The sequence below is a fragment of the Streptomyces sp. NBC_00872 genome, from assembly GCF_045161915.1.
GTDB lineage: Bacteria > Actinomycetota > Actinomycetes > Streptomycetales > Streptomycetaceae > Streptomyces.
Genome location: NZ_CP108806.1, coordinates 1 through 55,432, shown reverse-complemented (window position 1 = coordinate 55,432; position 55,432 = coordinate 1). Strand labels below are relative to the sequence as shown.

Genomic DNA, 55,432 nt, shown 5'->3' with positions numbered 1-55,432 from the left:
GGACACGGAGGGCCTGTGGGCGACAAGGCGCAGTGCGGATACGGCCTGCCTGCAGAGCGTCCCTTTTCTTCAGAACGGGGTGGCCGAGGGGGATGTTGTGCGGTTCCGGACCGACTCCGATGGGCTCCACTGGGCCGTCGGGCGGGTCAGCACCGCCGGCAACTGCACACTCCGTGTTGTCCCCGTACCCTCCGGCCCGCTGGGACGCAGCCCTCAAGCGGTGCATCAGCGCTTCGCGGCGTTCGGACTGGGAGGCGAGGTCTTCAGCGAGGACTTCCCGATGGTGGCCTTCACCGCACCGGCCGGCGCCGACTTCACCGGGATCAAGGCGCTACTGGCCCGGGGGCAGGAAGAAGGATGGTGGCATTACGAAGTCGGCTGTGCCACCGATGCGTGGCGGAATGCCTGACCTCCAGATGCCTGACCTCCAACTCGTCTGCATGCAGGAGGACATGCACAGGGACGGTCACATTTCGACGGCACGCGTCAGGGTTCGCTGTCATAGGACGTCTCGTGGCGGAACGGAAGAATGCCCTCGTGATCGATGACAGCGCGAGGCTCATGAAGACGTGCCCACCGACGGTACGGGTACAGGCGTGTGCCAAAGCTCGTGGCGCGGACAAGGACAGCGCCGCGCGGGTGCCGGGCCGTGCGAGTGGTCGGGCCGGAACGGCCGTTTCCGTTCGTCCGGGCGGTCCCTTTGATCGGGCGATGTCCTGTTCACTGCCGCCGACTCGGCCCACTCTCCCTCGCCGAGCACCAGCAAAGGATCGAACATCACCACGACGCCCGCTAGCACGAGGAAGACCGTCGGCCCGAGCAGCATGGGGAAGATGAGCGAGGTCGGTGTATTGCCTTCGTCGAAGGCGCCGGACGCGCTGTGCGGTTGGACGCTGATCGCGGCCATTCCCGTGTAGTGCATCCCGGTCACGGCGATACCCATCACCGTGCTGGCGCCGAGACTCGCGAGAAAGCCATGGACCGGCACGGCGGCCCAGAGCGCGGCGGTGGCGGCGACGACCGCGATCACTACGGAGAGAACGACCGTCGGAGCGCTGTACTCCAGAGTTCCGTGCAGTCGAATTCCGGGCATGCCGAGATAATGCATGGCGGCGACCCCGAGGCCGGTGATCCTGCCGTCGGTGGCGGAACGCGTCAGGCGGCGGTGCGTTCGTTGACGGGTCGGCGGCGGAGGCTCGTCTGCTGGAGAGCCGGCGGCACGTATGCCTGGTCGAGCGTGCCGACGTCGGTGCCCGGCGGGACGATCTCGTCGATCCGGTCGAGGATGTCGTCGGTGAGGGCCACATCAGCGCCGATGAGAAGGTCGTCGAGGTGGCTCAGTGTGCGTGGCCCGACGATCGCGCTGGTCACACCGGGATGGGCGATCGCGAACGCCATTGCGAGGTGGGTCAGCGGCAAGCCCGCCTCCTTGGCGAGCGAGATGAACCGCTCGACGGCGTCGAGACGGCGCTCGTCGGTGAGGTGCTTGAAGAAGCCGGCGCGGCGGAGTTCGTTCTGCCGGCCCTTGCGCACGCGTCCCGTGAGCAGCCCCTGCCCGAGCGGGCCCCATACCAGCGTGCCCATCCCGTAGCGCTGAGCGACCGGCAGCACCTCGCGTTCGATGCTGCGGTTGAGCAGCGAGTAGGGCGGCTGCTCCGTGTGGAACCGTTCCAGACCGCGCCGCTCGGCGACCCACTGGGCTTCGATGATGTCGGACGCCGGCATCGTGGACGTTCCTATCGCACGGACTTTCCCACTGCGGATCAGGTCGGAGAGTGCTGAAAGCGTCTCCTCGATGTGCGTGGTGGGGTCCGGCCGCTGGATCTGGTAGAGGTCGATGTGGTCGGTCTGCAGGCGGCGCAGCGAGTTCTCCACCGCGGTCACGATCCAGCGTCGCGAGGCGCCTTGTTGATTGGGGTCGTCACCCATCGGGCGGCTGACCTTGGTCGCGAGGACGACATTGTCCCGTCGCCCCTTGAGTGCCTTGCCGACGACCTCTTCGGAGTCGCCGTAGGCGTCGGCGGTGTCGATGAGGTTGATTCCCGCGTCCAGCGCTCTGTGGATGATGCGGGCCGAGTCGTCGGGGTCGGGATTGCCGACGGACGTGGCGAACATCAATGCGCCGAGCGCGTAGGGGCTGACCTTGATACCGGTCCGGCCGAGCGTACGGTACTGCATGCGAAATCTCTCCTTCTCCGCAAAAAGCTGCAAATAGTCTTCAATGCCAACCAATACACACAAGACGGATGTGTCTGTCGTGCAGATGTCGTATGTGGCACGCGACATCTCTCCGGTGCTCATCTCGTCGCACCAGCGGGGCGGTGTCGGTCCGCCGGTCCGCCGGTCCGCCGTCCGCCGAGCCGGCTTCCAGCGTGCGGCGGTGCGGGCGAAGGCGGGAGAGACGTCCTTATCCGGGGACAGGCAGTCCCTGGCTGCGTCCGGCGTCCCAGGGCATGGTGGAGGTGTGGACAGAACCGAACTGGGCGACTTCCTGCGCCACTGCCGTACCCGGCTTGTCCCCGCCGACGTGGGGCTGTCGCAGGGCGCGCGGCGCCGCACCCCCGGACTGCGCCGCGAGGAGGTGGCGCAGCTGGCAGGCATGTCCACCGACCACTACACGCGGCTGGAGCAGGCCAGAGGCTCCCGCCCGTCCCGCCAGATGCTCGCCGCCGTCGCCCGCGCGCTGCGGCTGACCGGTGACGAACGGGACCACCTCTTCCATCTGTCCGGCGAGGAGCCCCCACGCAACCGGCCGATCACAGAGCACGTCCGCCCCGGGCTGCTTCTCGTCCTCGACCGGCTGACGGACACTCCCGCCTGGTGAGCGACTGCGGCGACATCCTCGCGCAGAACGCGATGGCCAAGGCGCTCCGCGGTGACGCGTCCACCCGCCCCGAGGCGGAGCGCAACGTCGTCTGGCGCTACTTCATGGACCCCTCCGCGCGGGAACTTTTCCCGGCCGAGGACCGTGACCATGCCGCCCGCACGGCAGTGGCGGATCTGCGCGCCACATTGGCCCGCCGCCCGGACGACGCGCGGCTGGCAGGGCTCGTACGCCGGCTCCGCGCCCGCAGCGAGGAGTTCTCGGCGCTGTGGGACACCCACCACGTCGCCGTACGCCGCGCCGACAGCAAACGGTTCCAGCACCCGGTCGTCGGCCTGCTGGAGCTGGACTGCGAGGTACTGCTGAACCCGGAGCACGACCAGCGGCTGATCGTCTACACTGCCCGTCCGGGCAGCAGCTCCTACGAGCGGCTGGAACTGCTGCGCGTGGTCGGCCTCCAGGATCTGACCCATGGCTGAACCGCTCCGCCGGGTCCGTCAGTGCCCGCGGCAGCGATACGGCGCCGCCGCGGTGCGTGTTTTCGAAGGCGCGGATCGGACGTTCGGGGATCGGACGTTCGGGGATCGTTCAGGAAGTTGGACAAGGGCGAGGTGTTTGACCCTCACGTGGCGTCAGGCCGCATAGTCGGTGGCGTGGAGGAGCACCTGACCGTGGGGCGTGTGGCCGAACTGGCCGGCGTGAGCGTCCGCACACTGCATCACTATGACGAGATCGGCCTCGTGCGGCCGTCCGCGCGGACCGCCGCCGGGTACCGGGCCTACTCGGCGGGCGACGTGGAGCGACTGCGGGAGGTGCTCGCCTACCGGCGGCTGGGCTTCGGATTGCGCGAGATCGCGGATCTGGTGGACGACCCGGCCACCGACGCGGTCGCGCACCTGCGCCGGCTGCGCGGCCTGCTGCTGGAACAACGCGACCGCGCCGCTGCCATGGTGACGGCCATAGACAGGGAACTGGAGGCACGGGCCATGGGGATCAGGACGACGCCGGTGGAGCAACTGAAGGTGTTCGGCGCGCAGTTGTACGACGCCATCGGGTCCGCCTACCCGGCGACGCGGCGCACCGAGCCGCGGATCGCCGCGAGGGTCTGGGACGCGCTCGGGGACGCACGGACGGTACTGAACGTCGGGGCCGGCACCGGCTCCTACGAGCCCCCCGACCGTGATGTCACCGCGGTGGAACCGTCGGCGGTCATGCGGGCGCAGCGTCCCGCGGGCGCGGCGCCATGCGTGGCCGCCGCTGCGGAAAGCCTTCCGTTCGAGGACCAGTCCTTCGACGCCGCGATGGCCTTCAGCACCGTTCATCACTGGCAGGATCCGGTCGCCGGGCTGCGTGAGATGCGGCGCGTGGCCCGCCGCGTGGTGGTGTTCACGTACGACGCCAGCGATACCGGCCGGCGTGAGAGGTTCTGGCTCACCCGCGACTACCTGCCTGAATTCGCCGACCTTCTCGTCGACTGGCCTTCACTGGCCGATCTGACCAGCGCGATCGGGGGCCGCGCGGAGCCGGTGCTCGTCCCGTGGGACTGCGCTGACGGCTTCTTCGAGGCCTACTGGCGTCGGCCCGAGGCGTACCTGGACGAACAGGTGCGCCGCGCGGTATCGGTGTGGACCAGAGTCGGGCGGGAGGCCGAGCAGCGGGCGGTGAACAGTCTGCGCGACGACCTTTCCTCAGGCCGGTGGGCCGAACGCAACCGCGACCTCGTCGCCCTCGACGCGGCAGAGCTCGGCCTCCGCCTGCTCGTAGCCTGAGAACCGTCGTGCGCGAGAACGACCCCACGCGCACCCCACTCGCACCCAACCCGCACCCGACTCGCACTCGACGGTCCTGGCGTGCTGGAGGGCGCCGCCGGAGTCGGCTTGGCCTCCCTCGCCGCGGCGAGCGAGCCCGCGACGGGCAGGGACATCTGTCTGCGGATCCCTGACCCGCCCCGGAAGGCGACCCCGTGCCGATACCGCCGGACAGCCGTTGGCACCACCACCTGGTCGAGCTCGCCGCGGTGAAAACGGCTCCGCCGCTCTCTCGGGTGTTCAGGACAAGGAGAGACCAGCGGGAACGCCGGCAGCTCGGGGCTCGATTCGAGGGACCTGCCCGGAGGAACGTGGCCGCAGCAACGTGGTGATGATGTCCCTGCGGGCCTGCGGCTGGTCGGCCAGCCACATTCCGAGCTGGTGGCCGGCCCCCGCGAGCTGGAGGGCGGAAAAGTCCGCGCGGGTGGCCAGCGCGGTGCGGAGAAGCTCGGTCACACCATCAGGAATGACCGTGTCCTGTTCCGGGAGGACGAGGAGCGCGCGGCCGTCGAATCGCGCGTAGGTGTCCAGGGCCTGGCTGGCACGCCAGCTCTCCGGGCGCCGGATCAACTCGGTGAATCCGGCGCCGAAGGGAACATCCCAGGCGTCCTTTCCATAGATCCCCGGCGCGCAGAGAACGATGGCCTCCACGCGTCTGCCGTACAGGTCCACGAGATCGGCGACGGTCTGGCCGCTCATGCTGAACCCGACCAGTATCAGCGGGCGTTCGGCGTCGAAGACCTCGTCTATGACGGCCGCGGCTTGGTCGCGCCGCCGTCTGAGGCTGAGGTCGAGCAGCTCTCCGGTGCTCTCCCCGTGACCCGAGAAGTCCAGTGCGACGGCAGGATGGCCGTGCGCGGCGAAGTCCTCGGCGAACGGCAGGCTCCGCTCTTTGTCGCCGGTACCGGCGCCATGCATGATGACAACGCCGCCGGCCCTGACGCGCTCGTTCTGCGGTATCACGGTATAGAGGCTGAGTTGTTCACCGTCGGCGGAGTGAACGGCCTTATGGATGACGGCGCCCATCGCATCTCCTGACGTTGTGGTGCGGCAGAAGTCCCATCGACCTCGCCGATCACGATGACACACGGCGAGGACAACGGCGCTGTAGAAGGACCATTCTGGCGGGCGCGAGATGCCGTGGTCCCTCGGGAGTGGCCGTTGGCACACGGAAGTGGCCGTTGGCGCATGCGTGAAGTGATGCCGCCCGCGCCCGCGCACGCGTCCGCGGGGATGTTCCCGGGCGACGCGCGGGATGTGGCGGGCCGGAACCCGGACCTCGTTGAGGAGCGCGGACAGGTGGTCGGTGCGGACGGGCCGACCCGCTCGGCGGCCTGGGACGAGCCGACGGGACGCCGGGTCAAGGGTGGTGTGGACCGGCGCACCGGACCTCAGTGATCAACACGACTGCCGAAAGCCGTGCCTCAGCCGAACCCGGTTTTGCCGCGCGGTTTCCTCTCCGGCCGGGACAGCGGATCCTGGTAGGCGGGGGAGGTGGTCGTCTCATGCTCGACGACGAGCAGCGGCTCTTGGTGATCAACGTACCGAAGGTGACGTTCTACCCCGAGCCGCTGGGGCGGACGGGGTGCTCGTACCACTCTGTCGGGCGCTCGCAGGAGGGCATGCTCGGCTGGACCGCAGTCCGGTCGGGATCGCCCAACGACATATCGGGCCTATGCCTCCCGGTCCCGCGCCGGTGCCCACAGGCCCCGGCCGAAGCCCCGGAAGATCGGACTGTGGGCGTGACTGATTCCGACCGTGCTCTGTCAACCCGCCATGGTGAAAACTGTATTGATGCCTGGAGTTTTCCTGTGCATTGAGGCGTAGGAGTCAGCGCGTCTACAGACCATCCACGGGGAGGTAAGAAGTGCTTGAGGTGCGTTTCACCCCACAGAGCAGGGTTTTCGCCTCGGACGACGACCGATGGCTGCGTCAGATACGACTGCTTCACCAGGGGCTCGAAGAGGCTGGATCTCTCGTTCAGATGGAGCGTTCTGAGACCGTCCCGGGAATGAAAGGCGCCTTCTCGGACACGGTGTTGATCCTGACCGGCCCCAGTGTGGTGGCCGGAGTCGTAGCGGCTTTCACCGGTTGGCTGGGCCGGGACCGCGGGCGGACCGTTCATCTGACCTGGACTGTTGAAGGCCGCGAAGGCGACGTGACCATCACCATGGGCCCTGCGGACAGCGCCGCTCTGCAGGCCGCGCTGGAAAGTGGTCTCCGCGTGATCGCGGACTCGCGGGCGGCGGAGGAACCGTCGCCCTCAGCAACGCCCGGCTCCGATGTCTGACCCCGAACGCATTCACCGGGCGCTCCTCATCGGCAACTCGGAGTTTCCGGACGACCCCGAGAATTTGCAGCCGCTTCTGGGCCCGGTGACCGATGTACGTATGCTGCACGAAGCTCTGACACACCCTGTTACGGGGCTGCATCGGGTGGGATCCGTGAAGCCCATCGTCAACGGGACGTCAGGCCACATCAATGATGAACTGGCCAGGTTCTTCGAGCGTGCCTCGGCGCATGAGCAGCTCCTCCTCTACTACAGCGGGCACGGGCGACTGGATCTCCAGAACAGGCTCCGGCTCTGTGCCCGCGACACGACTGCCGATCAGTTACGTACGCGTTCGGTACGGCATGAACTGATCAACGAGCTGATCGACGACTGTGCGGCGCGGTCGATCGTCGTGATCCTGGACTGCTGTTTCAGCGGTGTGGCGACGGTCAAGGGAACCGATCCCGCCGGCCAGCTGTCCGGCTGGGGACGGTTCGTGATGACCAGTTCCAGTCATGCGGGTCTGTCCTCCGACGCTGAGACCGGACGGACAGCCAGTCCCTTCACCCGGTATTTGATCGAGGGCCTGAGGTCCGGTGCGTCAGGGGAGGGTGGTTACGCCACGGTCTACGACGTCTACGCGTATGTGTATGAACAGCTCCGTGCCTCCGGGCAGATTCCCCATATGAAGGCCGAGGGCGGCGCCGGGCGCGTTCCTCTGGCTGGACGGCCGGGCCGGTCGACGCGGGCTGCCGGCGATCCGCGACCGAAGGCGTCAGCACCGTCGCAGGGCGGAGACGGCGTCACCGGTGGAATCGAAATACGCCCCACCTTCACCGACCCCCGGGGAAACCAGACCCTTCTGCTGACGGAGAGTGATTTCACAGGTGTTCTGCATGTCGTGCTCCCACAACGCAGGACGATACTGACGACGCACCGGGATCAGATCGCCGAAGCGGTGGGTGGTCCGCCCGCCATGGCGCAGGTGAACTCCAGTGCGAGAACCTACCGGGCCGGTCTTCACGTCGAGGTCCGGGGTAGGAAGCCGATACGGATTCGGAGCAGTGTGCTGGACGCCGCGGCCGTGCAGTTCACACTTCCCGAAGGCGCCGGAACGGTGGGGTGGACGGAAGAACAGGTACGGGATTTCATTCGGGCGAAGGCCGTGGGACGGTGGCCCAGTACCCCGTCCCCGGGTCGGCGAAGAGCCGACACCGACACCGAGGCCGAAACCGATGACCCTGGTTACGCCTACCTGGCCTCTGCCGGGAGATCGGTGTTTTTCTATCTGTTCACGAGTGTTGTCTCAGGGGCGCTGGCCGTCGCGCAATGGGATCTGGTCTCACATGTAGAAGGTTCGTTGCTCCCGTTGACGCAGGGCGCGGGACACGGGCTCTCTGCCATATTCACGATGGCGTTTCTCGCCACCGCCTTTATGGCGTTCTACCGTGTCAAAGACGCCTGGAGATTCCGCAAGGTCCGTCGACTCCTGCGGGATTCCGCACTCTCCGTCACTCCCATGCTGATGCTGAGTGAGCTACGGACAAGAACCGTCTCGCTCGGCGAAGGAATCATTCAGCAGGTGGAGGAGCCCTGGGCTCTGCTGTGGAACGAGGACACGCGCCTGGCCCCGCCGGTTCAGGAGCGACCGCCCGCGTACGACTCGTACTGGCTGACCATGCCGGTACACCCCACGGTCTCGGTGCCCATTCTCGATCTTTACAGCAAGGACATCCGCGCCCGCAATACCGCGCGCGGCGCCGACGGCGCCCAGCAAGTGGAGGTGATCGGATCGCCGGCCCGGGGTCAGTGGCTGGCGATCCGCACGGAGGAAGGAGTCATCTGGCCGCGAGGCAAAGCCCAATGACCGACGATCCCGAGCGGATCGTCTCCGATAGCGGATCGCCTTCGATGAGCTGGAGGCCTACATCGCTCCGCAACCCTGATCCTGGCCGACCGAGGGTGGCGGGGCCTGGACCGGTGGCACCGCCTGCGCGACCGGTGTGCTCACCTGCTGGGGAGGATCGAGCGGCGCAAGGCCCCGCAGGGCCGACGTCTGTGTCCATGGTGCGCCCTGCTCGAGACTCGACCGTGACCGACGCTCGACCCTGGCCGACACTCCTGGCCGTCGCGACCCAGGGGGCGAGCCAGGCTCCTGCCCCGTCGCCAATTTGCCTGGAGCGCTGACCTGGCATTCCGCACCGCGCCCTCACCGACCGACCGGGCGGCCGGCCGTCCCGTCCCCGGACTTCGGGGTATCTGGAGGCGCTTGCCGCGCAGCAGGTCGGCAGGAGAAGGCAGACCGATCCGAGGATCGAGGCAGCCGGCCGCTACAGCTTCACCGCCACCCGGCCAGTGGGCGGCACTCTGCGCCCGCCGCAGGACCCGGACGGGGCCGGGCTCGATGACGAGGACGGCGCGGATGACTGACGAGCGTCGAGGAATCCGTTGGCCGAGTGGTACGTGGTGTGGTGCCGGGTGTGGTGCCGGGCCCGGCAGCAACGCTCAATCCGGGCTCACCGCATGTCACTTGACGCCACACCAGACAAACGGCCTTCTTGACCGAAGGGCGCAGTCCGGGCGTCATTCGCCTCAGCCTCCTCAGCCGCCTCAGCCCCCTTGGCCGCCTCATGAAAGGCGAGGATCGCCTCACCGTTGGATCTCGCCCATTCGGTGAGCCTTGTGATGGGCTCCTCAAGGGTGCGCCCGAGCTCGGTCAAGCTGTACTCCACGCGTGGTGGCGCTTCGGCGTACGCGCGCCGCTCGACGAGTCCGTTGTCCTGGAGGCGGCGCAGCGTCTGCGTCAGTACCTTGCGCGAGACGCCTCCGATCAGCTCGACCAGCTCGCCGTGCCGCAGTGGACCGTCGCTCAGCGCAAAGAGCGTGACCACGGCCCATTTGCTGGCAATGATCTCGATGGCCAGGCGAGCGGGGCAGTCGGCGAGGAAGACGGTCCCGGGGCGGAGGCTCATGAGCCGAAGGGTACCTTCAGGTACCTGTCGGCTGCCTAACGTCGAAGGCATGCAGCGCACCACTCCGAAGGCCGCCGAGGTAGAGCTCGGCGTCTTCTCCCGCACCGACATGCTCCCCGGTGATGCCGGCTCGCAACGAGTCCGCGACACCGTGGACGTCGGCCGGTCCCGACGGCGCCCTCATGGTCGGCAGCGCCCAGGAGACCACCGAGAAGCTCATGATCCAGAGGGAACTGTTCGGTGCCAACCGGTTCATCGGGCAGGTCGATCTCGGGGACCTGCCGCACACGAGCGTTCTGGGGTCCCGTTCTGGGGTCCATAGAGAAATTCGCGTCCGACGTCGCACCCGCCGCGCGGAGCGAATCCGGCTGAGCCGTCAGTTCAGCCGCGACCGTGCCGGGGGTTTGTCCACCACCCCCCCGGCACTCGTATGCCCGCCCGGACGCGCGCATGCGGGCGTACAACCTCACCTGACAGCAGATCAACTCCCACGCTAAGGAAACAGCCATGTCCAACCCGACCACCTACGTCCTCGTGCACGGCGCCTGGCACGACGGGCAGTCCTGGAACCGCGTTGCCCCGCTGCTCACCGCCCAGGGCCACCGCGTCTTCACGCCGTCCCTCACCGGCCACGGGGACAAGGCACATTTGCTCGGCCCCGAGGTCGGGCTCACCACCCACGTCGACGACATCGTCGGCCTCATCCTCGGCCACGACCTGAACGGCATGGTCCTCGTCGGACACAGCTATGCGGGAATGGTCATCTCCAGCGTGGCGAACCGGGTCCCCGAGCGCATCTCGCGCCTGGTGTACATCGACGCCATGGTGCCGACGCACGGCGAGAACGCCATCGATGTCATGCCGCGCACGCAGGTCATGATCGACGGTGCCGCCCACAGTGCCCAGCCCTGGCGCATTCCGCCGCTGCGGGAGTTTCCCGCGCCGCTCGGCCTGTTCGGCATCACCGACCCCGATGACATCGCCTGGCTCAAGACCACGCTCACAGATGAGTCGGTCCTCTGCTTCCAGCAGCCGGCCGAGATGGACAACCCCGCGCAGGCGTGGATCCCCCGGGTTCATATCCTCTGTGTCGGCAGCGCGCCCGAGGGCGTCACTCGTCGGCCCATCCCGGAGACCCAGCCGAACGGCGAGCCGTCACGCGTCTATGAACTGGAGACCGGTCACGACTCCATGATCACCAAGCCCGTGGAGCTCAGCGACCTGCTGCTCGAAAACGCCTGACCCGCGAAGCGGAGCACGACCAGGTCTGAAGGTGGCGGACGGTCACGGGGGCGGGCTCGCAGTCGACGTCTGCTGCGGGCACGTGCTCACGATCCGTGTCAGCGCCTCCCGTTCCGGCCTGGTCGATGGCGAGCCGCCGGCGCAGCTGGCGGGGAGCGACTTTCGAAACGTGCGGTAATCCTCAAGGTTCGTGACCGAGAACCGACACATCCGGCGCGTTGTCACAGTGAGGTGGTATCTGTGCCGCATGAACATCGATCAAGCTGACCCTGCCGAGCTGGCGGCGCTTCGCGCGGCGTTCGACGTCGATGACGAAGGCGAGTCGGCTCTTGGCTGGGAGGCAGTCCATGCCTTCGAGGCAGAGCACGGAATCGTGCTGCCCGAGCCGTATCGGACCTTCGTCGCTGAGATAACGGACGGTTCGTACTCCGGGCCACCCGAGTACGGACTGCTGCCGGTGGCGGAGTTGCCCGGCGACTGGGGTGATGACCAGCGGGAACGTGACCTGAGTAGGCCGTTCCCGCTGGCGGCGGCATGGATGTGGGAGGAAGACCCGGACCAGGCCGAGGACGCCGACGAGATCCTTGAGCAGGTCTACAACCAAGGCACGATCGTGCTCGGCACCGACGGGTGCGCGATGAACTGGCATCTCGTCGTCGCCGGACCTCACCGAGGGCACGTCTGGCTGATCACCGACGTCGGTGCTGTCCCCTTCGGCGAGCAGTTCGGGTTCACCACCGCTGAACCTGGCTTTGCCGGCTGGGTCCGGCATTGGGCAGCGAACAAGCCCTGGTATGACGCCGCGTGACCTGCGTGACCTGCGTGACTCTCTACGGGTGCGGCGCAGAGGCGACTTGTCCAGGTCTGCTACATGGGGCGCCCCAGGGCCCGGACCGCCGCCCGTTAGGCGGCCTGGATGGATATTGCACGGCTGCACCACCGGCTGACCACCCGGTTCGCCAAGGTGATGACCCAGCCGCCACAGCAGGCAACGTGTTCGCCCTGTTTCGCTGGGGGCGAGCCAGGCATTTGCCCGGTTCCGGCATCGCATTAGGCTGCGCGCGTGAGCTACATGGTCAACGATGTGCCCGACGGGCTGAGCCGGATAGCCGCCTCGTTCCTTCACATCAACGGCATCCGCGTAGAGCGGCTGCCCGTGGAACGCTACCGGGCGGAGTGGCTGGACCTGGGCATTCCTGTGGAGGTCATCGACCGGGCGGCGAAGTACGAGGCGTGTTGGGGCGGGCTTGTGCTGCCTCCGGCGCCCCGGTACGAAGGCGGGCCTCGCGTGCTCAGTGTCGACACTCCTGAAGGCTCGGCGGAGGAGGGCTGGTGGTTCATGGCCGGGGACCAGCGCTGTTCAGTCCCGTTCAGCTTCCTGATCGGCCCTGATGGCGAGTTCGGGATCCACGGCGATCGGTGGACCCCGCTGCATGCCAGTGTCGAGGGGTGGGTCGAGTCTGTGGCTCTTGCTCATCATGCCGGGCTGTGGGCAAGGCAGATCACCAAGGTGTCGGGAGAGGCTGTGGAAAGCCTTGATCTCGACGACTTGGAGCCGGTGACATTGGTGGCCGGTATGGCTGACACCTGGTGGCGGGGGCCGAACTCGCTGGTGGCGGTCTATCGTGGCGAGGCCGACAGCTTCGACAGACCCGCATTTCTGCGGGCGCATGTCTACGACGGCCTGCCTGAACACGCGTTCTGGTTCGATCGCTGAGGGGTCGCACCAGGACGAGCGGTTACGGAACGTCCCCCCGGCGACCGTTCCTCGAACGCTTCCGCAAACGCTCATTTCGGTCCGGCTTCGGCAATGGCTGGCGCCGCGGACGGCGGTCGGCGGACGGCGGTCGGTGTCGGGAAGGGGCTCGCACCAGGTGGCGGGGGAGTGTGGGCGGGTGGGAGGCCGGTGCTGGCATCCGCTGTACTCGGAGCAGCCCCGGTCGGTGGTGGCGGGGCTGGTGCGTTCCTGGCTTGGGCCTGGTGCGGTCCTCTCCCGCCGTCGCGTCGCCCTCGTCGGTCAGACGCGTGGACCGAGGAACAGGCCTCCACTCGCGTCGATGATCTGGCCGGTGATCCAGCGGGCGGCGTCGGAGGCGAGGAAGGCGACCACGTCGGCGACGTCGCCGGGCCCGCCCAGCCGGTCGAGCGCCGTCATGCCGGCGATCTGTTCGGTGAGGCCCGGGACGTCGAAAACGGCTCCGTTGGTCGCCGTCCTGGTGGCTCCGGGAGCGACCGCGTTCACCGTGATCCCTCTGGGCCCGAGCTGGTTGGCCAGGGTCCTGCTCATCGTCTCGACCGCGGCCTTCGTCATGGCGAAGGCCGTCTGGGCCGGGTTGGCCATCCGGGTCGCTACCGACGAGATCGTGATGATCCGGCCGCCGTCGCGCAGCAGCGGCAGCGCGTGCTCGATGATGAAGTACGGCGCTCGCACGTTCACCGCGAACAGGTGGTCGAAGTCCGCCCGGGTCGTTGCGCCGAGCGGGCCGGTCGGCGCGGCTGCGGCGTTGTTGACGAGGATGTCGAGCGGCCGACCGGCCAAGCCGGCCTCGACACCGGCGAAGAGTGTCTCGACGTCACCGTCCACGCCCAGTTCGGCCCGGACGGCGAGGGCGGTTCCACCGGCGCGTTCTATCCCCTCGGCCGTCGCCGCCGCCCCGCTCTCGTCCGTGCCGAAGTGCACGATGACCATGGCCCCTTCGGCCGCGAGCCGGGCCGCGATCGCCTGCCCGATGCCACGCGACGCACCTGTCACGAGAGCCGTCTTGACGATCGGACCGCTCATGCCGTCCACCTCATCCATGTATTAGTCACTAACATGATGGTAGTGTCTACCATATGAGTGAGCGGCGACCAACCCTGCGGGAGCGACAGCGATCCGAGACGCGGCGCGTGATCCAGGCGCACGCGGTGCGGCTGTTCACCGACCGCGGCTACGACGCGGTGACGGTGGCCGACGTCGCCAAGGCCGCCGACGTCTCGGCGATGACCGTGTTCCGGCACTTCCCCACCAAGGAGGACCTGGTCCTCATCGACCAGCCCGCCCGGCTCATCGCCGAGCGGGTCGCCGCCTCGCCCGCGACGCACCCCCTGGTGCGCCGCGTCGGCGGCGCACTCGTCGACGCGGCCACGGCATTGACCGGCCGCGACGGAGACGAACCGGCGGCGAATGAACGGTTCCTGCTGGACTGCCTGCGGCTCATGGTCTCGACGCCCGCGCTGCGGGCCCGGCATCTGGACAGCCAGTACGCGCTGCAACAGGCCATCGTCGACGCCCTCGGGGACGATACGGCCGATCCCGACACCGCGTTCCGCGCCCAGGCGGCAACCGGCGCTTGCCTGGCCGCGATGCACACGGCGCTGACGCGCTGGGCCGAGGACAACGGGCAGACGGAACTGCCCGAACTGATCGCGCGGGCGCTCGCCGCGTCCTTCGGCGACGACGTCGTCGCCACCGGCCGGAGGGACTGAGGCGGCCGACGCCCGCCGTCGTGGCCTTGTCCAAGGGACAGGGGGCGGTTCGACGGCCCGACGTCGAAGCTGGCGGGGACCTGTGGCTTACGGGAACGATTGAGCAGAGCATGATCCGTTACAAGTACGGGCCGTGGCCCCGCCTACTACGCGTTGCTCGGCGTCCTCACGGGCAGAGGCCTCATCGAGCCCAGACACGAGGACGCCATCGCGGCCCACTGCGCTACCTCCGCCTGGCACGAAGTGGCGCGTACTCTCGCTGAAAACGAGAGCCGGCGCCCGGTTCGCGACCGTGCAGTGCTGTTGCGGCGGTACTTCAACCTGACCGGCACCACCTTGAAGAACCTGATCTGCGAGACCGCAACCGTCGGCTGCCTCCGGGCCCTGCTGGGTGCCGACGTGGTGGTCAACGTAGCCCACGTCCTTGCACACCAACACGTGGCACTCAACGACCGCGACATCTCTTTGCCCGACTACACCGGGGCGTACATGAACACGAGCGATTGTCAAGACCTGTGGAGGGGAGGCGCACCGACCCAGCGGTGATAGGCGTCTACGTCGACGTTGCTGCCGCACACGATGGTGACCACGTGTCGGCCGGCGAAGCGGTCACGGTCTTCGAGGATCGCGGCGATGCCGAGTGCGGCCGAGGGTTCGACGACGAGGCCGGCGTGGTCGAGGAGCATCCGCATACCGGCGGTGATCGACGCCTCCTGGACCAGGACGGCGTCGTCGGCGACCAGGAGGAGGTCGTCCAGGACGGCCGGGATGGGAAACCGGCCGGCGACGCCGTCAGCGATGGTGTCGGTCGAGTCGGTGGTGACGACGCGCCGCTTGCGCCACGAGTGTGTCATCGCGGGTGCGCCGATCGGCTGGACGCAGATCACCTCGACGTCGGGCGCGCAGGCTTTCACCACATGACCCACGCCGGTGGCCAGTGCCCCGCCGCCGAGAGCGATCAGGACGGTGTCGAACGACGGTGCGGTGTCGACCAGTTCCAGGCCGATGGTCGCCGCGCCCTCGCAGGTCTCGATGTCCAGGCTGTCTTCGAGCAGCCGGATGCCGTCGTACCGCGCGATGGCCGCGGCCCGCTCGCGAGCCGTCTCGTGGTCGCCGTCCACCAGTTCCAGCCTGGCACCCAGCGCGCGGATGCGGTCAAGCTTGGCCACCGTCGCGAAGCGGGATGCCACGACGGTCACGTCGAGTCCCCTGCCGCGACCGGACCAGGCGAGGGCCTGGCCGAGGTTGCCCGCGCTGGCGCACACCACGGCTTGCGGACCGTTGTCGGCGAGCAGGCTCGCGACGACCTCGGTGCCGCGAGCCTTGAAGCTGCGGACCGGGTTCGCCGTTTCGAGCTTGATGCTCACCGTGCACCCGAGGCCGGGCTCCAGCGCCTCGCAGCGGTACAGCGGAGTGTCGAGGAAAATCGGGTCGATCACCCGGCGAGCCGCCCGGATCCGAGCAGTGTCGAGGCGTGTCTCCTGCACGACACAGCAGCGTAGCGTCGGCGGCGCTGTTCCATCGAGCGGTTGTCAAGAACTGTGGTTCGGGTGACGCGTGATCAGGCAGCGACGGCTTCTCGTGCTCGACCAGGACGCCGTTGTCGAACGTGGCGCCCACGCGTACCAGGGCGACGAGGTGGGCTCCGGTGACCGCGCGCCAGCGGTCCTGGGCCGACTCGACGAGCTTGGACATCATCGCGGGGGCTGCGGGCCGGGCTGCCGACGCCACAGGTGTCGATCGGATTCATGGTCCGTAGGTGGATCCAGCGCTTGGCCGGGAAGCCGTAGAACGCCGGCCGTTCCTCCCGGCCGTCGGTGATCGTCGCGACGGCCTTGGGGAACCTGGCGCTCTAGGTCTTCGCGAACATCGCACATGCCGCACCTGCGGCACTCACCCGCCATCAGCGCCAGAGGTGGAGAACAAGCTCACCGTTACGAGGCGACCGTGCAGGTCGCGGCCCTCAACGATGACCGGCAGATGTCCTTCCGGCCATCGCTCACCAGTCCCGGCCGACGATCAGCTCCTCTACATCCGCGTCTGCGAACCCGTATGCCGACGCGACAAACCAGAAGTCCTCAGCGATCCACTCACGCGCAACTGTCTTGATCCCACTCCCGGCTGCCTTGAACTCCGCTTCCAGAAGGTTGAACTCTTCGGTCGTGGGCCTGAGTGAGCGCATAAAGGGTCTCCAGATCCGACGGCCGCTCAGCTTCAATCCGCTTGCACAGCCGTAGCAGGATCGCCCGGCTCGCCCGCGCCCAAACCCCCCGGCCCGACTGCCTGTTCTGCGCCATCATCCACGACGGCGCGCCAGCGACGATCGTCCGCGAGTGGGCCGACGCCCTCGCGCTCGTGCCCCGCAGCAGCGGCCGCACCATCGGTCACTTCCTGGTCCTCCCGCGCGATCACGTCGCCGACTTCACGACCGACCCGGTCGTCTCCGCCACCGTCCAGATGCGCGCCGCCGAACTCGCCCAGGAACTGTGCGGCCAGTGGAACTACCCCACCTCCCGCTGCGAGGTGAACACTCAGACCGTGTGCCACCTCCACGGCCACCTCGTCGCCCGCACCGCCGACGACGGCCTCGCCCCCCCTGGAACCATCTCACCTCCAACAGGCTCACCGAGCTGGAAGACGAATCGCTGATCTGGCGATCGCGTATGCGTACGGGTACGTACGCATCACCACAGGAGTCAACTGAGTGGTGATCACCGAAGGGGTCAAGCACGGCTTGCAGGGCAAGGTCCACAAGGACATGGAGGACCGGCTCCGAGGCGCACGAGGACAGTCGTCCTGGAGGCAGTGCGAGCCGACGTGGGGGTTCCCGAGGTGTTCCCGAGGTGTTCCCGAGGCGTACGTCGCCGCTCAGCCCTTGACGCTCTTCAGCCCGGTGGCTGTGGCAGCTCAGGCGTATTCGAAGATCGGCCGGCAGATGAAGCTTTTCCGTCTCGGCCGCTTCTGCTGCACACACGGGCCCACCCCCTGCCCCGTCCGGTGATCAGAGGTTCCAGATCTGAACGGTCTTGTCCATGCTGGAGGTTGCGAGCATGCTGCCGTCGGGGCTGAAGGCCACGTTGTAGACGGTTTTGGGGCGGGTGACCCGCAGCAGGAGCTTGCCGGCGACGGCGTCCCACACCAGTGCCTCGCTATTGGGCGTGGCCGCGACCATGTCGCCGCGAGGACCGAACGCCACGGACGTGTAGAGCAAGGTCTGGGGTATGTCGAAGGGAATCTCGACGAGTTTGCTCCCGCTGAAGGAGTCCACAATGTGCAGGCCCAGCTTCGGCGGATTGCCCATGAGGACCGGGATCACCAGTCTGCGCCCGTCTGGGCTGAAGGACACGTTGCCCTCTGCAGCCTTGGCGTTGTTGAGCGAGATGTTGAGAAGCCCTTCGCCGTCGGCCGCGTCGGTGATCGACACCGTTCCGCGTCCCGAGATCGCCAACCGCCTGCCGTCCGGGCTGAACGCGATCCCCGTCGGGTTTCTTGACCTGCCGCGGGTCCTGGCGAGGAGTTGTCCCGTGTACGCGTCCCAAAGCCGCACCCAGCCGCCCCCCGCGGTGGCGATCCGATGTCCGTCGGGGCTGAAGACCGTGGCATACGTGCTCGCTTCGATCGGGAACCGCTGAAGCTCGTTTCCGGTGGCGACGTCCCAGATCCGCAGCGACTTGTCCCGTTTCCTGGCCGTGGCGAGTCGGGTTCCGTCCGGATGCACCCCCACGTTGGCCATGGCCACCTCCGTCCAGCCACTGCGGTGGTCGAGCCGGTACTGCTCCCGTCCCCCCAGGTCGGCGACGACGACGGCCCCGCCGTGCAGACCGAGCACGATCCAGTCGCGGCCTGGGCAGAAGGCGACCGAGACGACCGGTTGGTCCACCGTCATGGTCATCCGGTGGCTCGGAGTGAACTCTCCTGACGGCTCACGGTGAGGGCCTGTCAGGCCTCGCGTGGTCATCGGTGGCGGGAGTGGAGACTCGGGCGCGGTACGTGTCCGGGCGTCGCCCCGGCCCGGCTCCCCGGTGGGGTTCATCACCGTCGGTGTGGGACCGGACCCGTGAGCGAGCAGCCGCAGCGCCCGGGAGAGGTCGGCGGCCGACGCGTACCGCCGGCCGGGATCCTTCTCCAGCAGGGTCAGCACGACTTCATCCCATATGGGCGGGATTCCTTCCGCGACCGAACTGGGGGCGGGCGGTTCCTGCGTGAGATGGGCCGCGAGGTGGCTCATCGTGTCAGGCGCCCGGAACGGCAACCGGCCGGTGATCATCTCGAAGAGCACACAGCCGAGCGCGTAGAGGTCGCTGCTCTGTTCCGCGTGGCCGCGGGCCTGTTCGGGCGCCATGTACTGGGGCGTGCCCACGATGAAGCCGGTCTGGGTGAGACGGCGGTCTCCCACGGAGGGATCGGCCGCCCGCGCGATTCCGAAGTCGAGGATTTTCACGGTGCCCGAGGCGGTGACGACGACGTTGGCGGGCTTGATGTCCCGGTGCAGAATCCCGGCCGCGTGCGCCTCGGCGAGCCCGTCGCACATCTCCGCGCCCCACCGGGCGGCGTCCCGCAGGGAGATACGGCGACGGCGCATCACCGCGTCGAGCCCTTCACCACGGAGCAGTTCCATCACCAGGAACGGCGCCACACCGTCGTCGCTCTCCGTCTCACCGAGATCATGGATCGTCACGATGTTGAGGTGCTGGAGCGCGGCGGTGATCCGTGCTTCGCGCAGGAACCTGGCTCGCGCCTCGCCGCCCCTGCTCCCGCCCCCGGCCAGCATCGAGATCACCTTGACCGCGACGAGCCGTCCCAGCACCTCGTCACGCGCCTCCCACACCTGCCCCATGCCACCTTCGCCCAGTTGCCGGACCAACCGGTACCGGCCGGCGAGTATCTGATCCGGCACAGCGATGTCACCTCCCCCAGGCTGTTGTGATTCAGCAGCGATCATAGGCTCGCGAGGGGGCCGGGGGGAGGAGTACGGGACGTCTCGCCCCGGCGCGTGGACGAACCCATACGTCAAGCCAAAAGCCTTCGTCGACAGCAAAGTTGACTGAGGGAGGGGGCTTTGTCTGACGTATGCTCCGAGCGCCACGTCGTACGGCGCGGCCGGGAACTCCAGAGCGTTCTGGCCCGGCTCGGCGCCCTGGACGAGTGGTTCGAGTAACTGGTTCACCATGGCCTCCAGCTCGGTGACCCACTACCCGGGAGCCGGGCAGAATGCGGGGCCGGTCAGGTCGCCGGGTACGCGCAGTCGCCACCGGGCCGGCTTTCCGAAGGACGGCACACCCGCGCAGGACATCGCCCGGACAGGCGCCTGACCGTCTGTTCTACGCGGCGACTCGCAACTTCTCGTACTCGGTTTGAACTTCACGTGAAGGACGTGTTGGCGGGTTGGGCCTGGTCATCGCCGTCACCGTCCTCGCTGCGAACTCGGACGACAACGCGGCAGGCATCGTCCTGCTCGACCAAGTCGCCGAGAACACCGGTGGCACCGTCGAGAAGGCTCTGGTCGGTCAGGGCTTCAAGAACCAGGTCGTCATGCGCAGCGCCCTCCTCGGCATCGATCAGATCGCCGAACTGCGGAATCGAGTGAGGGAGGCCGAGACCCACCTTGAGTACCTGGCCATCACCCGGAAGACCCGTCACCGCCCTCCTCGGCCGGATCCCCGCCCAGGGCAGCGCGTCCGACCTGCCCGAGCACCCGGACCACCCCTGCAGAACAGCAGCCCCTGCCCGCCTCACCCGGAAATGGACATCAACTCGCGAACCGGACTCCTAGTCGTCCAAGAATGCGTCGATCAAGGCGTTGACCAGCGTCGGCCGGGTAGCGAACGCGAAGTGATCGACGCCGGGAAGTTCTGCCAGCCTGGCCCTGGGAAGGGTGGTGCGCAGGTACAGCGAGACCCCGGAGGGCACCTCCTGACCGATGGTGCTGGTCATCAGGAGGGTCGGCGCGTTGATGTCGGCCATGAGGGACCGGTCGTCGTCCAGGGAGATGTCGTCGAAGAACCCGAGGAGCGTCTCCACGCCCGCGTTGTAGCTCATCTCGCGGAACCAGGTGTCCAGTTCGGCGGCACGGGCGGCGTCGACGTCGGCGAAGACGAGGTCGGGCCGCAGTACGGCGTCGGTGATGCCCTTGATGCCGTTGTCACGTGCGGCGTCGGTGAAGTGGGCGATACCGGGGTCGGTGAAGCCGTACGGCCAGCCGTCACCGCGGCGGAATCGGGGGGAGCCGTTGATGACAACGAGCTTGCCGAGCAGCTGCGGGTGCTGGGCGGCGAAGCGAAGGGTCACGTGCCCGGCCGAGGCGAAGCCCACGACGGTCGGCTTCTCGAGGCGCAGATATGTGATCAGGGCGGCGAGGTCGGAGGTGTAGAGGGCGGTGACACCGCCGCGCGGTTCAGGGGGGAGCTTGTCGGACGCGCCGTAGCCACGCAGGTCCAGGAAGACGTTGCGGTATCGCGGATCGAAGTGTGCCCGCTGAGCCTCCCAGGAGCGGGAGTCGAGGGGGAGGCCATGGACCCAGACGATGGTCCGGCCCCCAGTGCCTGTCTCGTAGTAGGCGATCCGGCCGCCGTCCACGTCGAGGCGGCGGGCCTGATCGAGGGAGAGAGGGGACATGGGTGTCGTGTGCTCCAGACGGGGTGAGGGAAGGCGGCACGGCGGGGATCGGGCTGCCCGCCGCGCTGGGCGGTTCAGGGCAGGCGGGGGTACAGCACACCGTCCAGGCCGGGCACAGTGATCCTGGTCGGGTCGTTGCAGGCGGCGACCAGCTGGCTGACGGTGTAGTCGGTGACGCAGCCGGACAGCAGCTGGCGGGGATCTTCGAGCACCATACGCAGACGCGTGGTCATCGACCGCCAGTCGTCCGGACCGTGGATGACGGGCATCTCGCTGATCTCGGTGACCGAGTGGTCGTCCAGATCGGGGACCTCGACCACGCCGTGCGCGTAGCGGGGCAGCCCGGGGAACATCAGCTCGCCGAGTTCGACGGTGGCACGAGTGTTGGACCAGATGCGCCGCAGGGGCTCTTCCAGGGCGATGACCTCCGACAGGTCGCCGTCCAGAGGAGTCGTGAAGGTGGGGGCGTGCGGACGATCTTTGAGCAAGGCGGCGACATCCCCGGCATGTGGGCCGTCGTCGTTGTTGTCGGACTGCTCGGCATCCTGCTGAACCAGGGGCTGCTCGCACTGGAGAGGAGGGCACTGCGATGGCACTCGGCCTACCGCCCCGCGGCGCGGTGAAGACCCCCACGCCCAAGGGCCGGCGCCTGCGCCTGCTCTCCGACGTGGGCCTGGAACTGATACTGCCGGTGAGTGCCGTCACGCTCTGGTGGACGCTCAGCTCCGGCAGCACCTCGACGTACTTCCCGCCCCTTTCCGAGAGCGTCTCGGCCCTGAAGCGCGTCTGGCTGTTCTCGCACTTCCTCTCGGACGCGGTCCCGAGCCTGCTCCACCTCGCCACCGGCCTCGGTATCGCCCTCGTCATCGGCGTCGCGGCCGGCTTCGTGCTCGGACTCGTGCCCTTCCTCGCTGACGCGTTCTCGCCGGTCCTGGAATTCGCCCGCGCCACACCCGGCGTCGCACTCGTTCCCGCCGCGCTTCTGCTGTTCGGCATCGGAGCTGAAATGCAGGTCAGCCTCATCACCTACGGCACGGTGTGGCCCATCCTGCTGAACACCGTGGACGGGGTGCGGTCGGTCGACACGGTGGTGCGGGACGTGGCGACCAGTTACCGGCTCCGGCGCCGGGACCGGCTGTTGCGCGTGGTCCTCCCCGCAGCGAGCCCCCAGATCATCGCCGGTGTCCGCACAGCCCTGTCCATCGGCATCACCGTGATCGTGTTCAGCGAGATGGCCGGCTCGACCAACGGCATCGGCTACCGCATCCTCCACGCCTCGCGCGAATTCGCGATCGCCGAGATGTGGGCCGGAATGCTGTTCCTCGGCATTGTCGGTTACCTCGTCAACATCGCCTTCCGTGGCCTGGAGAACTACCTGCTGCGGTGGCACCGCGGCATGCAGAGGCTGGAGCGGCGATGAGCCCCGCGTACACGGCACGGCCACGACCGCCCCGCAGGGGACGGCCGGACACCCCCGATGAACTGGAGATGACTGGTATGACAGGTCCGACGGGGTACAACGCCCACGACGCGACCCTGGAGACGAGTGCCGTGGAACAGTCCGTGGTGCTGCGAGTACAGGGGCTGACGAAGTCGTACTCCGGCAAACCCGTCCTCGGCGGGATCGACGCCGAAGTCCGCAGCGGTGAGTTCGTCTGCGTCGTCGGCCCGTCCGGCGCGGGCAAGACCACTCTGCTGCGCTGTCTCAGCGGCCTCCTGGCGCCTACGGAGGGTGTCGTTCTCATGGACGAGGTCCTTGTGGAACGGCCCCCGGAGAAGCTGGCGGTGGTCTTTCAGGACTACAGCCGCTCGCTGATGCCGTGGATGAGCGTGCTGGGCAACGTCGCGCTGCCCCTGCGGTCACGCGGCATGCCCCGCGCCGACCGGCAGCAGGCCGCCCTGGCGGCGCTGGCGGGTGTGGGCCTGGAAGGCTGCGAGAACCAGTACCCCTGGCAGCTGTCCGGCGGTATGCAGCAACGGGTCGCCATCGCACGGGCATTGGCCTACCAGCCCGAGGCACTGCTCATGGACGAGCCGTTCGCATCCGTCGACGCCCAGACACGGGCCGACCTCGAGGACTTGATCCTTCGTGTGCGCCGGGACTTCGGCGTCACCGTCGTGCTGGTCACGCACGACATCGACGAGGCCGTCTATCTCGCCGACCGCGTCCTGGTGCTCTCCGGCCGGCCCACCACCGTACGCGCCGTCGTTGACGTCCCGCTGCCGCCGGACCGCGACCAACTCCACACCAAGTCGCTGCCGGAGTTCGCGGAGCTGCGCTCCCAGGTGCTGAAGCTCATTCAGCAGGCCTGACACCACCCGTCGAGGGCGTGGTTCCGCCGGCGTCCGGCCGGCCGTGCCGCCGGCCAAGTCCTGAGCGCGGCGGTGTTTTTCACAACCCGACAGTGGTACCGGCTGAGTTGCCGCGGACGTCCGCCGACGGCACCGGCGTACGGTGACGTGCGTCATGCACCCAGTCGCCTTGTCGACCGACCGAACATTCGGTTAGCCTGCGGAAAGGGTCGAACTGCCGAGCTGCGCAACCCACCGGTCGAGGAGTGGACACACTCCGCAGGGATCGCCCGGCGCCACCCGTCGGCACGCCTCCCTCTCTACTGGACGGACCTCGACGCCCACTGCAGCCTCCTCCCGGGACACCCTGCCCGGCCGCCGACATCCAGTGCCCGACTCGCCTTCGTCACCAGCCGGTTCGCCCTCCCTGAGGCGCGCCGCCCGGTCACCGCCAAGGAGCAAGTCCATGTCTGACGAGGTCTACCTGATCGACGGAGCCCGCACCGCCCAGGGCCGCTACGGCGGCGCACTCGCCTCTGTACGCCCCGACGATCTCGCCGCCCTCGTCGTCGGCGACGCCGTGCGCCGCGCCGCGGTGACGGCGGGCTCCTCCTCGCCGCTCTCCGACGGAGCCGCCGCCCTGGTCGTGGCAAGCGCTGAAGCCGTCGAGCGATACGGCCTGACCCCCAGGGCCAGGATCGTCGCCTGCGCCTCGGCCGGAGTCCAGCCCAACCTCATGGGCCTGGGTCCGGTACCTGTCACCGAGAAGGCGCTGGCCCACGCCGGATGGCAGACCGGCGACCTCGACTCCATCGAACTGAACGAGGCCTTCGCCGCGCAGGCACTGGCCGTCATCCGCCGCCTCGAGCTCGATGAGGAGAAGGTCAACGCCGATGGCGGCGCCATTGCCCTGGGCCACCCCCTCGGCTGCTCCGGCGCCCGTATCCTGCTCACCCTGCTGGGCCGGCTGGAGCGAGAGGACGCCCGCCGGGGTCTTGCCACGCTGTGCGTGGGCGTCGGCCAGGGCGTGGCCATGCTGGTGGAGCGCGTGTGAACGGCGCGACGTTCGAGACTTTGCTGGTCGAAGAGCGCGACGACCGGGTCGTCGTCACACTGCACCGCCCCGAGGCACGCAACGCCATCAGCGGACAGATGGTCGACGAACTGCACAAGGTCTGCACCGAACTGGAGCGGCGCCCCAAGCTACTGCTGCTCATCGGACACAACCGTGTCTTCGCCGGCGGCGCCGACATAGCCGAACTGCTCCGGCGCGGCCGTGACGAAGCCCTTCAGGGCGTCAACAGCCGACTGTTCGAGCGGGTGCGGCGGCTGCCTCTGCCCACGCTTGCCGCGGTCGACGGCTGGACGCTGGGCGGCGGCGCGGAACTGGCCTACGCCTGCGATCTGCGCATCGCCGGTCCGGATGCCGTCTTCGGCAACCCCGAGCCGGGGCTCGGCATCCTCGCCGCAGCCGGAGCCTGCTGGCGGCTGCCCGAACTCGTGGGCGAGTCCGTCGCCAAGCAGATCCTGCTCGCCGGCCGGCAACTGGACGCGGCGGCGGCCCTGGCGGCCGGCCTGGTCATCGACGTCGTCCCCGCCGAGAAGCTGCTGGACGAGGCGCACCTGCTGCTCGACCGCGTGATGAAGTCGTCGACCATGGCGCTACGCCTGACCAAGCTGGTCGTGGACGCGCCCGGCGCCCACCCTGTCGCCGACGATCTGGCCTAGGCGGTGCTGTTCGAAGGCCAGGACAAGAAGGAGCGCATGACACGCTTCCTGGAGAAGAGGACCCGGACATGACCACAGCACCCGCGATCGTCGGGGTGATCGGCGGCGGCCGCATGGGCGCGGGAATCGCGCAGTCCTTCGCGACCGCCGGTTCACAGGTCACCGTCGTGGAGAGCGACGCCGCCGCGGCCGCCGCGGCACTCGACCGCATCGCCGTCGGCCTGAAGCGGGCCGAGGAAAGAGACCGGCTGCCGGAATCGGCGGCCCGGCTGCTCGCGCGCGTGACCACCGTGCGCGCCGTCGGCGACCTGCCCGAGCACGCCGACCTGGTCGTGGAGGCGGTACCCGAGGACGCCGCCCTCAAAGCCCGCGTCCTGGCCGCCGCCGAGCAGACGGTGTCCGGCACGACCGTCCTCGCCGGCAACACCAGCTCCCTGTCGGTCACCGAGCTGGCAGCCGCTCTCAACCGCCCCGGCCGCTTCCTCGGCATGCACTTCTTCAACCCCGTACCCGCCTCGGCGCTGATCGAGATCGTCCTCACACCACACACCGGCGAGGACACCGTCCAGGCCGCCCTCGACTGGACCCGCGGCCTCGGCAAGCGGGACGTCGTCGTGAACGACTCGCCCGGATTCGCCAGCAGCCGCCTCGGCGTAGCCCTCGGCCTGGAAGCGATCCGCATGGTCGAACAGGGCGTCGCGGAACCCGAGGCGATCGATGACGCCATGCGACTGGGCTACAAGCACCCGATGGGACCGCCGCGCCTGACCGACCTGGTCGGACTCGACGTCCGCCTCGCCATCGCCGAGCACCTGGAAGCCACCCTCGGTGAACGCTTCGCCCCACCACGGCTGCTGCGCGAGAAGGTCGCCTGCGGCGAGCTGGGCCGCAAGACCGGACAGGGGTTCTACACATGGCGGTGAGAGCAACGAACGAGCCGGCTACGCCCCGTACGCAGACGCCCCCGGCCGGGTCCGCCCTTGCCGCCGACAGCCAGGAACACCGGGTGATCTACCGCCTGGAAGGCACCGTCGCCGTCGTCGAACTGCTCAGACCGGCCGCCGGCAACGCGTTGGACATCCCCCTTCGCCACGGCCTGTCCGCCGCCGTCCGACGGGTACGCGCAGACGGCGACCTCGTACGGGCCGTCCCGCTGACCGCCCGGGGCCGGCACTTCTACGTCGGCCAGGACCTCAAGGAGCACGCCCGTGCCCTGGAGAAGAGTCCCGCGTCGGCGTTCGCGATCGTGCTGCCGACAGTGGCTTGAGCGGCGCACTCGCGCAGGCAGTCGGACCCTCGCGCGCGGCGGCCCTGATGCTGATCGGCGACCGCTTCGACGCCGAAGAGGCCCGACGACGGGGCCTGGTCGACCAGGTCGTGCCGGACGGCTCCGCGGCCGACGAGGGTCTCGCCCTCGCCCAGCGGCTCGCCACAGGACCAACCGTCGCCTACGCCGAGGTCAAGGCGCTGCTCCGCGGCGCGGACGGTGACACGGACGCCGTCCTGGAACGTGAGGCCGCAGCGCAGGAGGCATCCCCGCGCCCGCGGGGATCGTCCCACGAACTGAAGACCGAAGGTGAGCGGAAGCAACTGCTCCCCGTGCCCGCGTCGCGGCCCGTAACACCGACTCACCCAGCGCCGGTCCGTACACGGGAGACCACGTCCGTCGGCTGTGGCCCTGATCCTGTGGGTTATCGCCAGCCGCTGACCGACTGCCGCGCCGGTCCCAGGTCGTCCTGGTGGAGCTCGCGTTGAGCCAACTGACGAAGGTGACGGCGGCCGAGACGCACCACTTGGACCGCGTGATCGTTGCATTCAGCGTCAACCCCGAATTCGGCACCCCGGCGCCCAGTACCCTGCTGCGCGACTACGTGGACGACATTTCCGACAGCGCCAGGCACTTACGCAGCGCAGTGGCTCGCCCGCACATTCGTGCAGCGCGGGCAACCCGGTCATCGCAGTCTCGGTGCCGGCGAGGATCGTTTCGATCGTGGACTCACGCTCCGGTCCGGCGCGGCGACCTCGAGGACGGGAAGGTTGTCGATGTTCACACTGCCGGGTTGAACAGCTTCCAGTGCCCTTCGGAGACGACCTCGACGCCGCCTCGGTCACCTTGATGGCGGTCTGAGCGTCGATGGCGTACGCGGGACCCTTTATATCGGCGGCCCACCGTTCCGCCTCGGCCATGGTGTTCTCAGGACAGTCCGGGCTGTCGAGGTGCGGGAAGATGGAGAAATCGACGACTCCCAGTGTGCTGTCGTCACCGGTGGGCGGCTTCCAGCCCACGAAGTCCTCCCCGATGCGGGGAGTCAGGACCATGCTCCCGGCGCTGAGCCCTACGTAGACCGTGTCGCGCAGCGACGGGAAGAGGTCGGCCAGTCCGGACTCCCGCATCCAGTGGCACAGGTACAGCGCGTCGCCGCCGTTCACCAGCAGGGTGTCTGCCTCTCGGACCCAGGAGACCCAGCGTTCCTTGTCGATGCTGGGCAGTGCGGTGAGCTCCAGCACGCCCACCGACTTCCATCCCAACTCGGTCATGGGATTGGGTGACCGTCCGCTGATGAAACGCCACGGCCCGCCCGGATCCCCATGCCGGCCTCCGTACCCCGCGGTGGGGATGCAGAGGGCGCTGGCCTCGGCGATCGGTTTGTCCAGGAGATCGACCAGCGCCGCCAGGATGCTCGCGTTCTTGACACCGGAGTCGGTAAGGAGAAGCTTCATCACGCCACCTTAGGCCGACGACCATGTCAGCGACTGCTTCAACGAGGCCGCGGCCGTTTCGGCCCGAGGGTTGGTGAGCGTCCACTTCGATGAGGCGTCCGTGGTCGAGGACGATGATGCGGGCCGCGCTGCGGGTGGAGCCGAGACGGTGGGTGATGAGGATGACCGTGCGACCGGCGCTCAGGGTGCGGATGCGTTCGTAGACGGCTCCTTCAGCAAGGGGGTCGAGTGCTGACGTGGGTTGGTCGCGGATGAGTACGGAGCGCGGTAAAACGCGCGGGCTGCGGCGATGCGCTGCCATTGACCGCCGGAAAGGTCGCGCCCTCCCCACCAAGAGGGCGCGAGGTTGGTGTCAAGTCCGTAGGGGAGCCCGTTCAGTACGGTGTCGGCGCCGACCGCGTGGGCGGCGGCATCGACGGAGGCATCGTCCTCCGGGCCCTTGCCGACGGTGATGTTCTCACGTGAGGGAACGGCCACCGGCCGAAGTCCAGCGGAAGCATGGCGAGCCGCGCCCACACCTGCTCGGAGCGGCCACCTGTGCCGCACTCACCCTTGGTGGTGGCGCCTGGCTCGCGGGTCTGCTGTAGCGGTGCTGAGGCGCGATCCAGATTTTTCGGAGTTCGGCGGTCTGCGGATGTCGAGAACGCGCCAGCGGCTCCGTCCCAAGGACATCAGCGGCCACCACCGGCCGCACGAGGAAGAAGGAGAAACCAGCATGGCGATTCAGCGGATGGACAACGTCGGGATCGTCGTCGAGGACATGGACGCCGCCATCGCGTTCTTCGTGGAACTCGGTATGGAGCTGGAGGGCAGGGCGGAGGTCGAGGGCCTCTTCGCCGACCAGTGCACCGGACTCGACGGCGTCCGCTGTGACATCGCGATGGTCCGGACCCCGGACGGTCACAGCCGGCTCGAGCTGGCGAAGTACCGCAGCCCCGCGGTGATCAGCGCCGGGCCGCGCAACCGGCCACACAACATTCTGGGCACGCACCGCGTCATGTTCGCCGTCGACGACATCGAAGACACCGTTGCCCGCCTGCGCCCTCACGGCGCCGAACTCGTCGGCGAGATCGCCCGGTTCGAGGACAGCTATCTGCTCTGCTACGTCCGCGGCCCGGAGGGCATCATCGTCGGACTGGCCGAGCAACTGCGCTGAGAAGGAGGAATCGGCCCTCGGGATTGGTAACCGCCGGTAATCCTGAGTGCTGCGTTAAGAGGGCTGGCCGAGACCACTCTTCACGCTCTGTGACAAGGAAAAATGTCGGGGACGTGCATGGACCGTGCTCTTAGTGGGCGCGAAGGCTGCATCCACCACCCGCGGGGGACAAGTTGAGAGAGCTGGCCCGCGTCGCGCCAGAGGTCCGGGACCGGCTCGTCGTTCGGTTCGGAGCTGAGGTGCTGGCCTGGTGCAATGACTTGCCGGCTCTCGTGAACGAACTCGCTGCCCGCTGGGACTTGGGCGTGGCTGAAACTCACGCCGGAGCCCGGGATCGCCCGGGAGGAAGCCGAAGCTCTGGTGGCTTGGGAAAGGACGCCCGTCGGTTGTCACACTGCTGGCACAAGATCTGACCGCCGGGGCCCTGCTGCTGGAGGACGTGGCGCCGGGAGTGCAGGTGAGGCAGCGTGCATGGAGTTTGGTCGAGGTCGCGACGCTGCTGCGGGATCTGCGGGTCTCTGCTCCCGCACGCGGTGAGCACTCGGTACTGCGGTCTGGCGGTGCTGGTTCCGGACCAGTCTCCTCATCGTGTGCTGGGTTGGTGCCGAGCCCTGGCCGCCCTCATCGCGGTCCCCAGAGGGTGCGCGGGGCGGGACGACGCACAGACGCAGTTCCTCATGGCTCTGGCCGATGGCTGATTGTTCCGTCAGCCTCAGTCGTTCCCGTGCCACCGTGCCTGTCAGCTGCTGTGATCGCCCGGCGCGAAGCTCTTCCAGGGCTCCGGCGTCGGTGGCGATGCGGGTGGTGCTCTTGTTGTGGTAGCCGAGTGTCTGGGCGACGACGGGCGCCGGGGCCTGGCAGGGTCCGCCTGGCGGGGCGGGGCGACCTCGGGTTTGGCGGCCTTGAGGACGCGGACCTTTGTCGTCAAGGCCGGCTTCACAGATACGCGCGGATGGTGTGATGGACGGTTGTCCGCCTGGTGTCCGTGTACGCCTCGGTATTCGTTGCCGCGCTGCCGAAGCGCGCGCCGTAGACGTCGCAGGCTTGTCCCCGAAGGTCCGCCGGGGCCGGGCCGAAGCGAGGGGCTACAGCACGAGGGGCTATGGCAAAGGCGGGCGGTCGTTCCATGTCCTCGCTGTGGAATCCCAGTACTTTTCGCCCACGATCACCCCGTCATCCTGGCGAAGGTTCGCGCGCCAGACGTTGCCGTGCCAGCGGAGCGTCGGATTCTTCCCCAGCGGCCACAGCCCTTCGGCCCCCATCTCCACCAGGTGACGCACAGCCTCAGGAGGGAGCTCGATGCTGAAGAAGACCCGAGCTCCGTTCGGTCCCTCAAGGAGGAGTTCAGCGGGGACCTCGGGAGCTGTCGCCTGCGCTCGGTCACGTCGCATGCGGCCCATGAGGTCTCCCCACACCTTCCCCATTCCCTCAGCGGCCTGGGTACCGAACTTGGTAGCGATGGCCTGGAAGAAGGGCGTCAGGGCTGCTGCGGTCAGCAGCCCTTCAACATAGTTACCGGAATGCGCGGATCCGACCGCATTGCGAGTTGTTCCGATTTCCACCGGCCCGGGATCGCGGGCAGCCCCGGACCTGCTGCTGGGCTCATCGCGCATATCGCTTCCTCTACGATTGCCTCGGAAACAGCCACGCCAAGTCTGCGCTCACCCGTACCGTGCTGTCCCCGCTTCGTGCACATCTCGCCTCGGCTGGCCGATGCTGGTCCGCCCGCGCCGGTGGGGCATCGCGTCGGCTACAAGCGCTGGCCCTGCGAGAGCCGAATCCCCGCATTTCTGCTGCGGGGGCTCCTCGTTCTCCAGCCGGGCGCTCAGCCCGCCGCTGATGCGCGGGCCGGTCAATGGGCGAGCCGCCATCTGGTGCGCGGTGTGGTGACGGTGTGGTCGGCGGACATCGGGCATGTACAAGCACATGCCACATCGATCCCATGCTGAGACCTGGGAAAGCGCTCCGAACAGGCCACCGAAATCGCTACCCAACGTCGTGCAGTTGTCGACCGGCAAGGCTGGCCCTCACCGTTCGGGTGGCGGCCGGCCTCTGCGCCGGAGAAGCTCAGGGGGTCCGGACGACCGCTCCGGAGACGAACCAGTGGACGAGAGCGGCGGCGAGGCGGACTCCGGCCCTGGCGGCCTCCAGGGATTGGGGAACGGTGGCGCTCAGGGCGCCGTGGCTGGAGGTCTGCCCATCCCACAGGGCGCGCGTCGTCGCCTCCACCGGGGCAGATCGGGTCACCGGTCGGCGGTGTGGAGATCGCGGTGGTGGGCTTGTGGCGGGCGTTCTTGATCTCGCCGCGCATCGTACCGAGCCTGGCCTCGGGGTTGTTCGGCTGGATGACAGCGTGCGCTGCCGCCTCCACCGCCTTGATGGCCTCGCTGTACGCGCGCACCGGGTCTGAGTTCCGGCCTGTACGCGGCCTGCCACGCGGGCCGCAAGGCGGCCGGCGGCAGAACCCGTGGTCGGCTGCCCAGCCTCCCCGAACCCAAGGCCGTTGAACTCGCCACCTGGTTCAAGCTGAAGCTGTCCGGCAGCATCGCCACACCGCGCGTCAGGGTGTGGCCCAGGCTTCAGCACGCCAAGTCGGCAGTTCCTTGTCCAACCACTCCTCGACGGTCCTGCGCCAAGGATCCGAGGGGTCGCTGTCGGCGACATCGCCCCAGGCGTCCTCCGCCATGCTCGGGGTCATGAACAGGCTGTCGAGATAGGCGTCGAAGTCGTCGGCGGCCTTCGTGAAGACATGGCTGCTCAGATACCCCGGCCAGGCGATGGCATGGACGCAGGCATGGAGCTGGCCTTGAGCGGCCGGGTTCAGGTCGAGGAAGAGTCTATCGCTGCTGCCGTTGCGGGCGATGGGCAGCAGGCCGGTCAGGGGCACGTTCTCAGCGAGCCACCCATCGCGACTGCGTCGGTACTCGCCCAGCAGAGTCCCCCAGCCGTACCCACCGGCGTTGTCACGGCCCAGTTGGTAGAGGTCGTCGAAGCCCTGGACCGGTTCCGGTTCACAAGCCGGGAGGCGGACCGAGTAGTCCAGCTTCTCCCCGCCGACGGCTTCCAGGAACGAGCGGTACGCGGGCGGCAGGGGCAGCCCGATCTCCCGTTCGAGCGCGTCGCACTCACCCGGGTCGAACGACCTGAACGGACCGCCCACCAGGCGGCCCCGATACCAACGCGAGAGCTCCTCGGACACGGACGGATTGTCGCACCCCGCCACAACCCCCGAGGGCTACTCGCCATCGACATCCGCTGGCTCCTCGAACGCCAGGCGGAGGTCCTTCCGAAGCACCCCGCGGTCCACGACTTCTCCAACCTCGTGGCCGCTGTCGGCTGGCACCGCGTCAACACCCCCAGGACCGGCGTCACGGTCGGCAACGCCTGGCATGCCGCCTCCCCGATGCGCGCCATCATGGCGGCGCCCGCTTCTGGCGTCTTCGTCCATGGGATGCGGTGCGGGTCGGACCGTTGCCGCATCCCATGGACGTTTGGTCAGTCGAAGAGTCCTTCGACGACCTCTTCGGCGATTTCGCCGCCGATCTCCTCGGCCGTTTCTTCCGCGATCTCCTCGATGAGTTCCCCGAAGATGTCGTCCATATGTCGAATCCCTTCTTGTCGGTGTGGCTGACCCGTGGCACGCGTGAGGCGGCTGCGCAGTCGTGGGCATCCTTTCAACTGCCGCTCCTGGACGCGAGTTCCCGGAAGATCTTTCTTGTGCGGCGGCAACCAGGTCCGCCGAATCGGCACGCCGGCTGACCTCCGTGATCTGGCCGGGGTGGTGCAGCGTCCCGTCCGGGTTCGCGCTCAGGTGGTTCGGCTGGTGTTGACCCCAGAGGTCGTCTCAACTGGCTTGATCACTAGGCACTGGCTTGATCACTGGGCTGGTGAGCGACCGTGATGGCGATGGTGGAACGTCTGCTTCCGGACGGGTTGCGGGGCGTTCCTCTGCGACTCCGCTCATTCACGCGATGAGTGGACGGTCCGGGCCGGACGCGATGTGACCGGGTGATCAGCGACCCGGATGAGACCCGGGGCGGGCTCCGGCGATTCCTGGATCTCTCGGGGATCCTGCGTAATGCCGGTCCGTTTCGGGTCGGGAACCTGGTGCAGGGGGATACCCGTCGTGCCGGGGCGGGGCCTACTGGAAGGCCGGCAGGTTGCGCGCGACCCACTCGTCGAAGGTCCTTGCGGGCCGGCGGAGGACGGTCTCTACATCAGGGCTGATCGCCTGCTCGGTCGGCAGTGGGACGCCGAGGATGTCCAGGGTGCCGTCGATGACCTCTTCGGGCATGAACTGCGTCATGTGGGTGTGGGCCTGTTCGCGGGTCAGCTCCGCGAAGTCGACGTCCTCGCCGAGGGCCCGCGAGATTGCTGCGGCCTGCTGGCGCGGGCTGACGGCCTTGGGTCCGGTCAGTTCGTAGGTGCGGCCTGAGTGCCCTTCTTCGCGCAGAGCGGATGCGGCGACTGCGGCGATGTCGGCCGGGTCGATCACGGGCAGGGCCACATCGCCGAACGGGGCGAGGACCGTACGTTTCGTGCGCACCGGATCGGCCCAGGCGAGGGCGTTGGAGGCGAAGCCGCCCGGGCGCAGAATCGTGTAGTCCGCTCCGGAGGCGCGCACGGCGGCCTCGAACTCGCGCAGGCGGGTGTGGGAAAGGGCCTCGGGGCGTGTGGAGTTGATCTGGGAGGAGAGCAGGACGATCCGCCTGACCCCGGCGTCCAGAGCGGTGTCGAGCAGGGTGCTCGGGCTTTCGCCGTGGCTGTTGAGCTCGCCGCCCAGCAGGAGGAAGAGGGCGTCGGCGCCGTCGAGGACGGGCCGCATGCTCGTACTGGTCCCGAGGTCGGCCTGGGCGTACCGGACTCCGGCCGGGAGCCTTTCGGGCTGCGGGTGTCGCGAGACGGCCACGGAATTCTCCCCCGCCTCTGCCAGCAGGGGCACCAGGATTCGTCCGATGTTGCCGGTCGCGCCTGTCACCACGATCATTGCCGTATCTCCGTATGAGTTAGTTGACTGACTTATTTGGACCGTAGCATGACCGCGCCGGGGGTTGTCTATAGTTAGTCGGGTGACTGACTCAGTGAAGCCCCGGGCGCGGACAGCCGACAAGCGCCGACGACTCACGACCGAGGCGGCCCGGGTCCTGCACGAGCAGGGGGTCGAGCGCACCACCCTCGCCGACATCGCGCGGGCGGCGGACGTTCCCGTCGGGAACGTCTACTACTACTTCAAGACCAAAGACGAGCTGGTCCTGGCCGCGCTCTCCGAGCACAGTGCACACCTGGACGAACTCACCAGTCGCCTCGACCGGTTGCCCGAGCCACGCGACCGCCTCAAGGCCCTGATCGAGGCATGGGTCGACCAGCGCCAGGTCACCGCCCGTTATGGCTGCCCCACCGGCACCCTTGCCGTCGAACTCGACAAACGCGCCGACGGGATCCTCGACGCGGAGGCCGGCACGGTCATCCGACGCCTGCTGGAATGGACCGGACGCCAGTTCCGTGCCCTGGGCCTGCGCGACCCGGACGGCCTCGCCATCACCCTCATCTCCGCCTATCAGGGCATGTCGCTCCTGGCCAACGCCCTGCGCGACCCGGACATCATGGCCCGCGAGGGCGCCCGTCTCCTTCGCTGGCTCGACTCCCTGCAGCCCCCCGACCGGACCACCTGACCAGGCGGACGACGATCGGCCGGACTCGCCCACTGCAAATCCCTGGCCGCGTTCCGGTCGTCCGGCTGGGGTTCCGAGCGCCGGGAACGGTGGCCGTTTGCGGCTTGCCGGCAAGAGTGCCGTCGCCCTCGTTGGCCAAGTGGGGCGTCCGATGTCGGCCACGGCGCAAGTCTCACGGCACCCCTGGGCAGCGCGGGTACGATCAGGAGACAGCCACACAACGGGTGAGCCGGCGCCGCCCCCCTGTACGGATACGGCGTGGACGGTGCGGATGTTGTGTTCGATGAAGAGGATCGCGCGGGCGTGATCGGTCCGCATGGACCGTAGACGCTTGCCATCGATGCCCCGCCCGCCCCGCAGGAAGACGGCCAACGGCCGCCGGCGGACAGAGCTCGCCAGCGGGTACATGCCGACAGTGAGCATCCGGCAAGGGGTGCTCATTGCCCGCGCTCCCGCGTGAGAGCCGGGGACATTACGCCGTTCCCCGTGCCCGTGCCCGCGACGACCGTGGTACAGAGCGCCTGGCCGGCGCCCTGCCTCCGCGCTCGCTCATCGCGACGCACGGGCGTAGTTCGTGTCGGCCGACCGCGCCTTCACCGCCTTGGCCCGCAGGTCCTCGGTCGCCGCCTGCCCGGCCCCGAACTCGCCTTCCGGTTCGTGGGTCTGGTCTCCGATCCGCCGGTCGGCGTCGGTGTGTCGGCTGGTCTGTTTCACCCGGGGCCCGGGGGCCGTCCGGGACGGGTGGGCAGGGGCCCCGGGGCGCGGATGCGGAGGGGTGGCGGGGCCGGGGCGTGCTACGGGGACTTCGCCGACGGTGCGGAGCCGCCGCTCATCCGGGGACCTCGTCCTGGGCCCGGGATCGGTCCCGTGCGAGCGGCGGAGGCGGGTGGACGGGTCCTGTCGACCGGTGGTGGACAGACTGAGTTGGCCGGCGCGTTCGAGACCGGTCAGACCGCTGAGCAGGCCGGGAACGGCACGGGGCGTCTGTCCAGGATGAGGTCGGGGTCGGTTGCGGGGCCGAGCCGGTTGTGGACCTGGCCGTTGCGCAGCTCGACGACGGCCGACTCGCCGGAGGCGATGAGCTGGATGACTGGCGCACTGTGCGGGGGAGCTGGCGGGAACCGCCGTGCCGGGGTTCGCTGGCGCCCCGGCACGGCGGGCTCTGACTGGATGCCGAACGGTGCGGCGTAGTGGACGGTGCTGCTGGGCAGCGGGTGTTCGGCGTCGAGGGTGAGGGCCGTCATGGCCTCGTCCGGGACGTCGATGCTGAGTCCGATGCCGTGCTTGGAAGCGCGAGTGAAGCCGAACCGCGGGTAGTGCGTCGGGTGTCCGAGGACAGTGACGAAGCGCTCGCCCAACTCCTTGGCGGCCTGCAACGAGACGCGGATTGCCGCGGATCCAGCGCCGGTCTTCTGGTACTCGGGCCAGACGGAGACGGGCCTAGGCACAGGGCCGGGGTGTCGGCGCTGTGGCAGCGGGTCAGCAGCGCGTGGCCGATGAGTTTGCCGTCGTGGTCGCCGGCGACGATGGACAGCCCGTTGATCCACGAAGGGTCGGCGCGCAGGGCATCGACGAGGTCGGCCTCCAACGGAGTGTCAAACGCGGCGAGGCTGATGTCGCGAATGGTGGGGATGTCTGCGCTGATTTCAGCGCGCGTGATCCAGTTGATGCTCACGATGGATGAAGATCCGTTTCATGGTTGGTTCGTATTGGTGTTGCCTCGCGAGCTCACGCTCCCAGCGAGGCGAGTCCAGATGAGGTCAGATCACAGCCCGGGACGTGAGGTGGTCCGGGCAGAGCAACATGCCCAGCCGTCTGGCCCCGCGGGACTGACCTTGACCGAGGGACTAAGAATGCGTAGTCGGATGTTCGCGGTAGCCGCCGCCGTCGCGGGGATGGGCATCGCGGTCACAGCACAGCTGGCCCGGGCAGCGGAAAAGGATCGCCACTGCGTTGTGAACGTGTTGACGGGCGCGAAGAGTTGCTGTGCGAGCTTCACCGACGCGATTGTCAAGGCCACTGACGGACGTATCACCGATGCCCGGACGGCTCCCGGGTCGTGATGAGCGACACCCGCCTCCTGAACCGGTTGAACGCGGGAACGGTCACGAAGGCCAGCGCGGGCGCTGCGGCCTTGGCGCCGGTCAGCGTCATGTACACGAACGCCGACTTCCGGGGTGAGATGGTGGCGGTGTCGGGTACGGCGCCGGCGACGACGGGGTTCGGCGTTTGGCCGTACCTGTCTTTGCAGAAGATCCCGATCTCGTGCGTCGTGTGGTCGATCCGGTTGTTGCGGTTGCTGTTGGCCATGTCCGTCACGGCCGCCCGTAAGTGCCGTCGAAGATGTCGTTGGCCGCGGCTTGGCGCAGGATCTTCTCGTTGTCGTTGGCAGGAATTTCGACCACGGCCGCTGGGGCGGCCGGGCTGCCACTCGCGGACCACGCTCGGCAGGCGCAGGAGGTCCGGCCACCAGGGCAGCATCTGGCCGGCGAGTGCCGCGAGGTTGCCCCAACTGGCCTTGTACTCGATGTCCGGCCGGGACTGTCGTACTGGATCTCGCCCAGGACCACGGCCGAACGGGCTGCCTACGGTTCGGGGACGAGCCCGACGACGGTGACGGTGGGGATTCCGGCTGAGATGATGTACCGGACGATCGCCCCGGAGACGACGGCCTCGCGTCGTTCCCTGTCGCTGCCTACCGGTGTGGATCCGTGTCCGTACGGTTCGGTACCCAGGGTGCGCACCACGGCGGTCTTGAAGCGGTTGGGGAAGGGAGCTTGCCGAGGGCTTCTTCGGCGATGGGGGCGAAGGCGATGCGGTAGGTCAGGCGGCGGCCGTCCCGAGCCCGGCCGCCAGCTGCTCGGCGCGCAGCAGGACATCGACGCGGTCGATCGCGTCGCCGGGGATGGTCTCCAGGGCCCACTTCCGGATCAGCCGGCCGGTGACCGCCGGGGGAGCGCCGTCGATCTCGTCGTCGAACGCCGTACGGAGTTCTGCCGGCAGGGCGGCCCGTACGTCCCTGACGGTGAGCGGCACCTTGTACCGCTCACCGTGCACCTCGACGCGGATGGGTCCGCGCACCGCGTACGTACGGTGCTGCCGGTCCAGTTCCGCGAAGGCGGCATCCTGGGCCTTGATCCGCGCGACGACCGCCTCTTCTTCGGTGTCCGGCTCGTCCATGCGCTCACTCCTTCTCAGGTGTGCGGCCACGCTACCGGCGATGTGGTGGGCCTCGGACGGCGTCCTGGCATGGCCGCGATGGGTATGACGTGTCATGCCCGTTCAACTCTCCGACGGGCCCGCGGGTTGTGCGGTGCGGGCGCCGTCGTCGGAAGGGCGCCGTGTGCTGTACGGGCGCAGTCGTCGGTTGTCCGCCCTGGTCGGCCGCGCTGGGCGGGAACTCCGGCGGCTCGGAGCCGGTCGAGCAGGCTGGCCGGGTCCATCGGATGCAGGGGCTGCCCGGCCACGGCTGCTGCGGCCGAAGTACCCCGCAGTACCCCGCCACCCCGGCGGGGAGGGAGGCAAGGAGTGGTTCGACGCCGAGTTCGCCAAGGCGGTCAGGGGCACCGGTATCGAACCGCGCGCTCCCCGGGAACTGACGGTAACCACCGCGAAGCCGCAGAACAAAGGGGGGCAGCCAAGCTGATCAGCGCCCTGGTCGCGGCCTGACGCTCCGTCCTGCCCGCCGTCGTCGTCCTCGTCATTGGCGTGCGGGCCACGCGGCGGTCCCGGCGTGGCCCTGCGCCTCGCCCTGGCCCACTTACGCCGCCCGCGGGGTCTTGGAGCACGTCCTGGCCCGGCGCGGCATCACGTTCCGGCAGCAGATCTTCCTGCGCGCCGCCCTCACCGTCGGCGTCGCGCGGACGCCCGGCGATCTCGTCACCCAGGTCCAGGGCTACCTCAAGGCCGATCCGGCCGACATCCGTGCCACTCTCGACGAACTGCTGGCCAAGCAGTTGCTCGTCGCGCACGGCGCGTATCGAGTACTCCGTCCCGCAGTCGGCCGGCATCCTCTTCCTTGGGTGAGGGAGACACGACGGGACTGAAGAAGGCGATGGGATCGGCGGCGGAGCCGGAGCCCGGTACGGTGATGACCGGGCTTCCGACATCCTGTCCCACCAGAGTGAACCCTCAGCCGTGGAACGCCCGCAGCCCGTGGTCCCAGCGGTCGGTGTCACCGGTGTCCGCCAGGTCCATCGGCAATTCCGGCTCCTGCAGCGCCGCTTCCAGCGTCTCCCCCGAAGGCCGTGCAGAGGGTCAGGCCCGTGGATGAGGTCGGCCGCGTGGTCAGGGCACGTACCGACGCCCTTGCCTCGCCCATCAGGATGCGGTTGTGCTCAAGCCACAACCGTCAACGTGACAGCCGTTCAAGCCGAAGAAAAGGGGTAGCGCCTGCGAACGGTCGCAGAGGTGGCGGTGTGCGGCAAAGCATGATCTCCACTGCTGTTCCCCGGGACGTGCCGACCGAGACAGCCACCGCCTCCGTACCCGTACCCGTACCCGTGCAGACTGTGCTGAGCGCCCACAGCCGATCAACTCGCCTGCCGCGGTCCCGAGCGGACCGGCGGAGCACCGCGAACACCGGAAAGGACCAGGGACAGTGACTGCTCTGACGCTGCAGGAGGCGATGGACCGCACGGCGGCGGGCATCGCCAAGGCTGCCGAGATGGGCGTGCGTATGAACATCGCGATGGTGGATGCCGGCGGTCATCTGCTGCACTTCTCCCGGATGGAGGACGCCTGGCTGGGCTCCATCGACATTGCGATCCGCAAGGCGAGGACGGCCGCCTTCTTTAAGATGCCGTCAGCGGCGATCGGCAAGCTGTCACAGCCCGGCGGCGATCTGTACAACATCGAGGTCACCAACGGCGGCCTGGTGACCTTCGGCGGCGGCCTGCCCATTGTCAGCGGCGGCCGCGTCATCGGCGCCGTCGGCGCTTCCGGTGGTCAGGTTGCCGAGGACACTGCGGTTGCCGAGGCATGCCTCGGCTGACAGGACCGGCGAGACCGCCCTGCTGGCCGGCCTCTCCGGCGCCAACAGCCACTACAGCCATGGACTGAAGCCCGGTGGGGCGCCCGAGGACCGTGGCCAGTCGCGTCTCTTTCCGGCCTCGACGCCGTCACCGCCGGCCTCACACAGCCCTGGAACTCGGGGGTCGTCGAGGGACACGTCAACCGCGTCAAGACACTCAGGCGTCAGATGTTCGGCCGCGCCGGCTTAGCAGAGGGTGGCGGCGGGGCCGAGGAATGCGAGGTAGTTGCGGGGGTGGCGTTCGTGGCGGTGGTTGAGTCTGCGGTAGCCGGTCAGCCACGACATGGTCCGCTCAATGGGCCACCGGTGGTGCCCTCATCGTTTTCCGGATTCGATGCCTTTGTGCGCGATGCGGACGCCGATACGTTGACGGAGAAGTCATTTCCGCAGGTCAGGAACGTCGTATGCTTTGTCGGCGTGGAGTTTGCCGGGCTTGTAGTTCCAGCCGTTCTCGGGGTCGTGTCTCGTTTGGGGACTGGCCGCCATGGGTTTCAGTCCGTGGCTGTCGTGGGTGTTGCCGGCGGAGACGCCGACGACCGGGGGCAGTCCGGCCGCGTCCGACAGGATGTGTATCTTGGAACCCGGTTTGCCCCGGTCCACGGGGCTCGGGCCTGTGAGTTCGCCCCCTTTTTGGTCCGCACGTGTGCGGAGTCGAGGACCACGCGGGAGAGGTCGAGCAGGCCGCACTCGTCGATTCTGTCGATGACGGCCTCGTGCAGCCGCCCCCAGACGCCGGCCCTGGACCAGATCGTGAACCGCCGGTGAGCGGTCGACTTCGAGATTCCGAAGCACGGCGGCAGCGCCCGCCAGGCACACCCGCTCACCAGCACATAGATGATCGCTGCGAACAGCGTCTCATCAGGCGTGTCCTGTGTTCCGCCTCCCTGCGGCCGCACCTTCGACGGCGGATTGTGGGTATTTATCTGATTCGTCTTTGGGTTGGGATCAGGTGTGCTGGTCAGCGGCGTGCCAGGGGATCGCTGGTGGTGCGGGGTGAGCAAACCGGGCTGGGGCTCGGTGGTCGGTCTGTGACCGGCCGGGCGCTTGAGTGCCGCTTGTTCAACCTGATCGGCGAAGAGGATGAGGTCGTTGGTCTTGGATTCTTGTGGTCCGGCCTCCGTTGCGGCCGTCGGGCCGCCGCACGCGGGCACCACTTCAAGCGGTGCCTGCGCCTCCGGATCGTTCAGGCCTGGCTGTGTAGTACTGGCCTGGCTGTGTGGTACTGGCGGGAACGCCCCGTGTGTGTCTGCCGCGCGCCCGCTACGGCAGCCAGCGGTCCAGTGTCATGTCGGCGATGTCCTGGAGTTCGTCGCGGCCGAGGCCGCCGGCGGCCTGGACGGCGATGCCGAAGGCCACCGTCATGACATGTCGGGCGAGTTGTCGGGGGTTGGCGTCGCGCGGAAGGTCGCCCTCGTCGACGGCCCGCCGGAAGCGCTCCTCAAGGCGTAGACCCGAATCGTTCCGCCATTCGGCCAGCATGTCGTGCGCGGGCCGGCCCGCATCGCCCGACGCCAGCGCGCCCTGCACGACCAGGCATCCCGCAGGGCCTCCGGGACGCGTCGTGGTCCGAACCGCTCCGTAGAGAATCGCCTCGGCCACGTCTCGCGCGGTCGGCTCCTCCAGGGCGCGCGTCCCGTAGTCGGCCGGACCCTCGGTGTAGCGCTCCAGGGCTTTGCGGAACAGTTCCTCTTTGTTGCCGAAGGCCGCGTACAGGCTTGGCTTCGTGATGCCCATGGCCTTGGTCAGATCGGTGAGGCTGGCCCCCTCGTATCCCCGTTCCCAGAACACCTGCATGGCGCGCTCGAGCGCCTCGTCGACATCGAATTCCCGAGGCCGACCCGTAGCGGCGCTCCGCGAACCAGCCATGTGTGCAGCGTACTCCCGGGTGACGATCCGCACGACTTCTGTACCGATCGGAATAGAAGGCTTGTGCTCTCGGTTCCCGCCCACGGCGGCAGTCATCACGGCGAGTTCGTGGAAGGGCGTCGTCGCAGGCCGATCATCGTCCGAATCCACGCCCCGCGGTTCGGGGCGGCAGAGAGGTCAGCATGTCCGAGAAGGAAGTACGCGAAGTCTTCGAGCGTTACATCGGGGCGCTCAACGCGCATGAGTTCGACCGGATGACCGAGTTCATTCATGACGAGCTCACCGAGAACGGCCGGCCGGTCACGCGGGACGATGTCATCGCGGAGCTGAAGGGGCACGGCGACGCGGTGCCGGATTTCACCTGGCGGGTACGGGACGTAGCCATCGACGGTGACCGCGTCGCAGCCCGTCTGTTCAACAAGGGCACCCCCGCGAAGGAGTGGTTCGGCGTCGCTCCGACCGGCGAGACGATCGAGTACGCCGAGTACTCCTTCCACAAGGTGCGTGACGGACGCTTCTACGAGATGAACTACCTGATCGACGCCCAGGCCGTACAGCGACAACTCGGCATCTGACCTCCGGGAGCGGCCCTCGCCCGCAGCTGAAGCCACCGCACCTCCGGGAGCCCGGCCACCGGCAGGGCTCCCGCTGTGTGTCGACCATGCCGCGACTCGGATGTGCCCTGTGTCGCCGGAGGGATACCGTCTGCAGGCGGAAGCCGCCGGTGGCGTCGATGAGTTGGCCCGTGATCCACCGGGCGTCGTGGGAGGCGAGAAGGGCGACTGCGTCGGCGACGTCGGCGGGTTCGCCGATGCGGCCGAGGGCGTTCTGCGCGGCGATGGCGGCGATGAGTTCGGAGTTGCCACGCAACCGGGACATGTTCATGTCGGTGCCGGTGCCGGTGCCGGTGCCGGCACCGGTGGTGGTGGCGGCGGGGACGACGGTGTTGACAGTGATGCCGCGGGGTCGAGGTGCTGGGCGAGGGGCGGTGTGAGGGTGTCGATGGCTCCCTTTGTCGTGGTGTGGCCGATGAGATCGGGGAGGGTGACGCGGGAAGTGCCTGAGCTTGTTGTTTATCTTCCGGCCTCGGATGGCGGAGCGAAGCCACTCGTGATTCCCGACCTCGGAGCCCGAGTTCGATTCTCGTCATCCGCTCCACGACGAACCCCCCGAGGCCAGCGGCCCCGGGGGTTGTTTGTTTTCCAGAATTTCAGGTATCTCGTGTCCGATGGCCGGTCATCGGGCTCGGCCGCGGTCTGACCCGGCGGCCTGTCTTTCTCCGCGTAGTGCCGTGACCGGCGGCGTCGAAGGTGACCAGTCATAGTCATCTCGTTCGCGAGTTGAGGACGCAGTCGACGGCCATGTACAGGGTTTCCGTCTCGGATCGCAGGATCGATTTCTCGGCGGGCAACGCCCGCTCGGTCGCGAGTCCGTTGAGGACGGTCATCAGGAATCTCGCGCGTCGGGTGTTCTCTCCCGCGGCCAGCGCGCCTTCCTGGGTGAGGATCGCCAACCAGGACTCGACGCGGCGTTGCCCTTCCCGGTCCATGGCGAGATACGCCGCGCGCACCTCGTCGGTCGGCTCGGGGGCGATGAATGTCTCGAAGAGTCTGCCCCATGCCTCGCGTGCCTGTTCCCCCGCTCCGGCAGGCGCGAGCACCTGCCGGAGGCAGTTCACAAGCCGGTCTCGTGCCGGAACCGAACGGTCGTGGATCCCGTCCTCGGAGACCACGTGGTCATAGATGACGGCGAGCACCGCATCCCGCAGTTCGCGCTGTGTCGGGAAAAAGTGTCTGAGTGATCCGGTGCTCACCCCGGCCCGCGCCGCGACCGTTCGCACGCTCAGGTTCACCGAGGGGTCCTCCCCGATCATCGCCGCGGCCGCCGCGAGGATCCTGCCCCGTGTGCCGGCGCTCTTCTTCTTCTCTGTCACTGCCGCTGCCTCTCACCACGCCGTACTAGTACGCCGTGATAGTTTAGCCCTCACATCACTAGTACGGCGTGATAGTGCGGGATGCGGTCGAGTGCCAGGGAGGCTGAGGGATGTTCGAGGAGCGGCGGCGGCGTCGAGCCGCGAAGCGCGTGCAACCGGGGGACGGGCGGCCCCTGCAACGCTTTCGCTGGTGGCAGTTGCCGGGCCGCGCGCTGTTCCACCTCCCTCTGACGCAGCACGACGGTCGTCGGACGATGTACGCGATCGATGTCCGGCACTGGCAGAACCAGAGCTCCGGCAGCGTCAAGGCGCACCTGTACCTCGACGGCAAGCTCCACGCCGAATCCAGGATCCCTGCCACCTTCCCCGTGCCGGGCGGCACGATCGAGGTGGCGATGAGCGGTTTCGGGATCAAACGCTGCCACTACGTCACCACCGCGGGTGCGGAGCACCAGCTCGTCCCGCACCCTGCCTCTGCCGAGGGGCGCCGCGCCCGCCTCGACCGCGACCACCCGGCGCTGAGCCGGTGGATCGGCTTCTGCTCCCTCATCGTGCTCCTCATGGGTGCCGGTCTTCTCGCCGTGCAGATCGTTGAACCGCTCTCTCGGATACCTCCCATCGCCTCACGCATCGGGAGCTTCGAGTCGCCCATCCACCTACCGCTATGGCTCAACATCACACTCGGGGTCGCGGCAGCGATGGGCAGCATGGAGCGAGCGCTTCGACTGCGCTACAACTGGCTGCTCGACGGCGCGGCGAACTAGGATATTTTTCCGAGTTCGGATCACGGTGCGGCGGGGCGGGGCGGGGGCTGCGAATCCAGATGATGGCGCCGCTCAGCCTGTTCTTCATCTACCAGGATCTGCCAGGCTCGGCCCACCCATGTGCCAGTGGGCCACGCTCCAACTCCCGCTCCGACTTGGCCATCTGCGCACCTGGCAATCGGGGCCGGCCAGGTGATCCCTTGGAGGCCACCCCGGCGCGGCCGTTCTCGCGCCACTGGCGCCGCCGGCGTTCCACCGACCGCTCCGAGACGCGCAGTGCGGCAGCGATTTCCCGGTCCTTCTCCCCGCCCTCGAAGCGAGCCACGGCTTCGTGGCGGACACGCTCCCGTGCTGCCCTCTGGGCGTCGGTCGGGCCGCCACCCTGCGAATGTCTCACCGCCCCAGGACTACCGAAGCCACCTGCTCGCTGCCCGGGGAACAGCCCGACATCACCCAAGCCCGAGGAACAGCCCGACATCACCCAATCAAGTTCAGTAGTTCAGAGAAGGTGATCATCCCGGTAAGGGTGGTGAGCGCCACCGAGAACCGCTCGGTCGCTGTTCGACATCACCGGCTGGATGCGGGCCTCGCACGTGGGCACAGCGGACTCCTCCGGGCAGGACGAAGCCCCCGGCGCGGGCGCCGGGGGCGGTAGTGGTCGTTCGTGTTGAAGGGGGTAGGTGACGTGGTGCGGTCAGTGGTGGTGTTGGCTCGTCAGGCGAGTGCCGGGTTGGCGCGCGCTGGTTGAGGTGGAGTCGGTCGCGGTGCGATTCCGGGGCTGGTGGCGCTCGTGTGGTCGTGGCGCAGCATTCGCACGGCCCGGGTCAGCTCTCGTAGAGGGCGCGCATCACGTCCCAGAACGGGTGGGGCCGGACGCTCTGGCAGTTGTCGCAGTGGTACCGGTAGAACCAGACGCGGGCCGGGTGGTCCTGCTGGGCGGAGGGGCGGGTGCTGCGGAACTCGGGTCGGAGCGGTCGGGAGCACAGCGGGCAGAGGTCTGCGCAGATCAGTTCGTCCGTCATACGGCGGACTGTGCACACACCCGCGGCTTACTGATCGTTTCAGAATGAGGTTCGGAGTCGTCTCAAGCAGATGATGCTGCGGGCGAGTTGGAGTAGGCCGAGGTGGAGGTCGGCGCGTATCTCGTAGCGGATACGGAGTCGTTTGAAGTGGTGGAGCCAGGCGAATGTGCGCTCGACGACCCAGCGGGTCTTGCCGAGTCCGGAGCCGTGCGGGGTGCCGCGACGGGCGATCTTCGGGGTGATTCCACGAGCCCGGACCAGACGGCGGTACTTGTCGAAGTCGTAGCCGCGGTCGGCGAACAGCCGTCGGGGGCGACTGCGTGGCCGGCCGCGCGGACCGCGGATGGGTGGGATGGCGTCCAGCAGAGACATGAGCTGAGTGACATCGTGGCGGTTTCCGCTGGTCAGTGAGACGGCCAGCGGAGTTCCATGCCGGTCGACGATCAGATGGTGCTTGCTGCCGGGCCGGGCCCGGTCGACCGGCGAAGGTCCGGTGTGAGCCCCCCCTTGAGCGCCCGGACGTGTGAGGCGTCGACCGCGGCGTCGTCCATCTCCAGGAGACCCTCTTTGCGCAGTTCCGCCAGGAGGACCTCGTGCAGACGGGGCCACACCCCCGCTTCAGTCCAGTCACGCAGGCGCCGCCAGGCCGTCACCCCGCTGCAGCCGACCTGCTCCGCGGGGACGTCCCGCCAGCTCACGCTTTTGCGCAGCACGTAAACGATGCCACGCAAAGCCGCACGGTCATCCGCAGGCAACCGCTCGGGATACCGATGCCGCCGAGGCCGACGAGCAGGCAGCAACGGAGCCACGCGCTCCCACAGGTCATCAGGCACAAGATCAGCAGACACCCAACAGATCCTGCCTACACAGAACCCAACTGCCAACCCTCCCAACGACGTTCATTCTGAAACGTTCAGTTAGTGTCCCGGGCTGCGGTGGCGGCCCGCCTGGCGGGCGCCACGGTAAAGATCTGGTGATGGCCTCCTGCCTGGCGGGAGGTACCCCGGATCGCTCTTTTCCGCAGGTCACAGGCGGGGTTTCATGGCCCGATGCTCAGCAAAGGAGAGGTCCACCCGGGTGGCGGGTGGCGGTACTTTCCCTGTCAAGTTCTTCTGTTCAACTCCGCAGTCGCCGCCGGAGCCTGGGAACGAGGAGGGGCCGCGTAGTCGCGAACGACGGGCACGGCCCCATATCGAGGTACGCCTCCCGATGCTCAGCCAGGTACACGGGAAGGTGCCTGCGTGGCGCGGGCGGGCGGCATAGTGGCCGGCCGCGCGCGGGGCTCGGCGCCGCAGTTGGGATCATGAACGCATGACCGAAGAATCGGACCTGCTGTCAGGCATGTGGCCGCTTGCGCCGTCCGGTGCCACAGACTGGCTGCTGGAGCTCTGCGGCGATGGTCTGACCGGGTTCATGCCGCCGGCGATGCCCGATGCTGTCTGGGTGCTCAACGCCATGTACGAGCACGAACAGGGGCCAGGCGAGGCGTCGTACCACGAGTACCGCCAGGCGCGTCTAGCAGACGGAAACGTCCAGCCCTATACCTTCGCGGGCATCGACCTCGAAGTGGGTATTACCACGGGAGGCGGCCTGGGCCGCGCCGGGCACCCCGGCCGCGGCTGGCGGCGTCTGCCCTGGACGGAACTCGCCCAGCGCACCGGCGACCCCGTCGTGCCCGAAGGACTGCTCCCCTCCTACCGGTGTTTTCCCTCCGTCAAGAAGGAGGGGAGCTGGCCGCTCGGCATCGTTCCCCCCACCGAGGGGAGCCTGGATCGCGGAACCTGGAAACGGCTGGTCGGCATCCTTGCCGAGCAGAGCCCCACGGGTCCGGACACTGCCTGCCTCGCCTACTACAACCCGCTGATGCTCGGGGCCCTCGACTTCGACAACCTCCATGTGCGGTCGGGCCGCCTGGGCGACGCCGAGGCCCTCTACGACAACCCCGAGGCCGACTTCAGCCCGAGCAACTTCTGGGCCGAAGACCGATCCTGGGTCCTGTGCAGCGACTACGACCTGTGGGCCACCAAGGTCGCCGGGACCCCGGCCCTCATCCAAGCACTGCTGAACGACCCCGAGATCGAGGCAGTACGCCTGCCCTGGGCCCCCTGAAGACGACCCACCCCACGCCAGTGGACCCCCAACCCGAAGCGCGAGCATCTTCACATGTACCCGGCTGAGCACATTCGCTCGTACGCCGACACCCCTCGTGGCTGAGAGGCCAAAGGCTGGGCGGACGGAGCTGAACGACGTTGCCGGGGACCGGGGCTGGAGGCTCTTGCGCGCCGCCCTGGCAGGTCCAAGACACGGACCGGTGTACGGGATTCGGCGAATCCGGCGGCTTACGCGGCCCGGTTGCGGCATCGTCGTCCGAGGCGCCCCGGACCAGAGCGCGGGAGAAGCCGGAGGGGCACCATGGGTAAGCGGGATGAGCGGGATGAGCGGGAAACATGGACAACAGAAGAGTTCGGCACCTCGCACGAGCGCGCCGCCGGTGTCCCCCTGGCCGACGGCGCCGCGCCTGAAGGGGTCATCTTCGACATGGGATCCGACGGAGGAGGACAGCGAGTCGCCCGGTGGAGCGTCTACGACGGCCGCGCGGCGAAGGGTCCCAGGGCGGCTGCTCTACGCGGGGTCTGCTCGGGTCTGTTCCTGCGGCTGGAGCGGCCCGGCACATCAGCTCGACTGGGACGAGATCGGCGACCAGGACCTGATCAAGGCGGGCGCACACGCGCGGCAGACGAGTCCACCCAGAATTGGGACGAGCACACCGAACAGGTCGCGGCCTCGGCCATTCCCCTGCCCGAGCCGGTCAGCGCACTCCTGCCGCAACTAAGCGAAGAGACCGAGAAGTTGGCGAAGAGCTCTCCGCTCGCCGCCATTCGGGCGGCACGCCGCCTGGAGGTGACCGCCGCTGAGGCCGCCTACTGGCCGGCCCACGGCACGCGGGCTGACGTGACCACCGAGCAGGCGGCAGCGGCTCTCGGATTGAACGAGAATGCGACGCGCAAGCTCATGGCCCGCTTCGGCCGCTGGAATCCCTGACCGCGACAGAGCGGCCCGGCGCCGCACTATCGAGGACGCGGGCAAGCCCACGGTGCTCCCGGGCGAGCCCGTGTTCCGCGTTGTCGGTGGTGGCTGGAACGCTGCAGGGATGAACAACGGTGACGAGCAGCTGCTCCCGCATCAGACCTACGCCACGCTCATCGGCGGACCGCTGGGCGGCCTGCTGCTGGACATCATGGGCTAGCGGCCAGATGAGGTCGACGACGGCGCTGCCCTGTCCACCGAACTGTCGAAGTGACCCGGCGGCCGCGCTCTGTACGATCTGCGCCTCGGTGAGCCCTGCACATCGGGGCCGGGTGTGATGTGCCGCTTTTACTACTCCAGCGACACGCCCTGACCACGGACCCGACCACGACGCCGGTCACCCGACCACGGACCCGACCATGGCAGATCAGGGACGGGTGATGTGGCCGAAGCCGTCCAGAGCACTCTTGAACGGCCCGGCCAGGGGCCGAGCACGCCACCACCGCACGACATACCCAGGGGCCAAACCGTGGCCGCCGACCCGGTCTCGTATTCGTGGTGGCAGCAGCAGCATCTGCGTCAGAAACGGAGCAGCTCGACGCACCCCCGAGTCGGCACGCCATCGCTGCAAGTGCTCCAAGGACGCCGTTCCCCAGCGCTGAACTGGTCCAGGAACGAGGAACAGAGCCATTGCGACCAAGACCAACCACGGAGTGACCGCGAAGAGGAGACCGTTAAGCACCTTGGCGTGCTTCGGCTTGTCGCAGCGCGCCCACCACCAGGGCGGCATGGGCTTTGAACTGCCGTTCGTTGTGTCGTCCGGCTCTGGCGCGGCGGGTGCGGTGGGCCCTCCAGATGGCGCGCTCGACCGGCTGCACGGAGACGCGCGGGATCTGGCAGTCCGGCTGGGTTTCCTCCCAGCGTCGGAGGACCGTGGCGCATTGGGCTGCGACCGTCAGCAAGGCAACGACCGGCCAGCAGCGCCGGTCCTCCAACCGCGCACTCTTCTTCTCCCCGTCGAGGAACTCCAGGTCATAGGCCGCAAGTGCCGCGCCGTTGGAGGCCTGGACCGTACGCCGCACACATCCAGGCCGTGTGATCCTACGGGGGCCGGGACCGCCAGGCGAAGAGGGAGAGGGACGTCAGACCGGGCGAGGCCACACCACTTCTGCCAGCGGTGCGACGCTTGCATGTCCGCTGCGATGCGCCGGCGTCGGTTCCTCACATTCCAAGGGTTGTTGGCGGTGAGATGCGTGAGACTCAGGACTCCAAGCCGGGCCCCGCTCTGGAAGACCTCACCGTGTGATGCTCCTGACCATCGCCGAACGCTACGCCGAGGGGCGTATCGACGATCTTCTCGACGCAGACCACCTCGCAGGCGTGACTCCGGCCGCACCGAGAGAGCGTCTGCGGGCCCTCGTGGTGGGGCTCACGGGAGTCCTGGTGATGGCTGGCGCAGCGTTCCTCGGATCGCCCGACGCGGCCCTCATCCCTCTGCTGCCGGTCGTGGTCATCTTCGTCGCAGTCGTCGTCAACCGCGGACGGATGCCAACTGCGGGGCAGCTCACCGATCTGATCATCCCCGATGAGGCGGAGAACTCCGCGGCCGTTGACCATGCCCGACCTGCCCTCGCCCGAAGAGGTCGAAGCCGCTCGCACGCCCACCGGCGGCTGGAAGCGTGACCAGCTCGCCGCCCGGGGCGCCCCATGGCCCCCGCCCAAGGGAAGGAAGGACGAGCTGGCCGAACGCTGGAAAGCCGCCCGCCCGGACGGCGCACCGGCGCCCCCGCCCAGCCCGCCCCCGGCCGACTTCGCACAGGAGACGCTCGACTTCGGCTGACCCGACGACAGCGGGGTCGGACAGGATCACCCTGCCCGGTCCCGCTGCTCGTTTCCGGCTGCTCACCGGCTGAGACGGATGCGCGGCCCCCACGCGAACTCGAGGTCGTCCAGGAAGACGTCTTCCAGCTCCTTCTCCCACTGGCCGCGCAGGAGCATCGGAACGGCCTCCATCCGCTCCAGGATGACCAGGGTCTCGGGCTGCCCGATCAACGCGTACCGGCCGTGCGAGGCGGGCTTGCTGCCCGGCCCGTACGCGCGCAGCAGTTCCTCCAGGCGGGCACGGTGCTGCTGCACGAACGCCTCCAGGCGCTCGACGTACCCCTCGTGTTCCCCAGCGCGCACCGCGCTCAGCGCGACGTCCAGGAACTCCCCGTCCGGCCAGTGGCACCCGCCCGGCACGGCAAGGGCCCACGGGAACCGCTCTGCTGCCGGCCAAAACGTCCCTCGCGTCCTACACCGGAGCCGAGGCCGGTTCCTCCACCGGGGAGGGGAGCCCGGCTGTTGAAGGTGGGCCAGCGGCAGGGTGCTGGAGGCGGCGGTGGTTGCCAGCGGCGTGCCCAGCGCCTCCGGGTGGGCCATGAGCAGGCGTGCCAGGGCGCGGCCGTGGTCGCTGCCGTGCGGTTGCTTGGGGGTGCTGCCGTCGCCCCGATCGCCGGGGTAGGCGAGGTGCCAGAGGTATACGACGGTGCGGTGGAAGAAGTCGGTGAGCACCTCGAACATGTCGCTCGCTTCGGGGCCCGGTTCGTACGCGCCGACCACAGCGGCCGCGGCGCGCCCGATCTCGGAGGCGGTCTGCGAGAGCGCGTCCAGCATGTGCCGTGCGGAGTTCGAGGGGCTGTCCTCGAAGACCTCCACGATTCGGTACAGGCCCGGGGGGCCCGTAGAGGTTGCCTTCCTTCGCGCGGCGCACCATCACCGCGGCCTCCTCGACCGAGTCGGCGCTGGCGAGGTCGGTCACCTCCGAGGCGCCGGGGTGCTCCGGCTCGGTGCACCTGGCGAGGACCTGGTAGAGCCCTCGTTGCTCGGGCGGCCGTACTCCGCCCGACGCGGGGTGCCCCTGCCCGCGCTCCTCCGGATCGCCGGCAGGCGTGTATCCGTCGAAGACCTGGTGTGACACCAGATTCCGGATCCACATCCGCTTCAGCTCCGTCATCCGCACTGTCGCCCTGTGCCTTTCTGCAGAGCCAGCAGTATCCGTTCCGTCCTCGCTGCTGGCTGTTGTCACGTCGTTCCTCTGGTCGGTGCCGTCGGTGTTCACGCGGTTCCTTCCTGGTCGGCGCGGTTGGCGATCCAGTCCGGATCGCGTACGGGCGCCGGGACCCGCGTCTCGGTGGCCGGGGCGCGCATGATGCGTCAGCTGGTGCGTGGCGCGGTGACGACGTGGACCAGGACGACGACGGCCTGGCGGCCGGAGCCGCCCCGGACCCACGCCCCGGTGAAGCGGACCTGATCGGCCGCCCCGGCGCCCGCGCGCCGCCAGGGGCGAAGCCGTCCGAGCAGATAGCCGGCCGCGAGCGCGGCGGCCGCGGCGACGACGACGGCCGTCATCAGGACCACCGCATCCCGACCTCGGACAGCTGCTCCATCCGCTCCGGGGTCAGCGCGGCGGCCCTGCTCCGCTGGTTGTCGACCCATGCCCCCAGACGGAACTGGTCCTCCCGGCCGTCCTCGGAGAGCACGGTCTCCACGTGCTTGCGCGGGACCTTGAGGTGGCCCTCGCGCTCGAAGAACTGCCGGGCAGCGGCGAGGTTGGCGGTCCACTTGTCGGCCTGCGTACGGGGCCTCTGCGGCTTCTCGTCCTCGGGCACGGGTGTGATCCCGAGGACCTGCTCGCACATCCACTGCTGCACGCCGGTGAGCTGGTCCCACCCGCACCGCACCGACGTCACCCACCGCCCGAGGTCCTCGCCCTGGCGCAGGACCCCGCCCGCCTCGGTGGGCAGCGCCTCGCCCGCGTCCCGGTGCATTCGCACCAGGTGGAAGCACCGCTGCCACGTCACCGGCCACGACGGACACCACGACGCGTCGATCTCCTCCAACTGCTCGCGCCGCTCGTCCGACAGCGCCCCGGCCGACGACTCCACCGGCAGCCCCTCCGCACGCCGCCGCTTGATCTCCCGAGCCTTCCGGGCGGCGGCCCGCGCGTTCTTCAGCCAGATGCCCACCGCCGCTCCCTGGAAGGTGGCGTCCAGCGGCGCCAGGAGGTGCCCGTGTTCGGCGGCCCACCCGCGCGCGGCGGACAGGCCCTCCTCCCACGCGACGTCGAAGTGCGACCAGATCATGCCGAGCTTCTCCAGCTGCTCGATGCGGTCCTCGTCCATCTTGCCGCGGGCGTAGAACCGGCGGGCATCAGCGGTCCACTGCCCCAGCGGGAACCCGGCGAGCGAGGCCGGCCACCCCGTGGCTTCCTTCTCCTGGTCGTCGATGGCGGGCACGCGGAACGTGAACGGGACGCGGAGGTCGCCGTGTTCACAGGCGTAGATGACGGCTGCTTCCACGCCGCGCCGCCAGTGCTCGTGCTCGGGGTTGACGACGCGCAGGCTGATGAACGCGGCGAGGGCGGCCGGGTCGCGGGGCGTACTGAACTTCAGCAGCGCCTTGGCGGGAGCACTGACGCCTCCGGAGCCTTCGCCGCTCCCGCCCGTGCTCTTCCCGCTGTCATCCTTGCTGACGGGCTTGTAGCGGCTCGGGGCCTGCTGCTCCGCAAGGGTCTCCACGATCCGCGCGTCGTGCGCCCGCAGCGCCTCCAAGAGCTTGGCGAGCCCGCCGAACGCCCGGGAGGTGAGCATGTTGTCCACCGTCTCGCCAGGCCCGAGCAGCACCGGCACCACGAGCGAGGCCATCTTGCCCTCGCCCGGCTGCATCCGCAGCGCGCGGCCCACGGCCTGGACCAGGTCCGGCATGGAGCCGCGTACATCCGCCCAGTAGACGGAGTCGCAGTTCTTGGTGTCGACGCCTTCGCCCAGGACCTTCACCGAGCAGAGGAAGCACTTCTCCACGACGGTGCCGTCCGTGACGATCCCGGCCGCGAACTCCCCGAGGAGTCGGCGGCGGTGGAGCGGCTTGTGGTCCCCGCAGAGCCAGTCGGCCCAGATGGTTGCCGGGTACAGCTCGGGGTCGGCGGCGTGCAGTTGGGCTGCGACAGCTGGGAGGCCGGTCGCGAACGCCTCGGCTTCCTTGACGACGTGGTGGAAGACGAGCGTGCGGCGGAAGTTCTCCTCCGCGGACGCCTTCACGAGGGCGGTTTGCAGCGCGGCGAGCCGCGCCCCGCGGACTTGCTCAGAGCGGCCTTCGGCGCCCAGGAGCTGCGCGGCCTGGAGGGCGGTGTCGGTGATGTCCACACACACGACCTGGTACGGCGCGCAGATCCCCCGGTCGATCGCCTCCGACAGCGTTAGCGTGTAGCAGCGGCTGCCGAAGGCCGAGTCGGGGTCGTCGTCCATACTCGCCACCAGTTCACCGGGCGCGCCGTCCTGGTCCTCGTCCCCGACCTGCCACAGCCTTGGTGTGGCCGTCATGTACAGGCGGCGCAGGGACGGGATCTTCTGGTTGTCGTGCACGACCGCCCACGGCTTCCCGATCCGCCCGGAAGTGCGGTGCGCCTCATCGACCACAATTAGGTCCCAGGCCGAAAGGCCGGCGGCGTGCGCCCGTTCCAGCGTGCCCAGCCCCAGGCTGGCGTACGTGGCGTACACGGTCACCTTCTCCAGGTCCCGCGCCCACTCCACCAGCTCATCCACGTCCGTGGTGTTGGGGAAGGACACCTCCTCACCCCGCAGCGAGGACACCCCGATCATCGGCCCCCGGCGGCCCCCCTCACGCCACGCGGACTCGGTCTGAGAGAGCAGGTCCAGGCTCGGTACCAGCACCAGCACACGGCCCGCGTGGAGCTCCTCCGCACTGCGGACCGCCACCCGGGTTTTGCCGGACCCGGTTGCCATGATCACCTGAGTCCGGAGACCTTGCTCGGGCACAAGTGATCTTGCAGGAAATTCGAGGGCGCGGAGGACCGCGTCAACGGCTTCCCGCTGGGCGGCCTCACGCTGATCAGCACGGTTAGTGGTCGACATACCCGTCTGCCTTCTCCTGGGGGCCGGCCGGGTAGATTCGGGCGGCGGGAACAAGAAACCTGCATGCAGAGAAGCCGTTGAGGTCACGGTGGAAGTGGCACTGTTGTCGGCTATCTGATTCAGCCGGGACGCTTACGAGGTAAGTGAGTGGAACTTCATAAGGCCCCGAAGTGCTCCGGAGTGGTGTGCTCCGGCTCCAGAGTCTATCTCGTGCATCAAAATGAAGCATAAGAATCATGAGATTGCCCGGCTGGTATCACCGAAAGCCCGAAGAGGATCCTGACGGTCACTCAAAGCGCGCCTATACCTGGATGCCACCCTACGGGTGGGCGTGTTCCCGGAGTGGGTGTCATGAGTGCGTGTACTCATGTGCGCGGACCTTGCCCTGCGTCACGATGTGTGTTCCATGACAAGTCGCTGGGAGGGACAGGCGTGATGTATGCAAGGAAGATTGCAACCGTGTTGATAGTGGCGGCGTTTGGCCTGGCAGGGGCAATGCCTGCCGCAGCAACTGGAGGTCTTCTTCCGCACCCCGGGCCGGAGGGTTTGGTGTGGGTTGAGGAGATGACGGGAGACGGTGGAGTCGCGTCAGGGGGTGCGTGGGAAGGACTGCCGACCGTACTCACCGTGGCCTGTGAGGGTGGAGACAGTGTGGTGGCGACGATGGAGTCACAGCAGGTGCGGGTTGCCGAGTTCGCGGTGGACTGCCCTGTCGGCAGTGTGGGTGCGGGCTCGGCGACCATGGACGCGGGTGTCGTGCGGCGAGGGTCCTTCACAGTGGGGATCGACGCCTCGCAGGAGAGCATCCGGTGGGCCCTGACGGTGACGCAGCCCGAGTAGAAGCCCCTGGCGGTCCACCGCTTCCTCGCCGCGGTGGACCGCCAGCCCAGACGTCCTGCTGCTGCGGTTTTTGGTGGCTGGAGCGCAGCGGAGGCCACTGGTCCGGGCGAAGCCCGGACCTTGGGGCCGCAACGCGGCCCAGGTTTGCCTCCGTTGAGTCCTGGAGCGAAGCGAAAGGACTCAACGGAGGGCGCGGTGAGCGAAGCGAGCGCGCAACACCCGTGCGGAGCACGGGTGTTCGCTTGCACATCGCGCAGCGATGTGGT

At 68.4% G+C, this 55,432-nt stretch carries 53 protein-coding genes and 9 pseudogenes (1 of these 62 cut by a window edge); 31 read left to right on the top strand and 31 right to left on the bottom strand.

Annotated features, from left to right (window positions below; translation table 11 throughout):
- Positions 1–409, top strand: the 3' portion of a protein-coding gene (locus OG214_RS00310; RefSeq protein WP_405983320.1) for a DUF4265 domain-containing protein. Its footprint begins 68 nt before the window's first position; only the last 409 of its 477 coding nucleotides appear in the window; the start codon falls outside the window, past its left edge; its stop codon occupies positions 407–409.
- A gap of 150 nt (positions 410–559) precedes the next feature.
- On the opposite strand, the gene OG214_RS00305 is transcribed toward OG214_RS00310, so the two are convergent.
- Together OG214_RS00305 and OG214_RS00300 are read right to left on the bottom strand one after the other, a co-directional pair.
- Positions 560–1,132, bottom strand: coding sequence for an MHYT domain-containing protein (locus tag OG214_RS00305; protein WP_405987390.1), 573 nt, complete (start codon positions 1,130–1,132; stop codon positions 560–562).
- Positions 1,133–1,155: 23 nt separating this feature from the next.
- A complete protein-coding gene (locus OG214_RS00300) occupies positions 1,156–2,178 on the bottom strand; it encodes an aldo/keto reductase (protein ID WP_405987389.1) in 1,023 nt (340 codons plus the stop codon).
- 286 nt (positions 2,179–2,464) lie between these two features.
- Here OG214_RS00300 and OG214_RS00295 point away from each other — a divergent pair.
- Together OG214_RS00295 and OG214_RS00290 are read left to right on the top strand one after the other, a co-directional pair.
- A pseudogene (locus OG214_RS00295) lies at positions 2,465–3,303 on the top strand (helix-turn-helix transcriptional regulator).
- 201 nt (positions 3,304–3,504) lie between these two features.
- The gene (locus OG214_RS00290) at positions 3,505–4,593 is read left to right on the top strand and encodes a methyltransferase domain-containing protein (protein ID WP_405983319.1); all 1,089 of its coding nucleotides are present in this window, start codon (positions 3,505–3,507) and stop codon (positions 4,591–4,593) included.
- Between the two features lie 279 nt (positions 4,594–4,872).
- On the opposite strand, the gene OG214_RS00285 is transcribed toward OG214_RS00290, so the two are convergent.
- Positions 4,873–5,658: an alpha/beta hydrolase gene (locus tag OG214_RS00285; protein ID WP_405983318.1), complete on the bottom strand. Its 786-nt coding sequence runs from the start codon at positions 5,656–5,658 to the stop codon at positions 4,873–4,875.
- Between the two features lie 162 nt (positions 5,659–5,820).
- Here OG214_RS00285 and OG214_RS00280 point away from each other — a divergent pair, with 162 nt between their 5' ends.
- The 3 genes from OG214_RS00280 to OG214_RS00270 all read left to right on the top strand — a co-directional run bounded on the left by OG214_RS00280 (position 5,821) and on the right by OG214_RS00270 (position 8,771).
- Positions 5,821–6,030, top strand: coding sequence for a hypothetical protein (locus OG214_RS00280; RefSeq protein WP_405983317.1), 210 nt, complete (start codon positions 5,821–5,823; stop codon positions 6,028–6,030).
- A gap of 469 nt (positions 6,031–6,499) precedes the next feature.
- Positions 6,500–6,922, top strand: a complete 423-nt coding sequence (locus tag OG214_RS00275) for an effector-associated constant component EACC1 (protein ID WP_405983316.1) — start codon at positions 6,500–6,502, stop codon at positions 6,920–6,922.
- A complete protein-coding gene (locus OG214_RS00270) occupies positions 6,915–8,771 on the top strand; it encodes a caspase domain-containing protein (protein ID WP_405983315.1) in 1,857 nt (618 codons plus the stop codon). Before OG214_RS00275 ends, OG214_RS00270 begins: the two co-directional genes overlap by 8 nt.
- Before the next feature lie 649 nt (positions 8,772–9,420).
- On the opposite strand, the gene OG214_RS00265 is transcribed toward OG214_RS00270, so the two are convergent.
- Positions 9,421–9,876, bottom strand: coding sequence for a winged helix-turn-helix transcriptional regulator (locus OG214_RS00265; RefSeq protein ID WP_405983314.1), 456 nt, complete (start codon positions 9,874–9,876; stop codon positions 9,421–9,423).
- A 507-nt stretch (positions 9,877–10,383) separates the two neighbouring features.
- Here OG214_RS00265 and OG214_RS00260 point away from each other — a divergent pair.
- The 3 genes from OG214_RS00260 to OG214_RS00250 all read left to right on the top strand — a co-directional run bounded on the left by OG214_RS00260 (position 10,384) and on the right by OG214_RS00250 (position 12,835).
- Complete coding sequence (locus OG214_RS00260) at positions 10,384–11,118, top strand: alpha/beta fold hydrolase (RefSeq protein ID WP_405983313.1); 735 nt, start codon at positions 10,384–10,386, stop codon at positions 11,116–11,118.
- 247 nt (positions 11,119–11,365) lie between these two features.
- Complete coding sequence (locus OG214_RS00255) at positions 11,366–11,926, top strand: SMI1/KNR4 family protein (RefSeq protein WP_405983312.1); 561 nt, start codon at positions 11,366–11,368, stop codon at positions 11,924–11,926.
- A gap of 264 nt (positions 11,927–12,190) precedes the next feature.
- On the top strand, positions 12,191–12,835 hold the full coding sequence (locus OG214_RS00250) for a hypothetical protein (RefSeq protein WP_405987388.1): 645 nt from the start codon (positions 12,191–12,193) through the stop codon (positions 12,833–12,835).
- Between the two features lie 300 nt (positions 12,836–13,135).
- Here OG214_RS00250 and OG214_RS00245 read toward each other — a convergent pair whose 3' ends face one another.
- Complete coding sequence (locus OG214_RS00245) at positions 13,136–13,900, bottom strand: SDR family NAD(P)-dependent oxidoreductase (protein ID WP_405983311.1); 765 nt, start codon at positions 13,898–13,900, stop codon at positions 13,136–13,138.
- A gap of 53 nt (positions 13,901–13,953) precedes the next feature.
- On the opposite strand from OG214_RS00245, the gene OG214_RS00240 reads away from it, so the two are divergent.
- Positions 13,954–14,586 (top strand): TetR/AcrR family transcriptional regulator, encoded by a 633-nt coding sequence (locus OG214_RS00240; protein ID WP_405983310.1) that lies wholly within the window; start codon positions 13,954–13,956, stop codon positions 14,584–14,586.
- A gap of 153 nt (positions 14,587–14,739) precedes the next feature.
- Positions 14,740–15,132: a hypothetical protein gene (locus tag OG214_RS00235; protein ID WP_405983309.1), complete on the top strand. Its 393-nt coding sequence runs from the start codon at positions 14,740–14,742 to the stop codon at positions 15,130–15,132.
- Here the strand turns inward: OG214_RS00235 and OG214_RS00230 are convergent.
- Both OG214_RS00230 and OG214_RS00225 read right to left on the bottom strand, forming a co-directional pair.
- Entirely contained in the window at positions 15,093–16,073 is a 981-nt protein-coding gene (locus tag OG214_RS00230) for a threonine/serine dehydratase (protein ID WP_405983308.1), read from the bottom strand. The genes OG214_RS00235 and OG214_RS00230 overlap by 40 nt on opposite strands.
- Positions 16,074–16,585: 512 nt before the next feature.
- Positions 16,586–16,835: pseudogene (locus tag OG214_RS00225) on the bottom strand (DUF5713 family protein); the annotation flags it as partial.
- On the opposite strand from OG214_RS00225, the gene OG214_RS00220 reads away from it, so the two are divergent.
- Entirely contained in the window at positions 16,810–17,235 is a 426-nt protein-coding gene (locus tag OG214_RS00220; RefSeq protein WP_405983307.1) for an HIT family protein, read from the top strand. The pseudogene OG214_RS00225 and the gene OG214_RS00220 overlap by 26 nt on opposite strands.
- A 352-nt stretch (positions 17,236–17,587) precedes the next feature.
- Here the strand turns inward: OG214_RS00220 and OG214_RS00215 are convergent, their stop codons facing one another.
- Positions 17,588–19,483 carry a WD40 repeat domain-containing serine/threonine protein kinase gene (locus OG214_RS00215; protein ID WP_405983306.1) on the bottom strand — a complete coding sequence of 632 codons (1,896 nt, stop codon included), beginning with the start codon at positions 19,481–19,483 and terminating at the stop codon, positions 17,588–17,590.
- Between the two features lie 488 nt (positions 19,484–19,971).
- On the opposite strand from OG214_RS00215, the pseudogene OG214_RS00210 reads away from it, so the two are divergent.
- Positions 19,972–20,166: pseudogene (locus OG214_RS00210) on the top strand (IS5/IS1182 family transposase); the annotation flags it as partial.
- 189 nt (positions 20,167–20,355) lie between these two features.
- Here the strand turns inward: OG214_RS00210 and OG214_RS00205 are convergent.
- Together OG214_RS00205 and OG214_RS00200 are read right to left on the bottom strand one after the other, a co-directional pair.
- On the bottom strand, positions 20,356–21,201 hold the full coding sequence (locus OG214_RS00205) for an alpha/beta fold hydrolase (protein ID WP_405983305.1): 846 nt from the start codon (positions 21,199–21,201) through the stop codon (positions 20,356–20,358).
- A gap of 74 nt (positions 21,202–21,275) precedes the next feature.
- On the bottom strand, positions 21,276–21,689 hold the full coding sequence (locus tag OG214_RS00200) for a hypothetical protein (protein WP_405983304.1): 414 nt from the start codon (positions 21,687–21,689) through the stop codon (positions 21,276–21,278).
- On the opposite strand from OG214_RS00200, the gene OG214_RS00195 reads away from it, so the two are divergent.
- From OG214_RS00195 to OG214_RS00160, 8 genes and pseudogenes are all read left to right on the top strand, one after another.
- Complete coding sequence (locus OG214_RS00195) at positions 21,669–21,824, top strand: hypothetical protein (RefSeq protein WP_363085840.1); 156 nt, start codon at positions 21,669–21,671, stop codon at positions 21,822–21,824. The two genes, OG214_RS00200 and OG214_RS00195, sit on opposite strands and share 21 nt — an antisense overlap.
- Complete coding sequence (locus tag OG214_RS00190; protein ID WP_405983303.1) at positions 21,791–22,621, top strand: ABC transporter permease; 831 nt, start codon at positions 21,791–21,793, stop codon at positions 22,619–22,621. Before OG214_RS00195 ends, OG214_RS00190 begins: the two co-directional genes overlap by 34 nt.
- A gap of 77 nt (positions 22,622–22,698) precedes the next feature.
- Positions 22,699–23,514, top strand: a complete 816-nt coding sequence (locus tag OG214_RS00185) for an ABC transporter ATP-binding protein (RefSeq protein ID WP_405983302.1) — start codon at positions 22,699–22,701, stop codon at positions 23,512–23,514.
- A 574-nt stretch (positions 23,515–24,088) separates the two neighbouring features.
- Positions 24,089–24,547: pseudogene (locus OG214_RS00180) on the top strand (3-oxoadipyl-CoA thiolase); the annotation flags it as partial.
- Positions 24,544–25,218, top strand: a pseudogene (locus OG214_RS00175) (enoyl-CoA hydratase/isomerase family protein); the annotation flags it as partial. The pseudogenes OG214_RS00180 and OG214_RS00175, both read left to right, overlap by 4 nt.
- 71 nt (positions 25,219–25,289) lie before the next feature.
- Positions 25,290–26,144 carry a 3-hydroxyacyl-CoA dehydrogenase family protein gene (locus OG214_RS00170; protein WP_363082480.1) on the top strand — a complete coding sequence of 285 codons (855 nt, stop codon included), beginning with the start codon at positions 25,290–25,292 and terminating at the stop codon, positions 26,142–26,144.
- Complete coding sequence (locus OG214_RS00165; RefSeq protein ID WP_363082481.1) at positions 26,135–26,488, top strand: enoyl-CoA hydratase-related protein; 354 nt, start codon at positions 26,135–26,137, stop codon at positions 26,486–26,488. The genes OG214_RS00170 and OG214_RS00165 overlap by 10 nt, the downstream gene beginning before the upstream one ends.
- Entirely contained in the window at positions 26,485–26,976 is a 492-nt protein-coding gene (locus OG214_RS00160) for an enoyl-CoA hydratase-related protein (protein WP_363082482.1), read from the top strand. The genes OG214_RS00165 and OG214_RS00160 overlap by 4 nt, the downstream gene beginning before the upstream one ends.
- 292 nt (positions 26,977–27,268) lie before the next feature.
- On the opposite strand, the pseudogene OG214_RS00155 reads toward OG214_RS00160, so the two are convergent.
- Positions 27,269–27,942: pseudogene (locus OG214_RS00155) on the bottom strand (Type 1 glutamine amidotransferase-like domain-containing protein).
- 715 nt (positions 27,943–28,657) lie between these two features.
- Here OG214_RS00155 and OG214_RS00150 point away from each other — a divergent pair.
- Positions 28,658–29,098 (top strand): VOC family protein, encoded by a 441-nt coding sequence (locus OG214_RS00150; protein WP_363082484.1) that lies wholly within the window; start codon positions 28,658–28,660, stop codon positions 29,096–29,098.
- A 1,100-nt stretch (positions 29,099–30,198) separates the two neighbouring features.
- On the opposite strand, the gene OG214_RS00145 is transcribed toward OG214_RS00150, so the two are convergent.
- The 4 genes from OG214_RS00145 to OG214_RS00130 all read right to left on the bottom strand — a co-directional run bounded on the left by OG214_RS00145 (position 30,199) and on the right by OG214_RS00130 (position 34,085).
- On the bottom strand, positions 30,199–30,711 hold the full coding sequence (locus tag OG214_RS00145) for a hypothetical protein (protein ID WP_405983301.1): 513 nt from the start codon (positions 30,709–30,711) through the stop codon (positions 30,199–30,201).
- 454 nt (positions 30,712–31,165) lie between these two features.
- Positions 31,166–31,345, bottom strand: a complete 180-nt coding sequence (locus tag OG214_RS00140; RefSeq protein ID WP_405983300.1) for a hypothetical protein — start codon at positions 31,343–31,345, stop codon at positions 31,166–31,168.
- A gap of 313 nt (positions 31,346–31,658) precedes the next feature.
- A complete protein-coding gene (locus OG214_RS00135; protein WP_405983299.1) occupies positions 31,659–32,297 on the bottom strand; it encodes an SMI1/KNR4 family protein in 639 nt (212 codons plus the stop codon).
- 942 nt (positions 32,298–33,239) lie between these two features.
- Positions 33,240–34,085 carry an SDR family oxidoreductase gene (locus OG214_RS00130; protein WP_405983298.1) on the bottom strand — a complete coding sequence of 282 codons (846 nt, stop codon included), beginning with the start codon at positions 34,083–34,085 and terminating at the stop codon, positions 33,240–33,242.
- An 82-nt stretch (positions 34,086–34,167) separates the two neighbouring features.
- Here OG214_RS00130 and OG214_RS00125 point away from each other — a divergent pair, with 82 nt between their 5' ends.
- Positions 34,168–34,770, top strand: coding sequence for a TetR/AcrR family transcriptional regulator (locus OG214_RS00125; RefSeq protein WP_405983297.1), 603 nt, complete (start codon positions 34,168–34,170; stop codon positions 34,768–34,770).
- A gap of 549 nt (positions 34,771–35,319) precedes the next feature.
- Here the strand turns inward: OG214_RS00125 and OG214_RS00120 are convergent.
- The 5 genes and pseudogenes from OG214_RS00120 to OG214_RS00100 all read right to left on the bottom strand — a co-directional run bounded on the left by OG214_RS00120 (position 35,320) and on the right by OG214_RS00100 (position 38,889).
- Positions 35,320–35,484 (bottom strand): hypothetical protein, encoded by a 165-nt coding sequence (locus OG214_RS00120; protein WP_405983296.1) that lies wholly within the window; start codon positions 35,482–35,484, stop codon positions 35,320–35,322.
- A gap of 455 nt (positions 35,485–35,939) precedes the next feature.
- Positions 35,940–36,445: pseudogene (locus tag OG214_RS00115) on the bottom strand (GNAT family N-acetyltransferase); the annotation flags it as partial.
- Between the two features lie 356 nt (positions 36,446–36,801).
- The gene (locus OG214_RS00110; protein ID WP_405983295.1) at positions 36,802–37,080 is read right to left on the bottom strand and encodes a hypothetical protein; all 279 of its coding nucleotides are present in this window, start codon (positions 37,078–37,080) and stop codon (positions 36,802–36,804) included.
- A 513-nt stretch (positions 37,081–37,593) separates the two neighbouring features.
- Positions 37,594–37,950, bottom strand: coding sequence for a hypothetical protein (locus OG214_RS00105; RefSeq protein WP_405983294.1), 357 nt, complete (start codon positions 37,948–37,950; stop codon positions 37,594–37,596).
- 720 nt (positions 37,951–38,670) lie between these two features.
- Positions 38,671–38,889, bottom strand: a complete 219-nt coding sequence (locus OG214_RS00100; RefSeq protein ID WP_405983293.1) for a hypothetical protein — start codon at positions 38,887–38,889, stop codon at positions 38,671–38,673.
- A 481-nt stretch (positions 38,890–39,370) separates the two neighbouring features.
- Between OG214_RS00100 and OG214_RS00095 the strand changes: the two genes are divergently transcribed.
- Positions 39,371–39,763, top strand: a complete 393-nt coding sequence (locus OG214_RS00095) for a heme-binding protein (protein ID WP_363082492.1) — start codon at positions 39,371–39,373, stop codon at positions 39,761–39,763.
- Between the two features lie 225 nt (positions 39,764–39,988).
- On the opposite strand, the pseudogene OG214_RS00090 reads toward OG214_RS00095, so the two are convergent.
- Positions 39,989–40,710 (bottom strand): annotated as a pseudogene (locus tag OG214_RS00090) (IS5 family transposase); the annotation flags it as partial.
- Positions 40,711–41,062: 352 nt separating this feature from the next.
- Positions 41,063–41,668, bottom strand: a complete 606-nt coding sequence (locus tag OG214_RS00085; protein WP_405987387.1) for a TetR/AcrR family transcriptional regulator — start codon at positions 41,666–41,668, stop codon at positions 41,063–41,065.
- A 182-nt stretch (positions 41,669–41,850) separates the two neighbouring features.
- On the opposite strand from OG214_RS00085, the gene OG214_RS00080 reads away from it, so the two are divergent.
- Positions 41,851–42,243, top strand: coding sequence for an ester cyclase (locus tag OG214_RS00080; RefSeq protein WP_405983292.1), 393 nt, complete (start codon positions 41,851–41,853; stop codon positions 42,241–42,243).
- 151 nt (positions 42,244–42,394) lie between these two features.
- Here the strand turns inward: OG214_RS00080 and OG214_RS00075 are convergent.
- Positions 42,395–42,625, bottom strand: a pseudogene (locus OG214_RS00075) (SDR family oxidoreductase); the annotation flags it as partial.
- A gap of 367 nt (positions 42,626–42,992) precedes the next feature.
- Positions 42,993–43,601, bottom strand: a complete 609-nt coding sequence (locus OG214_RS00070; RefSeq protein ID WP_405983291.1) for a TetR/AcrR family transcriptional regulator — start codon at positions 43,599–43,601, stop codon at positions 42,993–42,995.
- A 110-nt stretch (positions 43,602–43,711) separates the two neighbouring features.
- Here OG214_RS00070 and OG214_RS00065 point away from each other — a divergent pair, with 110 nt between their 5' ends.
- The gene (locus tag OG214_RS00065; protein WP_382861032.1) at positions 43,712–44,365 is read left to right on the top strand and encodes a hypothetical protein; all 654 of its coding nucleotides are present in this window, start codon (positions 43,712–43,714) and stop codon (positions 44,363–44,365) included.
- A gap of 88 nt (positions 44,366–44,453) precedes the next feature.
- On the opposite strand, the gene OG214_RS00060 is transcribed toward OG214_RS00065, so the two are convergent.
- The 3 genes from OG214_RS00060 to OG214_RS00050 all read right to left on the bottom strand — a co-directional run bounded on the left by OG214_RS00060 (position 44,454) and on the right by OG214_RS00050 (position 46,235).
- Positions 44,454–44,843 carry a helix-turn-helix domain-containing protein gene (locus OG214_RS00060; protein ID WP_405983290.1) on the bottom strand — a complete coding sequence of 130 codons (390 nt, stop codon included), beginning with the start codon at positions 44,841–44,843 and terminating at the stop codon, positions 44,454–44,456.
- A gap of 346 nt (positions 44,844–45,189) precedes the next feature.
- Positions 45,190–45,387 (bottom strand): hypothetical protein, encoded by a 198-nt coding sequence (locus OG214_RS00055; RefSeq protein WP_405983289.1) that lies wholly within the window; start codon positions 45,385–45,387, stop codon positions 45,190–45,192.
- Positions 45,388–45,426: 39 nt separating this feature from the next.
- A protein-coding gene (locus OG214_RS00050) for an IS5 family transposase (protein ID WP_405983288.1) occupies positions 45,427–46,235 on the bottom strand; the annotation gives its coding sequence in 2 pieces (ribosomal slippage) (positions 45,427–45,896 and positions 45,896–46,235; 810 coding nt in all).
- A 463-nt stretch (positions 46,236–46,698) separates the two neighbouring features.
- Between OG214_RS00050 and OG214_RS00045 the strand changes: the two genes are divergently transcribed.
- Both OG214_RS00045 and OG214_RS00040 read left to right on the top strand, forming a co-directional pair.
- Positions 46,699–47,496 (top strand): hypothetical protein, encoded by a 798-nt coding sequence (locus tag OG214_RS00045; RefSeq protein ID WP_405983287.1) that lies wholly within the window; start codon positions 46,699–46,701, stop codon positions 47,494–47,496.
- 303 nt (positions 47,497–47,799) lie between these two features.
- Complete coding sequence (locus tag OG214_RS00040) at positions 47,800–48,429, top strand: hypothetical protein (RefSeq protein WP_405983286.1); 630 nt, start codon at positions 47,800–47,802, stop codon at positions 48,427–48,429.
- A gap of 719 nt (positions 48,430–49,148) precedes the next feature.
- Here OG214_RS00040 and OG214_RS00035 read toward each other — a convergent pair.
- Positions 49,149–49,496: a hypothetical protein gene (locus OG214_RS00035; protein WP_363085219.1), complete on the bottom strand. Its 348-nt coding sequence runs from the start codon at positions 49,494–49,496 to the stop codon at positions 49,149–49,151.
- 223 nt (positions 49,497–49,719) lie between these two features.
- Here OG214_RS00035 and OG214_RS00030 point away from each other — a divergent pair, with 223 nt between their 5' ends.
- Positions 49,720–50,097, top strand: coding sequence for a hypothetical protein (locus OG214_RS00030; RefSeq protein ID WP_405983285.1), 378 nt, complete (start codon positions 49,720–49,722; stop codon positions 50,095–50,097).
- Positions 50,024–50,254: a hypothetical protein gene (locus tag OG214_RS00025; RefSeq protein ID WP_405987714.1), complete on the top strand. Its 231-nt coding sequence runs from the start codon at positions 50,024–50,026 to the stop codon at positions 50,252–50,254. The genes OG214_RS00030 and OG214_RS00025 overlap by 74 nt, the downstream gene beginning before the upstream one ends.
- A 62-nt stretch (positions 50,255–50,316) precedes the next feature.
- Here the strand turns inward: OG214_RS00025 and OG214_RS00020 are convergent, their stop codons facing one another.
- From OG214_RS00020 to OG214_RS00010, 3 genes are all read right to left on the bottom strand, one after another.
- Positions 50,317–51,111 carry a hypothetical protein gene (locus OG214_RS00020; RefSeq protein WP_405983284.1) on the bottom strand — a complete coding sequence of 265 codons (795 nt, stop codon included), beginning with the start codon at positions 51,109–51,111 and terminating at the stop codon, positions 50,317–50,319.
- A 498-nt stretch (positions 51,112–51,609) separates the two neighbouring features.
- The gene (locus tag OG214_RS00015) at positions 51,610–51,804 is read right to left on the bottom strand and encodes a hypothetical protein (RefSeq protein ID WP_405983283.1); all 195 of its coding nucleotides are present in this window, start codon (positions 51,802–51,804) and stop codon (positions 51,610–51,612) included.
- Positions 51,804–54,326 (bottom strand): Helicase associated domain protein, encoded by a 2,523-nt coding sequence (locus OG214_RS00010; protein ID WP_405983282.1) that lies wholly within the window; start codon positions 54,324–54,326, stop codon positions 51,804–51,806. Before OG214_RS00010 ends, OG214_RS00015 begins: the two co-directional genes overlap by 1 nt.
- 654 nt (positions 54,327–54,980) lie before the next feature.
- On the opposite strand from OG214_RS00010, the gene OG214_RS00005 reads away from it, so the two are divergent.
- Positions 54,981–55,166: a hypothetical protein gene (locus OG214_RS00005; RefSeq protein ID WP_405983281.1), complete on the top strand. Its 186-nt coding sequence runs from the start codon at positions 54,981–54,983 to the stop codon at positions 55,164–55,166.
- Positions 55,167–55,432 lie beyond the last annotated feature (266 nt).

Excerpts from the sequence above, each read along its gene's own strand:
- OG214_RS00300 (WP_405987389.1), bottom strand. The coding sequence starts at position 2,178 with ATGCAGTACCGTACGCTCGGCCGGACCGGTATCAAGGTCAGCCCCTAC.
- OG214_RS00285 (WP_405983318.1), bottom strand. The coding sequence starts at position 5,658 with ATGGGCGCCGTCATCCATAAGGCCGTTCACTCCGCCGACGGTGAACAA.
- OG214_RS00280 (WP_405983317.1), top strand. The coding sequence starts at position 5,821 with ATGCGTGAAGTGATGCCGCCCGCGCCCGCGCACGCGTCCGCGGGGATG.
- OG214_RS00270 (WP_405983315.1), top strand. The coding sequence starts at position 6,915 with ATGTCTGACCCCGAACGCATTCACCGGGCGCTCCTCATCGGCAACTCG.
- OG214_RS00265 (WP_405983314.1), bottom strand. The coding sequence starts at position 9,876 with ATGAGCCTCCGCCCCGGGACCGTCTTCCTCGCCGACTGCCCCGCTCGC.
- OG214_RS00260 (WP_405983313.1), top strand. The coding sequence starts at position 10,384 with ATGTCCAACCCGACCACCTACGTCCTCGTGCACGGCGCCTGGCACGAC.
- OG214_RS00255 (WP_405983312.1), top strand. The coding sequence starts at position 11,366 with ATGAACATCGATCAAGCTGACCCTGCCGAGCTGGCGGCGCTTCGCGCG.
- OG214_RS00250 (WP_405987388.1), top strand. The coding sequence starts at position 12,191 with ATGGTCAACGATGTGCCCGACGGGCTGAGCCGGATAGCCGCCTCGTTC.
- OG214_RS00245 (WP_405983311.1), bottom strand. The coding sequence starts at position 13,900 with ATGAGCGGTCCGATCGTCAAGACGGCTCTCGTGACAGGTGCGTCGCGT.
- OG214_RS00240 (WP_405983310.1), top strand. The coding sequence starts at position 13,954 with ATGAGTGAGCGGCGACCAACCCTGCGGGAGCGACAGCGATCCGAGACG.
- OG214_RS00205 (WP_405983305.1), bottom strand. The coding sequence starts at position 21,201 with ATGTCCCCTCTCTCCCTCGATCAGGCCCGCCGCCTCGACGTGGACGGC.
- OG214_RS00190 (WP_405983303.1), top strand. The coding sequence starts at position 21,791 with ATGGCACTCGGCCTACCGCCCCGCGGCGCGGTGAAGACCCCCACGCCC.
- OG214_RS00185 (WP_405983302.1), top strand. The coding sequence starts at position 22,699 with ATGACAGGTCCGACGGGGTACAACGCCCACGACGCGACCCTGGAGACG.
- OG214_RS00170 (WP_363082480.1), top strand. The coding sequence starts at position 25,290 with ATGACCACAGCACCCGCGATCGTCGGGGTGATCGGCGGCGGCCGCATG.
- OG214_RS00165 (WP_363082481.1), top strand. The coding sequence starts at position 26,135 with ATGGCGGTGAGAGCAACGAACGAGCCGGCTACGCCCCGTACGCAGACG.
- OG214_RS00150 (WP_363082484.1), top strand. The coding sequence starts at position 28,658 with ATGGCGATTCAGCGGATGGACAACGTCGGGATCGTCGTCGAGGACATG.
- OG214_RS00145 (WP_405983301.1), bottom strand. The coding sequence starts at position 30,711 with ATGCGCGATGAGCCCAGCAGCAGGTCCGGGGCTGCCCGCGATCCCGGG.
- OG214_RS00130 (WP_405983298.1), bottom strand. The coding sequence starts at position 34,085 with ATGATCGTGGTGACAGGCGCGACCGGCAACATCGGACGAATCCTGGTG.
- OG214_RS00110 (WP_405983295.1), bottom strand. The coding sequence starts at position 37,080 with ATGGCCAACAGCAACCGCAACAACCGGATCGACCACACGACGCACGAG.
- OG214_RS00105 (WP_405983294.1), bottom strand. The coding sequence starts at position 37,950 with ATGGACGAGCCGGACACCGAAGAAGAGGCGGTCGTCGCGCGGATCAAG.
- OG214_RS00085 (WP_405987387.1), bottom strand. The coding sequence starts at position 41,668 with ATGGCTGGTTCGCGGAGCGCCGCTACGGGTCGGCCTCGGGAATTCGAT.
- OG214_RS00080 (WP_405983292.1), top strand. The coding sequence starts at position 41,851 with ATGTCCGAGAAGGAAGTACGCGAAGTCTTCGAGCGTTACATCGGGGCG.
- OG214_RS00065 (WP_382861032.1), top strand. The coding sequence starts at position 43,712 with ATGTTCGAGGAGCGGCGGCGGCGTCGAGCCGCGAAGCGCGTGCAACCG.
- OG214_RS00060 (WP_405983290.1), bottom strand. The coding sequence starts at position 44,843 with ATGTCGGGCTGTTCCTCGGGCTTGGGTGATGTCGGGCTGTTCCCCGGG.
- OG214_RS00055 (WP_405983289.1), bottom strand. The coding sequence starts at position 45,387 with ATGACGGACGAACTGATCTGCGCAGACCTCTGCCCGCTGTGCTCCCGA.
- OG214_RS00045 (WP_405983287.1), top strand. The coding sequence starts at position 46,699 with ATGACCGAAGAATCGGACCTGCTGTCAGGCATGTGGCCGCTTGCGCCG.
- OG214_RS00040 (WP_405983286.1), top strand. The coding sequence starts at position 47,800 with ATGGGTAAGCGGGATGAGCGGGATGAGCGGGAAACATGGACAACAGAA.
- OG214_RS00030 (WP_405983285.1), top strand. The coding sequence starts at position 49,720 with ATGCTCCTGACCATCGCCGAACGCTACGCCGAGGGGCGTATCGACGAT.
- OG214_RS00015 (WP_405983283.1), bottom strand. The coding sequence starts at position 51,804 with ATGACGGCCGTCGTCGTCGCCGCGGCCGCCGCGCTCGCGGCCGGCTAT.
- OG214_RS00010 (WP_405983282.1), bottom strand. The coding sequence starts at position 54,326 with ATGTCGACCACTAACCGTGCTGATCAGCGTGAGGCCGCCCAGCGGGAA.